Genomic DNA, 45,324 nt, shown 5'->3' with positions numbered 1-45,324 from the left:
CTCCTGGCCGCCGCCCGCCGCTACGGACTACGCGTCCCGGACGACCTCCAGATCGTCTGCTGCAGCGAATCCACCGTCTACGCCACCACCGAACCACCCATCACGACGCTCTCGCTCAAACCCCGCAGGATCGGCACGGCCGTCGTCCAGCTCCTCATCGACGCCATCGAAGGGGTGGGGGAGTACAACCCGGACTCGATCGTCATGCCGTACGAGCTGATCGTCCGCACGTCCACCCGCCGAGGTCTCGTCCTGCCGTCGATGAGACCGGCCCGGTCGATCCACATGCAGCTGCTGCGCCCCTGAGGAACCGCTGTGTTCACCCCATCCGGTGACGCTGCTTCCGCTGGCTCCCAGGTGCGCCCGCGCGCCGGCGAAAGGCAACCTGGAGGATCCACCGTCAGGAGCGGCACACGACCTCGGTCAAGCGGTCGGCCGCGTCGACGGCGGCCTTCGCGAGCCGCGCGCCGGGTTGACGGGTGAGGCGTTGGATCGGGCCCGTGACCGTGACGGCGGCCACCACACGGTGGGACGGGCCGCGGACCGGTGCCGAGACGGAGGCCATGCCGGGTTCGCGCTCACCGATCGACTGGGCCCAGCCTCGGCGCCGTACGCCGCTCAGAGCAGTGGCCGTGAAGCGGGCACCCTGCAGACCCTGGTAGAAGCGCTCGGGCTCCTCCCACGCCAGCAGGACCTGGGCGGCGGAGCCGACCTTCATGGGGAGTGTGGAGCCCACCGGAACGATGTCGCGCAGGCCGGACGTCCGCTCGGCGGCCGCGACGCAGACACGCATCTCACCCTGGCGCCGGTAGAGCTGCGCGCTCTCGCCGGTGGCGTCCCGGAGGGAGGTCAGGACCGGGCCGGCCGCGGCCAGCAGGCAGTCCTCGGCCGCGGCGGCCGAGAGTTCGGCGATCCGGGGGCCGAGGACGAACCGGCCCTGGACGTCCCTGCCGACCAGGCGGTGGCGTTCGAGTGCGGTGGCGAGTCGGTGGACCGTGGGCCGTGCCAAGCCGGTGGAGGCGACCAGCCCCGCCAAGGTGACCGGGCCCGACGCCAGCGCATCGAGGATCACCGCGGCCTTGTCGAGGACGCCAACACCACTAGAAATATCCGAAATGTCCATGAAAAGGGGTACTCCAGTCTCGGTCCGCGAGCCATGACTCGCGGCGACCTCACCCGACTCGCGGCGACCTCATCCGAGGAGGGCAGGGGAAGGCAGGTGAGGGCGGGGGATGGTCAGCGGGAAAGGGCCGAAGCGGTCGGCCGATATGCCGCGACGATCACGAGACGGGTACGCGGAGAGCCCGGGACGGACAGAGCCGGGGCGAAAGGCAGCACAGAGAGCACCGTGTCTCCTCATCTTTTCCCACGCCACGTTGGCGCAGGCCGGAGTTGGCACTGATCCCGTCGGCGCGGCGCGAACATTGAGCGCCGAGTCGATCGGGGAGTTGCCGGGGCTTCGTAGGGCCGGTCCCTCCACCCCTCTGGATGATTCGCGGAGAACCATACAAGACTCCCTGGGCTACCTGCCAACGGCCCCCTGGTGGCGCAGTCGGCTCGAAGTGGTCCCACCGCAGGATGATCTCCAGCCGTCGCGAGACAGATCGCGATAGATTGCGGGCGACACGAGAAAAGAGCTCGCATGGACTCCCGCATCCCGCGGCTGCGACGCAAGCTGGCACGCATTCCCTACACGCCCGGCCGAAGCCACTCCTTCGGCGAGGAACTGCACGAATTCCGTCTCGGCCCCCGCCTGCCCGAAGCTCAGGCAGACGCCTTCGAAGCCGAGCATGACGTGGAACTCCCACCGCCCTACCGAGATTTCCTCACGCACCTGGGCGGCAGCGGTGCGTCCCCGTACTACGGGCTGATCCCGCTGGAACGCTGCACGCTCTTCACGATGAATCGCGCAGCTGCCGACACGCGGACGAGAGGATTCCGCCGGGCCTACCGCCCCACACGCGAGGGTCACCTCTTCCTGCACGTCATCGAACGCGGCTGCAGCGATCTCGTACTCCTGGGCGTGACCGGGCCTCTCACCGGTCGCATCCTCATCGGCAACGCCGACGGCTTCTGGGGCCCGAACGTCTCCTCAGCCCCGGATTTCCTTGCCTGGTACGAGCGGTGGCTCGACCACATGGCCGCCGGACAGGACAACCGAGCCTTGCTGCTCACCTCGCCGCGGCTGCATGTTCACCCACATCAGTACCGTCTCTCGCCGAAGATCTGACCTTGGGGGCGACGGGGACGACGGGGGACAACGGGGCGACGGGACGACGGGGACGACGGGACGACGGGGACGACGGGACGACGGGACGACGGGGGCGACGGTGACGACAGGGCGTCGGAGTTACGGCTTGCGTTCGGCTGCCGTGAGGCCGCGCAGTGTCCACAGCCCGTATGCGGCAAGCAACGGCTTGAACAGCGTCCACTCCCCGAGGCGACAGTCATCGGCGCGCACCAGTCTGTCGGCGAGATCAGGCCGCTGGCGGCGCAGGTAGGCACGTGCCTTGAGCGCGTGTGCGGGCTGGGACACGATCGCGATGCGTTCCGCATCCTCGATCAGCGGGACCACCTGGGTGATGTTCTCCCAGGTGGTCCTGCTCTGGTCCTCGACGAGAACGCGGCCCTCGAAGCGCAGAACGGACTGCGCGTAGTCGGCCATCAGCTGTGCCTCGGCGGTGTCACCGCCCACTGCTCCTCCGCTGAAGACGACCACGCTGTCGCGGCCGGCATCTGCGTCGACGGAGCGGATCCCGGCCCGGACCCGCCAGCGGTTGATGAGATTGATCGACTCGGAGGGGTTGCGGTAGCCGAGCACGACGACAGCCTGGGAACCGCGCCGGTCGGCCTTGACCAGGCTCCGAGACCAACGCCGGTTCAACCACTCGCCCCAGGCCAGAAGAGCGACTCCAGCGGCCGGCCATGTCCACGCTCGCATGACGAAGGATCCTACGGTGCGCCCGGTTCCGTCGGGGGCGCCTCGGGGCGGTCCGGCCGGCGTTCGGCGCGGTCCTCCATGCGATCCTCCGTGCATGAACGAATTCGGCGACGCGCGCGTGCGTCATGCGACGCTGCTGTGGATGTCCCTTCTGGCAGCCGACACCCAGGAGCAACTGTCCTGGGTGGGGGAGCGGGAGCAGGAGCTGGAGACGGAGCCGGTCGTCGAAGAGGTGGAGCTCTTCTGCCGCCTCTCCGAAGGATTCGCCGAGCGCGGAGTCCTCGAACCCGAGCAGCTGCACGCGCTTCAGGACGTCGGCCGGCGACTCGGCGAAATCGACGCCGCGTGCCGCGCCGGCCGCTGGGCCGACGCCCTCGCCACGGATCCTGCGTGGGACGACATCCGTCTTCTCGCCCGTCGGTTCCTCGTCGGCACGCTGGGGGACTGGCGCCAGCCACTGCCAGGCAGCCCCGCCCGCCAGCCCAGGGACGTCCACTGAGCGCGCGAAAGCCGGGCTCCGGCCCGCCGGGCTCCGGCCCGCCGGGCTTCGACACGTCGGGCTTCGACACGTCGGGCTTCGGTACGTGGGACTCCGGCACGTCGGACTCCGGCCGAGGCGCTGCTGACGGCTCACCGGGCGGCGGCTGCCGGGCCCGCCGAGGCCGAGGACCCGCCTGATCCCGCTCCGGCGAAGTGGGCCGTCGCCAGGACCGTGCCGTCCGCGGCCACCAGGCGGGCGCCGCTCACGGTGCCGGGATCCACGGGGGCAGGGGCGCCCCAGTAGCCGTACCCGGCCCTGACGGGGAACGAGCCGAGCGATACGGCGGAGCCGTCGGCCCGCACCAGGAGGCATCGCACCGGGCCGTCGGCCGCCCGTCCCTCACCGAGGTCGACCGACATGTACACCCAGCCGTTCCCGCCCGCGGCGTCCGCCGGGTGCGCATAGATCCGGCCCACCTCCCGGCCGCTCCCGGCCCCGTCCGAGGAGACCAGCGCGGCCTCCAGGACGTGCGGCGCCGGAGCCGCCACCTGCGGCGCGCCCTTCACCACCGTGCCGACCGCCCAGCCGCCGAACCCGAACGCCAGGGCCGCGGCCACGCCCGCCACCGCGACCCGGACACGGTGGCCCCGAATCCGCCAGCGGGCCGCCACCGAAGGGGGCGCGGGCGTGGGTCCGGCGGCCGGAGCCGGAGCCGGAGCTGGAGCAGGAGCCGGAGCCGGCGTACAGGCGGGGGCCATCGCCCGTACCACCCGACTCTCGAAACCCACCGGCGGTTCCGCCCCCGGCAGCAGCCCGAGCAGCCCGTCCCCGACCACCGTCAGCCGCTCCACGTACGCCCGGCAATCCGGACAGAGGTCCAGATGCGCCACCGCCTCGGCCCGCTCGCGCGCGGGAAGGATCCCCAGCGCGAGCTCGGCACCCATCTCGCGCAGCCGCTCGCAGTCCATGCCGCTCACAGCGTCTCCTCCCTCTCCAGGAGCGCCCGCACCTTGATCGTCCCCGTCCGGATCCTGGTCTTCGCCGTGCCCAGCGGTATGCCCTCGAAGGCGGCGACCTCCCGTGCCGTCATCCCGTAGATCCCGGCCATCACCAGCGCCCGCGCCTGCTCCCGGGGCAGCGCCGCCACCGCCCGCCGGACCCGCTCAGCCGCGTCGTCGGCCAGCGCGCGCCGTTCCGGAGTCTCCGACACGATCCCCACCAGGGCCTCCAGGTCCTCCGGGGCCACGGGGGTCGCGCGCCGAGCCCGTACGGCGTCGATCGCCAGGTTGTGTGCGATGGCGGTCAGCCAGGTCCGTACGGATCCACGCCTGCCGTCGTACACCTGGGCGTGCCGCCACGCCCGCTCGAAGGTCTGCTGGGCCACATCCTCCGCGAGCCGCGGATCGCCGACGACGGCGACGGCCACCCCGTAGACCGAGCGCTGGAAACGGCGCACGAACGCCACCGCGATCTCCGGATCGCCCGTGGCGAGACCGGAGAGCAGTGCCTCGTCGGGAACCCGCTCCAGCGGAAGGCCCATGCGTCCCACACTCGTGGATACGTCCGAAGTGCCCGAAGGGATGGTCCGAGCTCATTGTCCGCCCGGACTGCAATCCCGGCGCGGTCGAGTGTCGTACCCCCTGTGGGGACCGAACCGGAGAACCGATCCGGGGCGGAAGCCGCGGAGAGATCTGCGGAGGGAATCGCGGAGAGATCCGCGGGACCGATCCGAAGAGCCGATCCGCAGAGCTGATCCCCAGAGCTGATCCGAAGGGCCGATGCGGAGGACGGAACGATGACGAAACCGAAACCACGTACGCGCGTGCTGCTCGGCCTGTCGGCCGCCGCGCTGGCCGGCGTTCTCGCTGCCTGCGGAGGCGGCGACGGCGGCGGTTCGAGCAGCGGTACGACCACACCGCCCCCTGCTCAGAAGAGCACGGCACCCGGGGGCGCGACCCAGGTGAAGGCGGATCTGGCCGACTTCAAGATCAAGCTGTCCCAGCAGACGTTCACACCCGGTACGTACGCCTTCGTCGTGACGAACACCGGGCATCACGACCACGCCCTGGAGGTCGAGGGGCCGAGCGGCGAGAACCGCTCCGACACCATCAGCCCGGGGGAGTCCACCACCCTCACGGTGACGTTGAAGGACGGAACGTACGAGATCTACTGCCCGGTCGACGGACACAAGGACCTGGGCATGAAGACCGAGATCACGGTGGCCGGGGCCACCGTCAACAAGCCGGACACCACCCCGACCACACCGGCTACTCCGAACAGTCCCGGCAATGGTTACTGACCGAACCCGCAGAGCCGCCGTGCTCGTGATGCGGCTGACCGCAGCGGCCCTGACGGCGACGATGGGCGCCATCCACCTCTCCCTGTGGGCTGACGGCTACCGCGACCTGGCCACCATCGGCGGGCTGTTCCTGCTGAACGGCGTCCTGGGCTGCCTCCTCGCCGTGGCCCTGCTCGTCACCCCGTACCGCTGGCTCGGACCGGTGGCCGCCGCCACGGCGCTGTTCACTGCGGGCACGCTCGGTGCGCTCTTCCTGAGCCTCACGACGGGACTGTTCGGCTTCCAGGAATCGGCGGACGCGGACCTCGTCCGCCCCACCGTCGCGGTCGAGACGGCGGGTGCCCTGGTTCTGACCACCCTGGCGGTGTCCGCACTCAGCCACCGCCACCGCGACCACCGCCATGGTGAGGGAGAGCGGCCTGCACCAGCCCCGACTCGTAGGAGCTGATCACCAGTTGCGCCCGATCGCGCGCCCGCAGCCTGCTCGTCGGACCGTGGTCGTACGGACCCGCCTGGGGTACGAGCGATGTCGGTGTCTTGGCCGGCATGCACGGAAGAGGCTGCGCTGTACGGTGGCGCGATGACCGAATCCTGGCCGACGGGTGCCCCCGGCGTGCTGCGGCTGCCCTCCGGGCGCCTGGTACGCGGTCGTGCCCTGCGGCGGCCCTTGCCCGAGGGCCCCGCCCCCACCTTCGCCGTCTACCTGCTCGGCGGCCGCCCGCCCGAGACCCCGTGGTCGTCCGCCTGGCTCCGCTGGCCCGACTTCCGGCTGCCGACCGACCGAGCCGAGGCGCGCACGGTTCTCGTCGAGGCCTGGGAACGGGCGGCCGACGAGCGGGTCGAGCTCGCCTGCGGAGGCGGGCGGGGTCGTACGGGCACTGCCCTAGCCTGCCTCGCCGTCCTCGATGGCGTCCCGCCCGCCGAAGCCGTGGCCTACGTGCGCCGCCACTACGACCGGCACGCCGTCGAGACGCCCTGGCAGCGCCGGTACGTGCGCGCTTTCACCCCCGACTGAACGGCCTGATGGAGCGGCCCGATCCCCTGTGCGCTCGCCCCCCCGCGTCACGAACCCTCCCCAAGGGCTGCGGAGGTGTGAATCACCGTGTCCAAGGTGCGCCGGTCGGCGGTGAGTCGGACGCCGTTCTCATGGATGTACCGCTGCTCCTGGTGCGGACTTCGAAGCCGTGCCAGATGTCGGCGACGCGATGGCGACGCGATGGCGGCGCGGGCAGGAGACGTGGGCGAGGGCGGTCGAGATCTGCCGCGTCCTCAGGCCCGCGTCGGGGAGGTTGCCACCGCTGCGCAGCGAGTAGGTCCGGGAGGGGCGACCTGTCCGGCGTCGTTGCCCTTTCCGACCGAGCGCAACGCACGCCGGAGACAAGCGGGCCCCCGATCGCTGCTCCGGCGGAAAGCCAGCAGGTCAGGGGCGTCAGGCGCATGCCGGATGACTTGTTCGGCGTGTCGCGTCGGCCCGACGGCCCTCGCGTAGAGCGGAGGACATGGAGCCGCGACCGGGCGTCCCAAGGTGTCCGACTCTGTCCCGGACATCAGCATCCGTTGTGAAGGGGGAGTTCCTGGAACAGGCTTTCGTGCGTCGCGGGGCACCCTCGTGACGCACGTTCTCCGCTACCGAAAGGACTCCCGCCTTGTCCCGGTTATCCCGAGCGGCGAAGTCATCCGCTGTACTGGCCTCCGCCGGACTGCTGGCCCTCGCAGCCGGCGGCTCCGCGTACGCCGTCGGTGTCGATGCCTCCGCGCGCGACGCCAGGTTCACCGGCTCCTACTACGTGGGCAGCACGGGCGTGAAGATCAACGGAAGCCTGACGGACCTCGGCAGCTATTCCGGATCCTCCGTCGTCTACCTCAAGATCAACACGACCGAGGGGTCGACCAACTCGCCGGCCGTCGAGGCGCCGAACGGCACGAAGAAGTGGATCCCGGGCACGCTCACGTATCCCTTCCCGGGGACCTTCCTGTCCGGCTCCATCACCGCCTGCTCCTGGGCCGGCTCATGGTCCTGCGGGACGCCCATCGCGATCTACAGGTGAGGTGAAGGAACAGCGGGCCCCGGCTGGGGCCCGCTGTTCCTGGCCCAGAACGCATACGTATGTCCGCACCGGGCGACGGGACTCCCTGTCCCGGACCCGGTTGCGTGGGGGAGCGGCTGGCATCGCGAGGAGCTCCTCCACGGACGCCGATTCCTTAGGTCCATGCGGCCTTGCTGGGTCGTTGATGCCTTCGGTGAGCGTCGAGAAGCGCTTCGCAGCGAGCAGGCCGTGCAGGGAGCTGGGCCGAAGGTTGCCGGGTACAGGAAATGTGCGCGGCTCGACGAACGTGAATGCTCTTGTCGTTCAGCGTGCGGCGGGGGAAGGAAGAGGCGCGGACGATGCTGTTCTCGGTTCCGGATCAAGCGTGGTGGTGGATCTCGGCTGCGGCGACCGCGGCGGCTGCGATCACGTTCGGGGTGCTGGCGCCTGAGCCCGACGAGGTGCCAGAAGCGGTCCGAGCCGCAGTCGAGCAAAACAGAAAGGTCGGCAAGTGGGGTGCCTACATGGGGATCCCCGCCCTCTACGCCATGGCCGGCCTGGCAGCGCTGATCCGGCCGGAACCGGCGCCACTCATCCTGTTCCTGTACAGCGTTGTGGTCGGATCCATGCCGATTGCCCTGCTCCCGATCCGGCGTCGGATGCATCGGCACTACTTCGCCCAGCTGCAGACCCCCGGGACCAAAATCACCCTGGACCGCCTCTCGGCCACCTGGCTCTACAGCGTCCTTGGCGTGGTAATCGTGGCATCGACCGCGCTGGTGATGGCGGCCACGTATGAGCCCAGGGGTCTTTGAACCAGCGCCCTGCCTGGTGAGTCGTCGGTAGTTGATGAGGCTGGCGGCGAAGGCGGGGAAGTGTTTCGGCTTGCCTTCGCGGCATCGGTGGAGCCGGCGGCAGGCGGCGAGCCAGGACATGGCCCGGTCAGCAGCCCTCTGTGAGAGCCCGCATGCTCACCGAGTCGATGGCGAAACGCGACCAGTCCAGACCTCCCTGGGCCTCGCGTTCGTCCAGGATGACCCGATGGAGGCGGGCCCAGACCACCCCCTTGCTCCAGGGTCGAAACCCCGGTAGCCCGTCGGCCAGGCCGGCACGAACAGGGGGCTTGGGAACCCAGAGTCATGGGTGGCAACGTTCGCTTGTCATAGCTAAGTTGACTGCCCGGGGAGTCCAATACCGCCCACGGATCGGATAGAGCGGCTGATCGTGACGGACGTCGGTGCGGGGCCGTGAGGTCCGCGTGGCGTTCCCCCAGATACATTCAGCATGGCGGACCCATGTGCGAGGCGGGAAACTGGTCGGGGCAGTGGGGTCGGCCGAGGCAAGGAGGGGACCGTGTCCCAGGAGGAACGTGACGCCAGGCTGGGCCTGACGGGCTTGACCGGCGCCGAGAGGGAAGCCCGGATACGCCTGCTGCGGGAGCGGCTTGAAGCGGAGGCCGCGGCGGCGAGGGCCGCTCTCGAGGCGGAGCGAAACCGCAAGGCCAACCGGAGGACCTAACGGCCGATGCCGCGCTGAACGACAACGCAGCACGGAGGCCGGGATCGTGGGAATGGTCGTGCACGACGTTCAACAAGACGCGTTGTAAAGCATGTTGCAGAAGGCTACTACCGCACGAACCCCACGATGCGGCAGCTCGCGCCGCCGTTCGGTTGTCCACCGGCGACCGTCTGCCCGGTCATCCAACGGCTTATGCCGCTGCTCCAAGCCGGTGGTCGCGGCGGCACGGCCGCCGGTGCCCGGCAACACCGCGGACGCAAGGGCCCGGCGGGACTCCGGTCTGGCCCAGCACTTCGAAGGCGTGACCACGCCGGCCGACGGCGCCTACGTCAGCACCGGCCGTGTCGTCCCTCACCGCAAACGCCCCGGACGGGCCCTGCTGCCGGGCAAGGAGGACAACAACGCCGAACACCGACGGCCAGGCGAAGGTCCGCTCGATCACCCAGCGGGTCTTGCCCAGGCCCGAACCGTGGGCGACGCCTCAACGGGCGATGAGAGGCTTGATCCCACGCTTCCACAACAGGCGGCGGTACGTGTCGAAGTCGTAGTCCCGGTCGGCGAACAGCCTGCGTGGCCGTGTGCGCGGGCGTCCGCGCAAGCCCCGAATCGGTGGGATCGCATACAGGAGCGGCACGAGCTGGGTGACATCGTGGCGGTGGCCGCCGGTCAACGTGACGGCGAGCGGAGTGCCGTGCCGGTCGACGATCAGCTGGTGCTTGCTGCCCGGCCGGCCCCGGTCGACCGGTGAAGGTCCAGTGTGAGCCCCCCTTTGAGCGCCCAGACGTGAGAGCCGTCGATCGCCGAGTCGTCCCTCTCCAGGAGACCCGCCGCTCGCAGCTCGGCGAGAAGGACCTCGTGCAAGCGGGGCCAGACGCCAGCCTCAGTCCAGTCCCGGAGCCGACGCCAGGCGGTCACTCCTGAACAGCCAACCACCTGGATGGGCACATCGCGCCAGGCCACGCCTTTGCGCAGCAAGTACACGATGCCGGCCAGTGCGACGCGGTCCGATGCCGGAAGTCGTCCGGGTGGCGATGGCGCCGGGCAGCCCGAGTAGGGAGAAGCGCAGCTGCACGCTCCCAGGGATCGTCGGAAACAAGGTCGGCAGACTCGTTGGAGAGTCTGCCCGACGCGATGTCAGGCATTGGCAGAGATGCCGGTGTCGATGCGACCGCGGCAGCGGACCGTCAGGTTCAGCGCCAGCCACCGTGGCGAGGCTCCAGGTGCTCGCCGAACGGTGGGTCGAACGCCTGCCCGTCGTCGTCGGTCACGATGTAGTCCGGTTCGGTCTTCGAGGCGGCTGCGTGCAACCGGATGACGAGGTCAGCGGCCGGCGTGATCCGCAGTGACAGGGCTGCGGCCACCTGGGCAGCTTCGTTGTCGATGCCCGGGTTGTACTTGGCACGGGACCGTTCAAGGTGTTGAGCGGAGATCTGCATGACCTCCAGATCGCCACCGCCCGAGAATGTGAGGCAGTCCCGCCACTCCAGCCCGATGATGATCTCCAGCGCGTCCGCGAGGTCATCGGCGAGCAGCCCACCTTCCCCTTCGGAACTCGCGAACACCACTGGCCGACGACCGTTCTGCTCAGCGCACAGGAAGTACGCCCCACCGGCGGATTCCCCGGCGATCACCTCCAGTGGCGCACCCGAGGCAGGCCTGAAGCCCTCGCCATAGTGCTTCCGGTGGATGTCGAAGCCGAACGATGACCGCAGCAGCAGATCGATCTCCGGGCTGGTCTGGATCAGGTCAAGCAGATGATCACTTGAGGTCATGGCACGGACGATAAGCGCCTACCACTGAGGTGTCAGCGCTTGGGCGAACAGCGCGCCCGTGTTCGACCGCGCCGCGACCCCGCGGATGGCGCACCACATCCACTACGGGGCAGGCCACGCCTGCCTCGAGCCATCACAAGTCATTCTGAAACCACCAGTTAGTCGCCGGTCGTGCCGTCGAGCATCTCGCGCAGGATGTCCAGGTGTCCGTTGTGGCGGGCCGTCTCCTCCGTGAGGTGGAGGAGGATCCAGCGCAGGTCGACGTGGACGCCGTTGCGGACGGGGCGCTGGGCCTGTTTGTCCAGGTCGTTCCCGGCGACCAGTTCGCGGTAGTGGGCGCTCTGTTCGGCGTATTCGTCGAGCAACTGCGTGAGCGGGAAGTCCACGGCGATACGCATCTCGCGGTCGGGGTCCTCCTCGGTCCAGGGGCCCCGGTCTTCCTCGCCGAGGAAGACCACTTGGAACCAGTAGTACTCGACCCAGCGGAGGTGGTTGATCACTCCGCTCATGGTCATCAGTGGTGAGCTCGGCAGGAGCGCCTTGCGTGCGTTGTCCGCGGAGACGCCATCGCACTTGGCGCGGGCGGTGTCACGGGCGTAGTCGAGAAACGTGGTGAGCTGGGTGCGCTCGTCCCACGCGGGCGGCGTGTCGTCGATTCTGGTCATCGTGCGAAGCGTCCCTGATCACCGCGACCGATGTCGAGGTATTTATCGACGGATCCAACCTGCTCCACCCAGTTCCTTTGTCCGGCCGGGTCGCTAGAGGGATTCAGCGCGGGGGACTGCCGTGCGTGGTCCGCCGGACAGGCCCTAGCAGTTCGGATGGGAGGATCTTGCCGACAGTTCTGCGCGAGGAGACAAAGTGGACGAGCGCTCGAACCATGACCACTCCGGCTGGGAAGAGGTCGTGCTCGCGGCTCGCGAGCGTGCTCGCACTCGGCAGGACTTCATGGTCGAGCGCTTCGGGCTGTCGGGTGATGTGCAGTACCACTGGTCGATGGACGATGCGCAGATCACGTGGTCGCGCAAGGGGAAGGTGTTTCTTACCGGCCGGCTCACCATGATCGGCAGCGTCAGCCTCGCCCAGCAGTCCTGGCTGTGGTCCTGGGCGAACGAGTCACTGCCGCACACAATCCTGGGCGACATCGAGCAGGTCCGGCAGTTCGGCGAGGAGAACGACTACCCCGTCCTGCCGTGGCCGGGCTTCACCTACCACCCCGAACTCGTCGCTGAGGCACGAATGGTCGCGGCATCAGTGCTCGACGCCGACGGGCTGTGGGTGGACTCCACAGACGAACTGCAGCTCCACTTCCTGGTCCACGATCTGGTACCCGCTGAACAACCGTGACGGGCACCCAGGCGCCCGGGCTGCCAGTGCCGGCCGCCGCACCGTCGTCGTCGATGGTGGCGGCCTTGTACCGGTCGTCCAGGGCTTTGATCTGCGGGGTCCAGAGCTGGACGATGTGTTCGTCCAGCAGGAGCCACGCCTCGTGAAGCCAGTTTCGGCAGTAGAGGTCGTTGGTGTACTCGTAGATGTCGTCGCCGTAGCCGCGCTCGATGGCGCTCACCAGGGCAGCCCATGCATTCACCGTTTCAGCGACCGTGAACGCCGTACGCCAGCCGCGCCGGTGCAACAGCTCTCCTGCCTCGGTTTCAGTAGCCACGGGCGTGAGGCTCTCATGCCGAATCCGTCGGGGCGAATGAGATGTGTGCCGCCAGAGGCCGGCGTGCCCGCAGCGTGCCCGCAGCGTGATCAGGATGGGGTGATCACGTCAGCCACAGAGAGATCACCCCATCGCGACCAGCGGTTCCTGGGCAGCTCTTGGACCGCCCGTAGGGTGCGGTCATGGAAGAAGTCCCCTGGTTCGAGTACGACGAAGACGACCTGAACGTCACGCAGCGCTTGTTCGTGGATGTCCTCGCCGAACGTGCGAGCTCTTGGCTGGTCGACCCGCTCGACACAGTCGTGGTACCTCCGGCCAGCGCTTCCCACCGCGAGTTGATCGTCTGGCTGGACATCGTCGATCCGCAACGTAACAGCGGGATCCTGACGGTGGGCGCCCACTTCAATGGATCTGAGATCCACGCAGACAAGCTCCACAACCAGCACTTCTCGCTGCCCGATGACGCGACTGAGTTCAGCTTCACAGCTGCCGGAAACCCGACAGGGCTGGCAGAACAGACGGCTGCTTGGTTTGAGGGGATCCTGACGCGTCCCCTGGTCCGCTGCGAATGGCAGCACGGGGGAAGAACGTACGCGGTTCGCTACGAGTTCGCCGATACCGGCCGCGGTCTCACTGAGGGCTTCGAAGAGGCACTCGCACCCCGCCGGCTTCGGACGCGATTCGCCGCAGAAGGCATTGTTCGAGGCCGGGGACGGATCAACCGCGCCGACCTGGGAGAACCAGACCTGACTACGCGGATCCGGGGTGGCCGCCCCGATCAGTAGTTACACCTGCAAGATCCGCCTCGCCGGGGAGGGTGAAAGCCGCCCGCTCGGATTTGTCATCACGCCCGGCCAGTGGGGGCGCGCCGAAGATGATTGCCGTGCTGGAAGAGAGCAGCGTGCCCCGGCAGGCCGGTGGACGACCACGCACCCGGCCCGACCATGTCGGGGGAGACAAGGCGTACTCGTCACGCCGCAACCGGCGTCACCTGCGCAGGCGTCAGATCAAGCACACGATCCCCGAGCCGAGGAACCAGAGGGCCAACCGCCAGCGCCGGGGCAGCCAAGGCGGCCGGCCCACCGGGTTCGGCAAGACGGTCCGCCGCCGTCGCAACGAACGGAGTCAACTCGACCACCTGATGCTCTGTCAGGCCGATCGACGCAGGCTCCTCTACCTCTCTCCTGGGCGTGCTCGAAGCGGCAGTGCGGCCTGACCTGATCCCAGTGCCTCCGCTGGTGCTCAACCAGCTTCGCTAGAGCCGCGGTTGGCCGCCGGTCACCGAGGTGGCGGGGGTAGCACGGCGAGTCGTACCCCGTGCCGCGTGCGCAGTCGGTGGATTTCCCACCAGGCGAGCAGGGTGGCCGTCGCGGCCCCGTTCAGGGGCAGCGCGGACGGCACGTCCGGCCATTCCGTCACCGGGAAGAGGAGGTCTTGTACGGCCATCTCCCAGACGTATCCGACGGTGATGAGGGCCGGCAGCGCGGGGTGGATCTCCATCGTGCGGAACATGTATCGGTGCACAGCCGGAATCGCGTGGGCCATGAAGCCGAGCAGCCGGGCGGTCGCGTAGATCGCGAGCACCAGTACGGCGATGAACAGCGTCGTGCCCACCGCCTGGGGTATCCCGTCCACCTGGATGCCGCCGAACAGGCTGACGGCCAGCCCGAGCCAGAGGGCGGCCACCACCAGCAGGTGTCCGAAGAACGCGGTGAACGCGGTGAGCGGACCCCACAGACGGGAAAGGAGCTCACCACCGATCTGGCGGCGGACGACGATGAGATAGACCGTCACGACGACGAGCGCCGACACCGCCAGGGCCGCGGGGGCCAGGAGAACACGCAGTCCGGCATCCGCCGCCCACGCCGATACGAGCACCTGGCCATGGAACACCAGCGGGACCTTGATCACCGCCATGATCGCCAGACCCACCCAGAAACGCAGAGCCGGCAGCAGCGTGCCCATAGCAGGAAGCACGGTCTCCGGCAGCGGCGCCATCCACCGGTGGGCCAGGGCCCCGTCCTTGTCCAGCCCTCGCAGCCTGCTGCCCCGCTCGTCACCCGTGAGTTCGGCCATGGGGTGGATCGTGGCATCCGAAACCGCCCGGACGACACCGCTCCGCAGCACCGCTCGGCAGGACGGCGCTATCGCACCCGGGGGCACCCCATGCGTCACCCCGGCCGAGCCGCCTCACCCCGGTGCTCGACCAGACTGCACAGGAAGGTGTGAACAGCCGCGGCGAACCCCTCAGGGTCGGTCTCGTGGACGGCGTGGCCGGTGGGGAGTTCGACCAGCTGCGTGGCCGGGCGCTCGGCGGCCATCTCCTGGGCGTGATCGGCGTGGAGGATACGGCTGAGGCTGCCGCGGACCAGCAAGGCCGGACAGCTGCTGCCAAGCCATTCCTGCCAGTGGCTGCCGTTCAGAGCGCGTTGGGAGGCCACTATGTCCTCCGGGCGGAAGGCGAGTCCCCAACCGTCCCCGTACTCGCGGATCGCGTCCGACAGGTAGGCGGCCGATCCCCCCAGCGCCTCAAGAAGCGCGGACCGCGTGGATGTGCGGTGTGGCCATGCGAGGCAGAACGACAAGTCGCCTTTCACATCCGCGCCGATGTCCTCGATGACCAGGGCGCGTACGAGTCGGGGATGGCGGGCGGCGAGCTGGTAGGCGTTGACGCCGCCCAAGGAATGGCCGAGGACGACTGCAGGACCGAGGTCAAGGTGGTGCAGTACTGCTGCCGCATCCGCGACGTACCCGGCGCGAGAGAAGTCCGGCGGCTGGTCGGAGTACCCGTGGCCACGCTGGTCGAGGGCTATGACTCGCCAGTCCGGTGCCAGCTGCCGGGCCAACCGCGCGAACGTCCGCGCCTCGCCGAAATGCCCGTGCAGGGCGAGGACGACGGGGCCGGAACCGCCGAAATCGAGGTAGGACAGGCGTCGTCCCGAGATCGACAGGGCAGCTCGTGCAGGTTCGGACGGGATGGTCGCTGACACGGACACCACCGTGTCATGACCGAACCTCAACCTGCATCCGTCTCATCCGTCTCATCCGACGCATCCCACTACCCTTCGCCCGGCCGTGGTGGCGTCGGGGCAGGACTCATCCCATCGCACTGCGTGCGTTTGACATCCCCTGACGGCCAGCAAAGAGTGCCTTTCAGGCAATCTGAGACATATAGACAGGAGTCAGGAATGCGTTTGTTCACCGACCGTGGGCGTCTGGGCGTCATCGTGCCCGCGCTGGCCGCCGCGTTCGCCGTGCCTTTGGCGTCCGCGACCCCCGCCGCGGCATGCTCGTCCACCGGCACCGTCAGCCGCTCCGGTGGGACCGTCACGTTCGAGCCGGTGTCGGGCGCGGCCAACCAGGTCACCTTCTACGTCGCGACGGCCCCCCTCCTACGGGTGTCCGACCCGGGAGGAATCACCGCGGGCCCCGGCTGCACCCAGACCAGCCCGCGCACCGCGACCTGCGGAACGATCGACGGGATCGCCGACATCCACGCCGACGGCGGCGACGGGGACGATCGACTCGCGGCCGGGGCGGATCTCAACATCCCCGTCGACTTCAACGGAGGCCCCGGCCGGGACGTTCTCGTCGGGGGCACCGCCGACGACCACCTGCAGGACCCCGACGGCTGGCCCACCCGTCCCGACCGGGCCACCTTCCGTGGTCTTGCCGGCAACGACGTCATCGTCAGTCGCAACGGCGGCTATGACCGCGTGGAGTGCGAGGGCGGCATCAACGACACCGTCACGGCGGACCTGGTGGCCCTGGACCAGGTCACGAACACCTGCGAGACGATCAACCGCGGTTGACGCCCGCGGTACGCGCCGAACGCACTGCAATTCAGTCGAACGCAGTGCCATTCATATGAGGGTGCGGAGCGGACCCCGAGCCGCGGCCGGCCACCGGCCGCCGTGTGCCGGGTCCGTCACCTCCGATACCGCTGCGCCACTGCCGCGAAGGCCACCTTGGGTTCCCATTCCATGTCGGGGTACGTCTGTCCCCGGCGCCCTTCCAGGAGTTTGACGATGCCCAGGCCGGCCCGGTCCAAGTCGTCGCGGGGGTCGCCGTCCGGACGGTGCGGGTAGCCGGGCAAGGCGAACAGGAACACGAACGCGCTGTCCACGCCCTCGGTGTCGAAGATCTCCAGCAGCTCACTCAGGTACGCGGCCTGGCCGGCCTCGTCACGCTCGTACGAGCCGTTCAGCCGCACAGGGGCCTTGGTCTCCGGGTCGTACTCGACCACCTCCAGCACCCGGCCGCCGCGGTCTCCCGCGCCACGGTAGGCCGCCGTGCCGAACCCGGTGATGGCGAGCGGCTTCGGCCCCCGTGCCAGGCTGTGCACCGCTTCCCGGAACCGGTCGGCGACCTCGGCGGAGCGGATCAACTCGAACGTCACGAAGTCGAAGGGTGTCCAGTCGACCTGCTCGAACTGGATGGAAGCGTAAGTGAGTTGGCCCTGGAAGGATTCACGGACCGCGGCCGCGGCATCGCGCAGGAACGCGTTGATGCGCACGCCGAGCTCGCGCATCGCGTCGGCCCGCCGCTCGGGTCGGCTCATCAGCTGCTCGACGCGCTCCTCGGGGCTCTCTCCGGGCAGGAACCCGCGGTTCATCACGCTCAGCTCGACCCCTGCCACGAACACGACGGTGGCCCCCTGCTGCCGGAGCCGCTCCGCCCGTTCGGCGCAGTCGCGGAACAGCGTGAGGATCTGTGCCGGGTCCAGCTCCAGCGGATACGGCGAGAACCAGACCTCCAGGCCGAGCTCGGCGGCGGTACCGGCTGCCAGCTCCAGCCGGTCCGGGTCGCCTCCGATGATCTGGACCGCGTTGCAGTGCAGGTCGTCGCGAATGATGGCGAGCTCGCGCCGGACCACCGCGGGGTCGAGCTGCTCGCGGGACGTCCGGCCGTCGACCACGAATCCGGTGTCGTAGGTCATTCCTCTTGCTCGCATGGTGATGCCCTCTCCGTCGGCGTCGGTTGGGGGCGAGACTGACAGGGAAAGTGCGTGCGCGCAAGATTGCGTTCACGCAAGATTGCGCGCGCGCACCTCTGTGTGGAACGCTGACACCGTGACGACACCACCACCCGGGCTGCGGGAGCGGAAGAAGCAGGCCACGCGCGAGGCGCTGCGCGAGGCGGCCCTGCGTCTGGCCGTGGAGCGCGGACCGGACCAGGTGCGGGTCGAGGACATCGCGGAGGCGGCCGGGGTCTCACCGCGTACCTACAACAACTACTTCGCCAGCCGCGAGCAGGCGATCGTCTCCGCCGTCACCGGGGACCGGGAGACCCGGATCGCGGCGGCGGTCACGGCCGGGCCCGCATGCGTGCGCCTTGCCGACGCCATCACCGAAGCGGTGGTGGAGCAGTACACGAACACCGGTGAGCGCGAACAGCAGGCGCTGTTGCTGATCACCACCCGGCCCGCGCTGCGCGACGCGTTCCTCGACGCCACCGCCGGCATCGAGCCACCCCTCACGGCGGCGATCGCCGAACGTCTGGGCGACGCCGGAGTGCACACGGCCCGCGTACTGGCGGCCGCCGTGGCCGCGGCGGTACGCATCGCGCTGGAAAGCTGGCTCCAGCCGGCCGGAAACGGAGCGGTCGCCGGGAGTTCCGCCGCGGGAGGCCTTGTCGTGCCCACCGGCTCACTGCCCGACCAACTCCGCGCGACGCTGTCCCCGCTCGCACCCGCCTTCGACGCCGCCGAGCGACGCGCCCAGCCGTGACGTCGACCCGACCGGGTCGCGCACGGCGAGGCGACTCGTACTCGCTGCGCGCACTCCCCGCGCGTACTCCCTGCGTGGCGGTGATCGCGCTACCCTCCCCGCGACGTCGATCCGCCCGATCCAATCGATGAAGCGTCCCGCCACTCACTCCAGAGCGGCAGGGACGGCCGAGCAGTCAGGCCCAGCCGAGCAGTTGAGTCAAGGCCGAGCAGCCGGCTCAGAAAGGCTCGAAGCTCGGATTCACGGGACCGATCTCGCCGCGCTCTGCCAGCTCTCTCAGATCCTCCGGCTCAAGGAACTCCAAGGCGTCCGGGTCGATCCCGTGATACGGGTCGACGTCACGCAGACGCTCTGCGAAGGAGATGACGAAGTCGGTGAACGGCCCATCGAAGACCTCTGGTTCGGCCCCGTTGATGTTGGTGACCACCTTCCAGAGATCCGGCTCCGGGGCGCACGGCCAGAAGAAGTGCTCGTCGCCGAAGTGGTCGTATCCCCAGGAGATCAGGCCGCCGGGGGAGGGATGGAAGCGGTACGGATACTCGTCCGAGTCCCGTCGCCACGACTGGCCGAACGTCTCGTGGATCCTCCGCATCCTCGTCAACAGCGGACTGGAACCTCGCGGGTGGAAGACGACCAGCTCGCCGCAGATGACGCCCGTGCCGAAGGTGTCCAGGAAAGCCTTGAAATCGCTGGGCAGCGCCGAGCCGACGTAGGCCTCGACCTCAGCCCAATCCTCCGGATCCGGCTCACGAGCCGGGGGCCGGCCGAACAGCTCTACAAGATCATCCAATCCCGCTCCCGCCATGCTCCCCCACCTCGCTTGATCGTTCCTCGCCGACGGCAAACCCATTCTCGGCGGACGTGGTTCCCGAACCAAGAGGCGGTGGGCTCGGCACGGTGACCGACGGTCATCGGCAGATGCGAAGGAGGCTTCGCCGACTGGTCGTCCCCGCGAGGAGTGGCCGCCGGTACGGCAGTGCCTCGCCCCCGGTGATGTGGCTGTCGGAGGCGAGGCGTCCGTAGGCCAGGCGGCCTCTGTTCAAGGCCACGGACCAAGGCGTTCGGCGTTCGGTCCCGTCAGAGTGCGGAGACCCAGTACCGGTCGAAGGTGAACCGGCCGTTGCCGCCGGCGCCGTCGCGGATGCCGGTGGTCTCCCGGGCCAGGGTGTACCAGGAGTCCACGAAGTCGGCGTCGTCGGTCCAGAAGGAGGACGGGATCGCGTCGACGACCGGGTCGACCAGCGGGATGTACGCGCCGAGGTCGGTGATGGTCAGCAGCGCGGTGGCGATGGCCTTGGCCAGAGCCGAGTAGTTGGTGTCGCCGTCGTCCTCCATCATCACGACGTCGGCCAGGTTGTACTTGTACTGCGACCAGTTCACCAGGATCTGGTTCGGGTAGTACGTGGTCCCCGCGTCGTTCAGGTACGGGTGGGTCACGGTGTCGACGCGGACCTTGCCGTCCTGTCCGAAGCCGCTGACGATGCTGAAGATCTCGGCATCGCCCTTGATCCACGTCTCCTTGTCGTCGTTGAGACGCACCGAGGTGATCCGGGAGGTCCAGTAGCCGGTGTCCGCGGTCGCCGCCGGAGCGGCGGCGGTGGCGACGCCGGCGGCGGCGAGCTCACGCTCCAGGACCTTCATACCGGCCTCGACCGCCTTCTCCCCGTCGATGCCGATGACATACACCGGAACGCCGGGGGTCTTGGACGCGTCCAGGGTGTGCGCCCGGCCGTTCGTGTCGTACGCGGTGACGGCGGCGGCCTCGTCGTCGGACGGGGCGACGGCGACCAGAGGTGCGCGGCGGGAGTCCGCGGCCCCGGTCAGGGTCACGGTGAGCAGCCCGCCCGTGTCGGCGGCCAGCCCCTTGAGCGCGAGCAGCGAGCGGTCCGCGGCGGCGACGTCTGCGGCGAGCGATACCCCTGCCCTCGTACGGGACGCGTCGGCCAGGCTCTTCAGCCCGGTCTCCTTCCCGCCCGCGACGGCACGGTCGACCTGGGCCCGCCAGGCGGAGTCGGCGAGCGAACGGGCCAGTGAACGGGCGGCCGCGTCCTCGGCGGCGGTCACCCGCGACACCTTCGCGGCGCCGTCCCCGGACGGCGTTGCCGCGGCGGGGCCTTGGGCACTGGTGACCACGATGCCGGCGAGGGCGAGGCCGCACAGGGCCGTGCGGAGCTGCTTTCTGACGGACAAGACATCCTCCAGCGGAAGTCGGACCACGCCCCGGGGTGCCGGGGCATGCCGGAGACACCGGCCGCGGGTGTACGGCCGGCGCGGTGGTGCCGGGGTGGATCGCGACCATGATGGGGCATGACCTGTCTACGCGTATAGACCACCCTAATCGCCGTACAGCGAACGGGTATTGGCCGAGCCTCCGTCGCCCGGGGAGGAGGAGAACTCCAAGGGGGGGCCTTGTCGCGTCCTGCGGCGAGCGGGTGGGCCTGGCTGTCGCGCCTGGATCAGTCGCCGGTGGAGCCCCAGAAGCACAGCTCTGCCGGGTGGCCCTCGGTGCCGTACACGATCGTGCAGCAGCCGGAGCCGCGATCGAACGGCGGGAACCATCCGTCCCCGGCCCGCTTCAGGGACCGCTCGACAAGCTCCCGCCCGGGCCGCGCCGTCCCGAAGAGCTCGACGACTTCCGCCGCTTCGACCACCCTCACCTCGCCGGGCTCCTCCAGGTCCTCCTCACACCGGACCACGCGCTCGACGTCCAGCACCGAATGCGCCGGCTCCTCCTCCAACCACCCGCTCGCCATCAGCGCGGCCAGCGTCTCGATGCCGGCTTCCCGGTAGTACCCAACATCTTGGGCGAACACCGTCTCGCGGAGATCGTCCAGCGCGTCCTGCTCGCTGTGCCGGAAGGGCGTGAAGTACGACCATCTGCTTGCTCCCATGTCTGCGAACCCTACTGATGGCTCCGGACAGAAGCCCTTGGTCACGTCATCGCAGTGCGACAACCCGGACGGCCCCGGCTGCCCGGGAGCCAGTCACCGCGGAACCCGGTTGCCGAGCGCGGCGCAGTCATCCGCGCGGTCACGGCTACCTGTTGTCGGTCGGGTGGAGCAGCGCCTCGTAGATCTCACGTACGCGGTCTCGGCTGATGCCCTCGCACTGTTCGACGGCGAGGGGATGGTCGGTGGGCTCCCTCTCGACGTACGGCCGCTCGCCGACCGGCCGGGTGTGGACGTGGGCCTTGAGGTTGAGGGTCGTGGGCGCGTACACCCGCAGATCGGTGGTGAGCCAGCCGAAGTACGGCTTCTCGGCCTCGCGTCCGGGCGTGTCCCAGAGATCCGCGGAGCGGGAGAAGCTCTCGCGGCCGAGCGACACCCAGACACCCCGGGAGAACACGCCGTCGCTGCCGAACTGGATTCGGTGTTCATCGGGGCGGACTCCCATGCGGACACGATCCATGGCGCTTTCATCACCGATCGGGACGGCCACGTCGCCGACGCCGGGTTCCCGACCGCGGCGGCCGGATTCGCCGCGGCAATCGCGTTCCTGAACGCCCACGGCGCCGTGACCGCCGTCGACGTCGAGGAGACCTCCTCCTACGGCCCAGGGTTCAACCATGCCGCCCGCCGCACGGGGCCTGCGCGCCGCGTTCGGCGTCGGCCCCGACACCGCGGCCGGCTCCTGATGACTGCCGTAGGCAACCCCGACCGACTGCGCACGGAGGCATCCTTCACGTCCCTCTGCGACGTCGCATCCGTCCCCGCATCCCACGGCAGGATCAGCCGCCACCAACTCTCCTGCGGCGGCGACCGCGGAGCGGGCTCCGCCCTCCACCGCATGGCCCTCGTCCGGATGTCCAGCGACGCCCGCACCCGCGACTATGTCGCGCGCCCTCGGCCCTGAGACGTGACGTCGTGGATGATGAGGCGATGTTCGTCCGCACGGAGAGCCTGCCGCAGACTCCACAGCAGCACACGACAGTTCGCGTTCACACCCCCATCGGGTCCGCCGTGGTGCTCTGGCGCGGAGATCCACGGGAAGCCGATGGTCGGCACCTCATCGAATGGAGCGTCGATGAGGACATTCACTGGGGGCAGAACACCCAGCCGGCCGCTGCCGCCGCGCCAGAAATCCGGCAGGAGGGTGACCGGGTGATCATGAGTGGCCGCCTCCACCTGACCGGTGACGACACCGCCTACCTCCAGATGGGCCACTGGCTCGTGCTGCTCGATCTGGCATCCCCCATCCACAGCGGCCTGGATGATTCCTGGGTGCAGATGAGTGTCGGATCAGAGAGCGTCGCCATGTACCCCTACCTAATCTGACACGGCAGGCCTCAGATCCTCGGCACCCCTTGCGCGCCAAGAGGAACATCAACACCTGCACTGGGAGCGCATGGACGGGCTCCAGGAGGAAGAGGCGGCCGAGAGGCCCAGCTGCTGGCCTGGGCTTCGGCAGCCGTCGTCAGTCCGGGGTGCCTGCTTCGTCAGCAGCGGACAGCCTCACCCGATGATGCTGAAGGTCGACCTCGGCGATCTTCACCGTGATCAACTCGCCTTCGTCGACGAGTTGGGCTGGGGTCTCAATCGGCTCGTCGGTCAGTTCCGAGACGTGAAGAAACCCCTCGACATCCGGAGCAAGCCGCACGAACACCCCAAAGGGAACGATCTTGGTGATCGGACCCGTGGCGATTCGGCCGGCCTGGTCCGCGAAGCGGATGAGTGGGTCTTCCCGCCGCGCCTTCAGCGAAACGGTGACTTGTCCGGAGCGTGTCTCGGCGATGATCACTTCCGCAGTGATCCGCTGGCCCTCTTTGACCGCTTCGGACGGGTGGTCGATGCGGGTCCACGTCAGGTCCGGCACTCGAATGAAGCCGGTGCACAGGCCGTCCGGCTCGCCATCGACGTGGACGAAGACTCCGAAGTTGTGAACCGCGGAGACCGTTCCAGTGACGACCCGGCCTGGTTCCATGGCGAGGAGAAAGGACCGCAGGGCCGGAATCTCGCATGCTCGGGCGGAGAAAAGAGGGTGACCTCCGCGCCCACGCCCGATCTCTTCGGCGTCGATCTCCTGACCGATCTGAAAGAGCTCGGATGGATCCTCGACCCGACGCATCGACGCCTCATGCCTGGGAATCCGCCCGATCTCGGCCCCCTCCCCGGCAGCATCCATGAGCTGGACAAGGACATCTGCACCGTCGAACCCAATGACTCTCACGGTCCTCACGGGTCCGGGACGGAGCTGGTTGATCAACGATTCCAAACGAGGGTCACGGGCTGAATCCGGCACGAAGGGAAGCCTAGTCGCTGGAATCCGTGGTGGTTGTTACCCAGCGAGTGCGGCAGAGTTCAGCGAGCCTTCGGCACCGCTCGATGCTCAAGAGAGGCGTGCGCAGGCGTCACTGGGGCACCTCGCCGCCCCGTCCGGCTGCGATCACACCGCGCGTGGGAATGCGACGAGCAGCGCGAGCAGGACGAGGAGTCCGCTGGCCCACAGCGGTCCCAAGTCCCCGACCGGAGTGCTGAGGGTGGCCGCGGCGACATGGGGGCCGACCGCGGCCCCCACGTTCAGCGCGGCGGTCGCGTAGGAGCCGGCCATCGTGGGGGCTTCTGCCGCCTCGTAGAGGACCCGCGTGATCAGCGTGCTTCCCAGGGCGAAGGACAGCGCGCCCTGGACGAACACGAGGGCGAGCAGGGCGACCGGCCTGTCAGCAATCACGGCCGGCGCCGGCCAGCCGATCAGCAGCAGCGCCTGGTGATCCCGATGACCGCGCCCGGAAGCCGGTCGGACAGCCGGCCGGCGACGGTGACCCCGGCGAAGGAACCGGTGCCGAAGAGCACCAGGGCTACCGAGATCCACAGCTCACCCAGCCCGGCGGTGTCGGTCACGACGGGGGCGAGGAAGGTGAAGCCGGCGAAGGTCGCCGCGTTCACCGTGGCACCGAGCAGCATGACCAGGAGCAACCGCGGCCTTGTGAGCTGTGCGAGTTCCGATCGCAAGGCCGGGGCGTCAGCGGCCCGCGACCACCCGGGAAACAACCAGCGCCGGAAAGCTCGAGGTGGCAGCGCCCACGATGTGGGCTGCCAAGAACACGAGGACGAACCCCAGGAGGCTGGAGCGCCCTGGCCAGTTGCGGGCGAGTCCGGCCATGAGCGGGGCACCGACGATCATTCCGATCGCCGGACCCCGTGCCGGGGCGGCTTACCGACCACGGCTCCGGCCCGTACGTCACCTGCCTTCCGCCGAACCAGCAGTGGCAGGTCCAGTCCGGGATCACCGTCACCGGCGTGAGGATCGAGCCCCAATCCACCTGCCCCACCGGCCCCTGACCTGACGTGCCCCGAAATGAACTGCACTGAACTGGCCGACCTGGTCTGACCCGCCTTGGTCTGGCCGTTCAACGACTCGTGAGGACCCTCCACCATGCGATCCGTCCACCGCATCTCCACCGTCGTCTCCGTCGCCGGCGCGGCCTTTCTGCTCGCCATGCCCGGCAACGCCTTCGCCGTCACCAAGATGACGCAGAGCTCCGCCGCCTCCGCGCTGCGCAGCGTGGGCATCACCTGGAGCTCCAGCGGCGGTTGCACCGACCGCAACAACAGCACCTCCACCTCGTTCGAGCAGATCAACGCGGCCACCGTCACGGGCCTGAAGACCCTGCGTACCGCCAGCGATTGCGCCATCGACGTCACCGGCGGAACCGAGACCGGCCACGCGAGCGGCACTTACAGCCACTGGAACGGCTACAAGGCCGACATAGCCCACAACACCTGCAACGACGCGTACATCAAGAACAGCTTCACCCGTATCTCCAACCGCAGCGACGGCGCCACCCGCTGGCGTTCCTCGGCCGGCAACGTCTACGCCAACGAGGGCAGCCACTGGGACATCACCTACTGCGGCGGCTCCAGCGCCTGCACCAGCGCCGCCAGCAGCTGATCCGCCACCGGCGAGGAGGGGCCGGGTGACAAGACTCGCCTCGCCCCTCCCTCGAATCCACCGAAGGACACCGATGCCAGCTCCCAAGAACGGCATGCGCACCCTCGGCGTCATCACGGCCGGCCTCGCCATCACGCTGACTGTCGGCGCAGGCCCCGCGTCCGCCACCACCCAGTACGTCCAGGGAACCGTCACCCGCCAGTACACCTACGCCATCAACCCGCACACGGTCACCGTGGCGGGCAGCGACATCTACCTCCAGGTCACCCGATCGCCCGGTGGCATGAAGGCGTTCTGGTACAAGTGCGGCGACCGCACCGTCCGGGGCCAGGCGGTCGACGTGGGTGACGGCGTCCGCCGCAGGCTCGGCACCGACTTCAAGGCCGGCGCCCGCGTCTGCCTGGCCTACGTGGGCGACATCAGCGCGCCCGACGTCTCCATCCCGTGGAGCGGCAAGCTCAGCCTGGACGTCTTCTCCTGACACCCGCCGGCCGGCGACGACCCGTCCCGGGGCTCGCTGGGGGAGAACCCCCCGATGCCACAGGATCACCCGCCACGCCGAACGCACCCACCACCACGCCCCGAGCGACCGGAGCCCCGACATGTCTCCTACGCAATCCCGCCCCCTGCGCCTGCTGCTCAGCGCCCTTCTCAGCCTCGCCGCCGTCTGCGGCATCACGGCAGCCGCAGGGACTCCCGCCGCGGCCGCGGACTTCAGCTGCTCCAACGGATGACAGGCGACCACCTGGCAGAACGCCGCCGGAGGCAGGTACCTCAATGCCGCCAAGGCCGGCGGCAAGGGCGCATGGATCATCGCCTACGAGAACGACGGTGTGGTCCAGAAGAACGAGCAGTGGTGCCTCCAGTCCGCTGTGGAAGGCGGCTGGTACTTCCACCCGAGGTACAACAACGCACTCTGCATGGACGTCCCGGGTGCCAACTACAGCAAGGGCACCGGCCTGATCCTGTGGGACTGCAACGGGCGCAAGAACCAGCGGTTCGGCGTCCTGAACTACGGTGCCGGCGGGCCCGCCAACCGCCTGATCTGCCCCGTCGCCACGAGCAGCCTCTGCGTGACGCTCAACCCGAACAACGCCGGCTCGCAGGTGGTGCTGCAGTCGCCTGCGTACGAGAACGATCCCATCTGGTTCTGATCCACCAGCCCACAGTCCCGCGACGCGGCGGCGAAACCGCACGGCCGCCGCGTCCTGCCCGGAGGAACCATGATCAAGGGCAAGACGAAGCTGACCGCCCTCCCCCTCCTCGCAGTGACCGCAGCGACGCTCATGCTCGGCGGCCCGGTGGTCACGCCGGCCTTCGCCGGCAACAGCTACAACGGTGCCACCTACATCAACGGCAGCGGCTCGCCCTTCAACGACTGAGACGACGAGGGCGTCCTGTCGACCACGCAGAACAGCCGCTCCAACGCGACCTGCCTGTGGCAGAAGATCCTCTGGGCCAACGGCGAGCTCGCCTGGAACGACATCGACGGTGTCTACGGCCAGAAGACCGTCGACGCCACCCAGCGTCTGCAAAGGGAGCTCGGAGTCGGCGTCGACGGTGCCGTCGGCAAGGAGACCTTCAAGGCGGCCGGCCACTCGGTGAACCTCGGAATCTACGCCAACGAGAACGCCACCAACGCGGACGCCTACATCGGCGCGACCGGCGACTTCAGAATCTGGCGTGACTCCGACGGGCACTACACCTTCTACGACAAGACCGGCGTCAAGCGCAGCGCAGGCTACAACTGCCTCACCTGCGCCTGACGTTCACCGCCTGACTAGCTGAGGCCGCCCGGAGAACCTGACGCACGGGGCCCGTCCTGGCGGGCGTCACGTCCTGCGGGCCTCACGCCCTGGTAGTCCTCACGTCCTGGCGCTCGCCGCGTCGATGACCTCGTCCAGGACGTCACGGGAGCGGACGAGGTCGAGGATCAAGCGGTCGATACGCTCGCGCTCGACGACCAGTTCCTCGACCAGCTCACCGGTGGTCAGCTCGGTCGGGCCGCCGTCCGCGTCCCGCATGCACGGGAGCAGCAGCGCGATCTTCTTGCTGCCCAGGCCCGCCGCGTACAGGGCCTGGATGCGGATGACACGGTCGACCGCCCAGTCCCCGTAGGCGCGGTGGCCACCGGGGGTGCGCTCGGACTGCAGCAGGCCCTGCTGCTCGTAGTAGCGCAGGGAGCGCTCGCTCACCCCGGAGCGCCGTGACAGCTCGCCGATCCGCATCGTCCGCTCCACTCCGCTTCCCACGTTCCACTTGAATCTGACATCAGTGTCAAGTTCTACGGTACCGGCATGACGAACAACGCAGGCGGATCCCGCCTCTTCGAAGCCACCAACCTCGGCCCCCTCTCCCTCCCCAACCGGCTGGTCATGGCCCCGCTGACCCGTAACCGCGCCGGCGCCGACGGAGTGCCGACTTCGCTCATGGCCACGTACTACGCGCAGCGCGCCTCCGCCGGCCTGATCATCGCCGAGGCCACCACGCCGAGCGCCGTCGGCCAGACCTACGCCAACATCCCCGCGCTGCACACCTCCGCCCATGTGGCGGGATGGCGCGAGGTCACCGACGCCGTACGGGACGCCGGCGGGCGGATGTTCGTGCAGATCCAGCACGGCGGGCGGGTCGGCCACCCCGACACCAGCGGTCACGTACCCGTCGCGCCCTCGCCGGTGGCGCTGCCCGAGGAGATCCACACCACCGGCGGACGTCGGCCCGCCGTAGTTCCCCGCGAGCTGACCGTCGACGAGATCGGCTCGACCGTGGCCGACTTCGCGGACGCCGCACGACGGGCCGTGGAAGCGGGCTTCGAGGGGGTCGAGGTGCACGCCGCCAACGGCTACCTGATCCACCAGTTCCTCGCGAAGAACACCAACCAGCGCACCGACGCGTACGGCGGTTCGGTCGCGCACCGGATCCGGTTCGCGGTCGAGGTGGTCCAGGCCGTCGCGGACGCGATCGGCCCCGAGCGGGTCGGGGTGCGTATCTCCCCGGGAGTCGGGGTCAACGGCGTCGAGGAGGGTGACACCGACAGCATCTATCCCGCTCTCGTCGCCGCTCTGGCCGAAAAGGGTCTCGCCTACCTGCATGTGGTGTTCGCCGACCCGGACCAGCCGCTGTTCCAGGAGATCCGCAGGGCCTGGCCGGGCACGCTGATCGCCAACCCCGTCCTCGGGTGGGGAGGACCGCTGCCCGCCGACGGCGGCCGCGGCGCCGGCGAGCGGCTGCTCGCCGCCGGTGCCGACCTGATCTCCCTGGGCCGCGGCTTCCTGGCCAACCCGGACCTGGTCGAACGCCTGCGCGTCGGGGCGCCGCTCAACGCCGTACGGGACCAGTACCTGATGTACACGGGTGGGGAGACGGGCTACACCGACTACCCGACGCTGAAGGAGCCTGCGCTTGCGGCTTCCTGAAGACCTGTCGGACGCGCGCGGGAACTCCGGAGCTACGGGAGCCCAGCCCACGTCCCGTACGTGTCGAGGATGGCGTACCGGCGGAGACGCCCTGGACCGAGCGCGATGCGGAAGAGCGCTGGGGGGACACCCTCGCTCGCTGGCTCGCGGCCATCAACTCCGTAGATGTGAGGCCCCGTTGAGGTCGAGGATCGTGCCGGAGGACCATTCGGCAGCGGGGGAGGCGAGCCAGAGTACTGCCGCCGCGATCTCCTCGGCCGTGCCCACCCGGCCGAACGGGCTCTGCTCCCGGATCGACTCACCCTCGGGCCCCTCCAAGCGCGGCGCGACGCGCTCGGTTGCGAAGAAGCCGGGGGCGACCGAGGCGACGGCGATCCCGTAAGGGGCGAGCGAGACCGCGAGGGACTGACCCAGCGCGTGCACGGCGGCCTTCGTCGCCCCGTACGCCGGATGGTCGGGCTCACCGCGGAAGGCGCCCCGAGAGCCGATGTTCACGATCCGGCCTCCCGCTCCCTGCTCGATCATGAGCCGGGCGGCGAGATGGCTCAGGTTCGCCGTGGCGAGCAGATTCACCGCGACGTGCTGCTGCCAGACGGTCACCCACTCCTCGTACGGAGTCTCCGCAAGGGGGTGGCGGATGTTCACCGCCGCGTTGTTCACGAGGGCGTCGATCCCGCCGAGTGCTTCCGCCGCCTTGTCCACGACGGAAGCCGCCCCGGACGGGTCCGCAAGGTCGCCGCCGACCAGCACATGCCCCGTGCCGGCAAGGGACTCCAACGTCACACGTGCCTCCTCGGCGCGTGACCCGAAGTGGACGGCCACCTGGTCGCCGTTGGCCGCGAACGCCTGGGCCACCGCGCGCCCGAGGCCACGCGACGCGCCAGTGACGAGGACGCGCCTGCCGGATGGAGGCAGATTCATGGGGATTCCTTTCGAACGGCAACGAACGGAGAGACCGTAACGCCAGTGCCGCGCCACAGGGCACACCGTCGAACGCGAGGGTCGGCGACGCGGACCGATCCGCACCGAACCCATCCGCACCGAACCAATCCGATCCGGTCCGGAGTGGCCGAGGATTGTTTGGGAATCGTCAGAGTTCAGCGACGAGATGGAACGTGAAATGCGCCATCGATTAGCGCGAAAGTGAAATGCCGGATTCTCCGCGTTAGCCTCGATCTTTCATGACGGTCCGTCGGTTCTTCCGGCGGGCCGTTTCGGTTTTCGGGTCTGACCGTGGGCAGGCTGGTGGCCCGGCTGCCGCGTCGGGTGGGCGCCGGGTTCCACGGCTCCGGTGGTGTGGTGCTACTCGCAGAGGCGGGAAGGTGCTGGTCAGCCGGGGTTCGGAAGGGTTGCGAGCCGTGCCAGCGCGTCGGTGATCACGTCGGTCCAGGGCCAGTGGCGGGCCAGGCGGAGGAGGCGGCGCCGACCAGTGGTGACGAGCTGGCCGGCGGTGGAGAACAGCCGCAGCCGCAGGCGTTTGGGTTCCCAGCGCCGGGCGGGGCCGATCAGGGTGAGCATCGGCATCCAGGCGAGCAGGTCCAGGGCGATCTGGTGATCTCCAGCCAGAGCTGGTTCTGCGCGGTGGTGTGGAGGGGGAGGTTACGCAGGCCGGTGGCCCGCGCGGCCCGGATGCGGTCCTCGGCGCCCTCGCGCGCTGGCGGTGCCGCAGTTCGAGCCCGGCGATCGAGGTGTTCTTGGTGTTGGTGGTGAAGCAGGTCAGGCGCATGCCGTCGGCGTCGGGGATGCTCAACTGGGCGCCGGGGTGGGGCCGTTCCTTGCGGACGATAAGCCGCATTCCCTTCGGCCAGCCGGCAAGGACGTCACCGGCGAGTTCGGCGACCCACGCGCCGTCACGGATCTCGCCTCCGGGTTCGAGGGCCGCCGTCCACGCGGTGGCCGGGACTTTGAGTACGGCTTGGTGGAGGTCGGCGGTGATGGTCATGCCGACCGAGTACGACAGCCACCGCCCGCGCTGGGTGAGCCAGGTGACGAAGGCGTGGGTGCCACCGCCGGAGGCGGTACGGATCAGTGTCCGGCGTCCGCGCCGGTAGGTCTTGGGAAGCTGAGTCAGGGCGAGCTGGGCGGCGGTGATGTGGTCGGCCGCGGTGTTGGATCCTGCGTTCCCGGGCCGCAGCAGGCCCGCGACCGGCTCGCCGGACCCGCTGCGGCCGTGGTCGACGAAGCCCATGAGCGGGTGGTGTCCGTAAGTCTTCTTCCAGGTCGCGGCGGCGTCCTGCCTGTCGGAGTGCGCGATCACCAGGACGCCGTCCAGATCCACGATCACCTGCCCACCGGCATCGGGTGCCGCGTCACCGGCCAGCTTCCATGCCCGTTCACGCGCTTCGGCCCGCGCGGTTCGGATCCTCGCAAGCGTCTTTGGGCAGGCTGTGGCGAGGGCGTCGATGAGCCGGGAGACGGTCGGATCGGAGGCCACCGGCCCGAACACGGCCGGCTCGGCCCGCAGCATCGCCGCATCGGCCAGGCAGTCCCTACCCAGCGCCACCGCGAGTGCCACGTCCAGCAAAATCTGACCCGGATCGTGCACTGCTCTCGGCTTGCGTCAGGGCGCGAGGGCCTCCGATATCGCCGCGTCCAGACCGGTCTTGCGGACCGTCTCCACCAGCAGCACAGCCCCGGCCTGGGTGACCACCGAGGCCGACGTCCCCGACGCGGACAGGCGGGTACACCCGATACTCTTCTTCACCTGAGAAGTGCCTCTGGCGATGGCAGGAACAAGGACCTCGACAATCCTCATTCTTGCTGGTCAGAGGCACTTTTCGCTGTTCTGATCACCTGTCGGACAGACCGCTTCATGAAGCCCGAGGCTAAGGCGGTCAGCTGGTCGAACGGCCCGAGGCCGTTGCTGCCTGACCGAGCCCAACTGATCCAGATACCTTCACTGCTCTCACTGGCGGCGACTGCCCTCGACGGGACTCACGCCGGATCCGGCAGGTCCATCAGCCCGAGCTTGGCCGGATCGACCACGGCCGTGATGTCGGTGATCCGGCCGTCGACGACGGTGAACGCGAGGACCGAGAGCGGGGAGCCGTCCTCGCGCCAGGAAATGACTCCGGGGCGCCCGTTGACGAACGCCGCTCGCCCTAGTGGGGCTGCGCTGGCAGCCAGCTGCGCGCCGGCGGCAACCTTGGTGGCGCCGAGCGTGACGACCACGCCGGCGGGGGTGTCGACGGTCAGACTCACCTCGGGGTCGAGCACCCTCAGCAACTCCTCGAAGTCGCCGTCGCGGGCCGCCGCCAGGAAGGCCTGGACAACCTCTCGCCGCCCCCGTTCGACATGTGTCGGCCGCTCGGCCGCCTGCACCTTCCTGCGGGCGCGGCTGGCGAGCATCTTTGCGGCGTCGGTGGACTTGCCGAGGATCTTGCCGATCTCGTCGAACGGCACCGCGAACAGGTCGTGCAGCACGAACGCCAGCCGTTCGTTCGGCCGGAGCGATTCGAGGACGACGAAGAGCGCGAGACCGACCGAGTCGGCGAGCAGCACACCCTCCTCCGGAGCAGGACCGTCGTCGAGCGTCACCACGAGATCGGGCAGACAGTCCTCGTAGGACGCCTCGGGACGGGCCTGGCGCGATCGCAGGACGTCGAGACTGATCCGGCCGACCACCGTGGTCAGCCAGCCGACGAGGTTTTGGATGGCCGCCGTGTCCTGGCGGGAGAGCCGCAGCCATGCCTCCTGGACCACGTCCTCGGCGTCGGCGTGTGATCCGAGCATGCGGTAGGCGACCGCGCGCAGACGGTCGCGCTGGGATTCGAACGCCTCGACTATCGAGGCCGTGGGGCTGGTGTCGGACATGTTGTTACCTTCCTCGGATCCGCTCCGTCATGGGTGATGACGGGCCCGGAAGGGCGCAGGTAACCGATGGATGAAGGAGCAGGACCATGGACGCAAGACTGAAGGGTGCGGGGAGCCCCAAGCTGTTCGCGGGGATCGCTCAGCGACGCAGCTGAACAAGGTGATTCACGCGGGGCGTCGACAAGCGCCTGCTGTCGTTGGTCCACCTGCGCACCAGCCAGATCAACGGCTGCAGCCCCTGCGTCTTCGCCTCGATCGCACCGGCGAAGAAGGCCAGTGAGACCCGGCGAGCGGTTGCACAACGTCGTCGCGAGGCGCGAAACGCGCTTCTTCACGGACGAGGAGCGGGCGGCGCTCGCGCTGGCTGAGGCCGCTACCCATATCCAGGACGGTGCTCCCGGCGTGACCGACGAGATCTGGGACGCCGCCGCCGACCACTTCACCGGCGAGCAAACGGATGACGCCCCGACGCTCGACACCCATCCATAGCTTTTGACTATTCCTCATGGAAGGACAACAACACGATGCTGACCAACGTCATGTACGTGACGCTCTACGTGACCGATCAGGACCGTGCGCTGAGGTTCTACACGGAGCAGCTCGGCCTGGAGAAGCGCATCGACTTCCCCAATCCCGGCGGACGTTTCCTCACCGTGGGCGTCCCCGACAGTCCGGTCGAGCTCGTCCTGTGGGCGCACGCCGCGGCCGCGGGGCAGCCGGCCGGGGTACTGGTGGGCGCCGCGCCCGGCCCGGTCTTCCTTGAGTCGGACGACCTGCGGGAGGACTTCAAGGTGTTCCGCGACCGCGGTGTGACCTTCGACCAGCCTGAGCCGGAGGACTACGGGTTCGGCATCCGCATCGAGGCGGTGGATCCGGACGGCAACCGCATCTCGCTGCGAGAGCGCCGCCGGGCAGGCCGTGGCGATGGCTGACCGTTGGTGGCCCCGGCCGCGGCCAGACTTGAAACGATGGTTGCGATGACAATGACCGTTTACAACGCAGACCCTGACCCTGAAGAGGTGTTCCAGCATGCCGATGAAGATCGACTCGGTGATCGCACGACAGCGCGTTGACGACCTGGAGGCGGCCCTCCCCTTCTACGAGCGGCTGACGGACCAGACGGCCAGCCGCTTCGAGTTCGCCGGTGTGCAACTGGCCAGTGTCGGGCCCTTCCTGCTGTTCTGCGGTCCGGACGAGGCAGTGCAGAGGGTCGCCGGGGTGAGTGCCACTCTGGTTGTCGGAGATCTGGCCGCTGCCGTCGAGGAAGGGGTTGCAGCCGGTGCCACCGTGGTGATGCCGACGCAGCCCACCCCCAACGGTCACCGAGCGGTGCTACGACACCCGCATGGGGGCGTGTACGAATACGTCGGCCCCTGAGCCGAGAGCCTCCCGCCCGGGACGGCGCTGTCGTCGTTCCTGGGCGGGGTTGGGGCACTAAAGGGTGTTGCAGAAGGCTTCGGTTCGGGCATTTCCCCTGTATGCGTGGGGTGTTGAGGGCTGAGCCTTTGTGGGTGGAGACGTTCACCGGTCTGCGGATGCGGCAGTTCGAGCGGCTTCTGAAGGCCGTGCGGGAACGGGGTGGGAACGGGCCCGGTGGTGGCCGGCCGTGGTGCCTGCCGCTGGCCGACCGGGTCCTGCTGGTTGCCGTCTACTACCGCACCAACCTCACCATGCGGCAGCTCGCCCCGCTCTTCGGAATCTCTCCGGCCACCGTCTGCCGCGTCATCCACCGCCTGCGGCCGTTGCTGGCCCTGGAGCCCGCCCCGCGGCCGGTCGCCGACATGGACCGGCTGTGGATCGTGGACGGAACCTTGATCCCGGTCCGCGACCGCACCGTCGCAGCCTCCTCCCGCAACTACCGGTTCTCGGCGAACGTGCAGGTCATCATCGACGCCGACACCAACTGGTGATCGCTACGGCCCGCCCGGTGCCCGGAAACACCGCGGACGCGAAAGCCTGGCGGGACTCCGGCCTGGCCACCGCCTGCGAGGGCGTGACCGTGCTCGCCGACGGCGCCTACATCAACACCGGCCTCGTCGTCCCACACCGCAAACGCCCCGGACGGGCCCTCCTGCCCGGCGAGGAGCAGGACAACACCGAACACCGACGGGTCCGGGCCCGCGTCGAGCACGCCTTCGCCCGCATGAAGCACTACAAGATCCTCCGCGACTGCCGGCAGCGCGGCAACGGTCTCCATTACGCGGTCCAGGCCGTCGCCCACATGCACAACCTCGCCCTCGCCGCATGACCAGACCGGCCACGAACCCGGCCCTGACCTGCCCGGACACCACCTTCTGCAACACGCTTTAGGCCGTGTCTCTTCGATCTATGGCCGTCGTCTGTGGGGTGACCGATGAGTTTCACGGGCCGCTACGCGAGCAGCGCTGCGGCGGTGACGGTGCCGAGATAGACGTAACCGCACTTGTCATACCGGGTTGCCACGGCCCTGAACTGCTTCAACTTGTTGATCGCCCGTTCCACCGAGTTGCGTGCTCGATAGCGGGCCTTGTCGAAGCCCGCAGGCCGCCCGCCGTGTGAACCACGCTTGCGACGGGCGGCCTTGTGATCGCTCTTCTCCGGGATCACGTGCCGGATCCCGCGACGCCGCAGATACCTGCGGATCACGCGGTTACTGTACGCCTTGTCCGCCGCCACACTGTTCGGCAGCCGCCGTGGATGCCCAGGCCCCAGCCGCGGGACCCGGATCTTGTCCATGACCGGCTCGAACTGCGTGCAGTCCGCCCGCTGCCCCGGCGTAATGACCAGTGACGGCGGACGGCACTTGCCGTCGGCCGCCAGATGAACCTTGGTGGTCAGCCCGCCACGAGACCGGCCGAGAGCCTCACCCGCCGCACCGCCTCCTCCCAGAACGAGCATGGGCGCATGTGCGCGCGCACGTGAACTGATCTTTGTGCGGCCCCCTTTGAGACGGTGGGCGGTGGGGCCTTCGGCGCCCCGGCGGCGTGCTGATGAGCCCGCACCGAGGTGGAGTCGACGTTGATGTCCCAGTCGACGTCGCCCTCGGCATCGGCGACGGCCTGAACATGCTGGAGAAGCTTCCCTCAGGTGCCGTCGGCCGACCACACCAGATGCCGCTTGTGGACGGTCTGCCACGGGCCGAAACGTTCAGGCAGGCTGCGCCACTGGCAGCTGGTGGCGCGCCGGTGAATGATCCCGTTGATCACCTGCCGGTGGTCCCGCCACCGCCCACAGCGGTTGTTGCTCCTCGGCAGCAGCGGCTCCAGCACCGCCCACTCGGCGTCCGTGAGATCCCCCAGCTGAGCATGACCACCTCAACGATTCAGCTGATCGAAGAGACACGGCCTAGATCCACCTGAGCGCGGACGGCGGGTTGTCGAGCTCGACAACCTCTGCTCGATCCAGGGCTGTGCGGACTGTTCCCCGTTCGCGCGGGGATGGCCCGGTGTCAGAGTTCCATGCCGAGGCCGGCGCCGATGGAGCAGGAGCAGTACGCCCCAACCGCCGGGCAAGATTCCGTCACTCTGTGAACTGCATTGGTTACTTACGGCTAGAATCTCCGGCGTGGCCGCATTCACGCGGCGGACCGAGGCAGGGGGCTTCCATATGGCCATCATCGTTACCTTCGACTTCCCTGGCGCCGGACAGGAGCTTTACGACGCAGTCATTGAACGTGTGACCGACGGGCAGGGCTTCACACGATTCGCAGACGTATCGAATCCAGGCCTGATCTCTCACGCGGCGGGGCCGGTTGACGGCGGGTTCCGCGTGACCGAGGTCTGGGAGAGCGCGGAAGCCCTGGAAGCCCACGCGAAGACGTTCGGCCCGATCCTTGCGGACCTCGGCCATGTCGACGTGCAGCCCTTGATCATTCCGGCGTACAACGTCGTCGTCCGATAGGGCAGTTCAAGCTGCGCCTGACCTTGTCCAGAGTGCCGCGACCGCCGCTGGACGGGCTGATCGACGACCTTTACTACCTGGAGGGATGCGCCGCTGTACGCCCGGCTGACGCTGCCACCGATGCCGTGGGCGGTGCTCATTGTCGGCCGCGGGCGCCGTTTCGCATCCGCTCCGGCACCGACATCGAGACGGCCGAGTACGCCGACGGCTGCGTGGTCACCATGCCCACCCGAGCGTTGGAAGTTCGGTTACCCACTCCGGGCCCGGTCCGTCGGCGTGCACTTCAAGCCGTGGGGGCTGGTGCCGTTCCTGCCGATGCCCGCGGCCGAGCTCTGTGACCGGCTGGCGACAGTGGAGCACAGGTTTGGGGCCGGCCCGCCATTGCTGAGCTTCGAGACAGGCTGGCTACCGCGGATGGACCGCACGGGATGCTGACGCTGCTCGAGGTGGACCTGATGCGACAGCTGTGCGAGACCGCCGGCCTGGGGCTGGTCCGCCATACGAGCAGCGTCATCGCGGCGATCAGCGGGGCGGTGGCGATCGGCGACCTGAGCGTGGCAGCCGGTGTCAGCAGCACTCATCTGGCGCAGCGGTTCCAAGGAGCTCATCGGCGACACGCCGAAGCGGCTGGCCCGTACCTATCGTTTCGCTGCCGCCGTGTTTGTGATCGACCCCGCTGGACCGATCGACTGGGGCGACCTCGCGGTGGCGCAGGCTATTTCGACCAGGCCCACTTCGGCCACGAGCTCCGGGCGTTCACCGGGCTCACGCCGACCTGGTACGTCGAAGTCCGGCAGTGGTTCCTGCGCGAACATCCCGGCCACGTGCTGGACGGCTGGCCGTGGCAGGCCGATTGATTTCTTACAAGAGCGACAGCTCACGACAGGTTAATTTGGGGCACCCCAAAGCAGAGGAGGGCCCCGTGGGCAAGGTGGTCATGTACAGCTCGGTGTCGGTGGACGGCTTCGTCGCGGACGAGAACGACCAGCCCGGACCGCTTTTCGACTGGTTGTTCAGCGGTGACGTCCCGTTGGACGAGAGCGGCGAGCTGAAGGTGTCGCAGACGTCCTACGACTACATCCGGCCGTACTGGGACCAGATCGGGGCGACGGTCGTCGGCCGCCACGTTTTCGACCTGACGAACGGCTGGGACGGGAAGCCTCCGGGCGGGATCGACCACATGGTCGTCGTCACGCACCGGCCGGAGCCCGAGGGCTGGGACCCCGAGGCGCCGTTCCGCTTCGTCGACGGCGTCGAGGCAGCGATGGCCAAGGCGCAGGAGCTTGCGGGTGACCGCCTGGTCGAGGTCGCCGCCGGCGACGTCGGTGGCCAGGTGCTTGCCGCGGGTCTGGTCGACGAGGTGCGCATGGACGTCGTACCGGTGGTGTTCGGGTCCGGCAAGCCCTACTTCGGGTCGGTCCACGCGCAGCACCTGTTGGAGGATCCTGACGTGGTGATTCAGGGCAACCGGGTGCTTCACCTGCGCTATCGGGTGCGCCGTTGACCGATCTGAGCGGGTACGCGAAGAAGTCCACTTTGAACGGTGACACAAGATCGGCCCTCCGGCTGCGTTTGCGCCTCGCTGTCCCTGGTCGGGCAGCCGACGCCGATCCGTCCCGGCACCTCACCTGCGGCGAGTTCAACTCCGGATCTGTGGTTGCCGGTTGGTGAGGTTGCGGAAGCTGAGGGCGGAGCCGCGCAGGTGCGCCAGGCGGCCGTTGATCGCTTCGGCTGGACCGTTGCTGGTGCCGGGCCGGTCGAAGTAGGCCAGTACCTCAGCGGATCGCTTGCTCATGGGCGGTCGAGCTTGGCGATCTCGACCAGTGGCATGGGGACGCCGGCGCTGAGCGATCTGATCAGCTTGACCATCAGCCCGCGGCCCACGGCTGGGTCGGGGTGCCGGTAGGCGGCGATCAGCCGCTGGTAGCTACCCCAGGTGACCTCGTCCTCGACGTGCTCATCGATGGAGAACAGGGCCGTGAGCCGGGCGCCTGCTTGTCGGTGAGCAGTTCGGCACCGGTGTGCAGGGTTCGCCGGGCACGGTAGAGCGGGTCGTTCTTACGGCTGCGGCGGCCGCGGGTGGTCTGTTGAACGCGGCGGGGGATCTCCTCAGCGGCGGTGGTCTTGAAGCCCGTGAACCCGTCCATCGCGACGAGCTCCACGGCCTCGCGCCACGCCTGGGGCACTGGATAAGCCAGGCCTCGAACGCGACCTCGGAGCGGCCCGGCATCATGTCCAGCCGCCTCGTTGGACCCGCTGCACACCCGCCAGCGTCGGCACCAGCCGTCGGTGCCGTCATCGGCCTCCAGGACCCGGCACGCCAGGACCGCGCGATCGGGCTCCAGACGCTGGCCGACCACGACCATGCCGAGCTCATCCAGGCGGCAGAACGTGGTCAGGTCAGGACAGCCGAAGGTAGCGTCAGGCACGTCGAGGTCTTCCAGATAGGCGGCGTAGGAACCGCCATCTTCGGAAGACCTCGACACCTACCCCGGGACCGACGCGCCAGCCACCATCCGACCAGCGACTACACCCTGACCGCTGGCATTTGTGGCACAACCTCGGGGAAGCCGCCGAGCGGGCTGTCGCCCGCCACCGCCAGTGCCTTCGCGTCCTGGTCCCCGATCCCGAGGCGAAGGCCGAACCACCTGGGCTGCCCGAGGAGAAGGCGGACTCTCCCTGGCGGAGCGAGCGGTTCGCCAACCGCGTCCGAGCCCGACACGCCACGGTCCACGCTCTGCTGGAAGCCGGCCACAGCAGCCGCTCCATCGGGCGCCAGCTGGCCATGACCCACCGCACCGTCAAGATCCTCGCCGACGCTGCGAAGCCGGAAGACCTCTTTCGTGGCCAGTGGCAGCACAACCGGACCTCCATTCTCGACGAGTACAAGCCCTACCTGGACGAACGCTGGGACCAGGGCTGCACCAACGCCTGCAAGCTCTGGGACGAGATCGCTCCCTTGGGCTATCGCGGCAGCTACGGCCGGGTCAGCGCCTACCTGCGAGAGAAGCGCACCTCGCCACGGCCGGTCACCGCGCAACCGCCGGCACCCCTCGTGGTGACGAGATGGATCCTCAGCCGACCCGAGACGCTGACCGAGACCGAGGAACTCCGGAGTCGTCGAAGGCCACGTCAACCGGATCAAGATGCTCAAGCGGCAGATGTTCGGACGCGCTGGCTTCCAACTTCTACGCAAGCGGGTTCTGCTCGCCCCGTAGTCATGTTGTTAGTCCCTGATGCGAGGATCCGGGCGACCTTACGCAAGGGAGATCAGCATGGGTACCTGGGATACCGGTCCCTTCGACAACGACACAGCCGCGGACTTCGCCAACGCTCTCGACGACGCCGAGCCCGAGGCTCGCGAAGCCCTGATCCGAGGCGTCCTCATCCGGACGATCGACGCCACCGGCTATCTCACGGAAGCAGAAGAGGCGGTGGCCGCCGCTGCACTCATCGCAGCGCAATGCCCGGGAGGCGAACCCGTCGACATGTCTTACGGTCCGGAAACACCTATGCCCGTGTTCCCTGCCGACCTACGGGCCCTCGCCGACGAAGCCCTCGCCCGCATCGCCAGCGACGAGGACGGGCCAGCTTCAAACTGGGTCGACTCGGAGGACTGGAAACAGTGGCGGTCCATACTCACCCGCCTTCGCGCAGTGCTTGCCCCGGCCCCACCTTCCATCGCTCTCTTCGATGTCCAGCCATAACGGAGCGTCACTCCGCATGAAAGCTGTGCCAGAACCCCTGAAGCTGAACGACGTCAAGCGCCCTTCTGTAAGAGCGGCGGGCTCTTCCAAGAAGCGCGTGAGCCCGATCGGATCCGACTCGGCGCTGAAAGCGCCCGCCGCAGACTAAGGGTTGTCCCGTAAAGGATCTTCGGGTGGGTGCGGGCGTGGCTGGCGGGTGCTCGGTCCGTTTGTCTACCCGACGAGGGTGAGGTTGTGCAGGCGGGCGATGCCGCCCATCGCGTGGTGGACCCCGTCTCCCTTCAATCGGCAGTCGCTGAGGATGTTCCAGGTCTTCATCCGGGCGAAGGCGTGCTCGGCGCGGGCCAGGCCGGCAGTTCGTCCCTGTAGCCGCCGTCGGCGACCACCGTGGTGCGGCCGACGGCGGCTTTGGCGTCGGACAGTTCCCATGCCTTGCAGTCATTACGGTTGCCGGGCAAGGGCTGGCCGGCCACCACGACAAGCCGGGTGTCGGGGTCGATGACGACCTCGTGATTCGTGGAGTAGCGGAAGTTCTTCGACTGCTCGGCCACCATGTGGTCGCGCGTGGGGACCAGGGTTCCGTCCACGATGAGCACAGTGTCCTTGCGGGACCGCTTGCGCGGCCGGAGCGCGGGCAGGGGACCGAGGTGTCTGATGACGCGGTCTGCCGCGGACTTCGATGTCCCAAAGAGCGGGGCAAGCCGGCGCAGCGTCAAGTTCGTGCGCCAGTACGTCGTGATCAGCAGGACCCGATCCTCCAGCGGCAGCCCCCACGGCCGACCCCGTCGCACCTCATCGGCCTCCTCTCGGCGCAGCGCGGTCACCAGCTTGCCGAAGCAGCGTGGGCTCAGCCCGGTGAACTGGGCTATCCAGGACGGGGCCGACGCCGTGGTCACTCCAGTCACAGCAAGATCATGGCGCCACGCCGGGCCCCGTTCCACTACCCGGTCGCAGGCCGCCTGGTCGCGGTCTCACCCGCGTCTGCACCATGGTTATGGCACCGCTTGGCGGCGTACGACTGAACGTAGTCAACCAGGTACGAGTGAATTACCCGGGCTTGAGTACCTGTCGCGGGGCAGTGCCGGGACGGCTGCAGGGCCGGGTGGGAGGGGTGACGGCCGAGTGGGGAGTTGACCCTGACACGGTGTGAGGGGGTTGACTGCTCGCACCTGCCCGGCGATTCGTCGGCGGAGAAACCACCTTTGACTCTACGAAGGGTTCCCTGTGCTCGGCTACGTCGGCTCCGGTCCTTACTGCTACACGAACTCGCTGGCCATGATGTTGGGTGGGGCGTCGCCCTCAACCGCAGTCATCGAGACGCTGACTGGTTCACCGTTCGGCGCACAGCTCATCGCTGGTTCCCTGCCGTTGTTCGATCCCTTCGGCTGGCACCCCGAGGCCGGCCTCGACGCCGCAATCGCGATGTTGGGCTGGAGCTGTGAGCGCAGCGACGGCGGGACGTCGGCCGAGGCGTTTGAACGGTTGCGGACCGCCTGCTCGCGGGGGCCGGTCCTGGTGGGGCCGGTGGACATGGGCCTGCTGCTGTACCAGCCCGGCACGCCGAACGCCGACGGCGGTGACCACTACGTCGTGGTGCTCTCTGCCGACCGGGACAGCGTCGAACTCCACGACCCTCACGGCCACCCGTACGCGACGCTGCCCACGCAGGCCTTCCTCTCTGCCTGGGAGGCGAAAGCGATCAGCTACATCGACGCCCCGTTCGTGCTGCGGACCGGCTTCGTGCGCGATCGTCGGGTCACTCCTGCCGACGCGCTGAGGCAGTCGCTGCCGGGAGCCGAGCGGTGGCTGGCCGGCCGTGACGACCTGCCCATGCCGCCCGGCTCACTGGGTGGAGCCGCCGCCGTCGAGACGCTCGCCGACATCGTCGCCCAAGGCACACCCCCCGGTATCCGCACGTTGCTCACCGCGTTCGGCGTCCGCGTGGGAGCACGCCGTCTCAACGACGCGGCGACGTGCCTGGAAGAGCTGGGACTGTCGCACGCGGCCTCCATCGCACAGCGCCAGGCCCGGATCCTGGGCAGTCTCCAGTACCCAATGGTGCACGGCGACGACCAGACCGCCGCGGCGCAGCTTCGCCAGCTCGCCCCCACCTATGAGGAGCTGCGTTCGGCACTGGCCAGCGCCTTCTGATCGAGAGAGGAGCCTGGCCATTCGTCCAGGGACCTCATCTGTCCCCGCCCCCATAGGCCGCCGGCTGCGTCCGAGCTGAGCACGTCTATCTGTACTTGGTTGAGCACCTCAACAAGTACGTCGACACCGCCACACCGGCACGAGATTCTGATGAGGAGCAGGGTGTGGGAAGTCTGTTGAGGAGCGTCTCCGGGGTCCGGTGGGGAGGACTGCGCGATGCGACGGGGGTTGGGGCCAGCGGCATTCCTCCTCTTCTGTCCCGGATCGCCTAGGGGGATGAGGACACGGCCCGCATCGCCATCGATGACCTGGGCGACGCCATCTGTGCGCTGGGGTTCGTCGTCGGCGAGGCGACAGCTCCCGCGGTCCCGTTCCTTCTCGAACTGGCCGGGTCCCCGCAGGTGGCCTGCCAGGCCGAGTTGTTGGACCTGCTGGGAAGTATCTACCGGACCGACCAGTGGCACTCCGCTGCTGCGTCGACCCAGGATCGCAAGCAGGACACGACCTGCCAGCAGCAAACCGGCTGGGAGGCGGCTGCAAGGGCAGCCGTGTATGCAGGCCGGTCAGTCATCGAGGGTGTCGCCTCCTCCGTGCGGCCGGAGGAGGCGATGCCTGCTCGGAAGTTGCTGCAGGTGATGGACGACACCCCACCGCTCCCGGAGCTATGAGCGGTCAAGGCGGGACAGCCCTTGGCCACGGACCACTTCGTCCAGCTGCTTCTGGTCGAGACGGCCGAGGGAGTCGCGAAAGGAGTCGGTAAGGAGTCGGTATGGGACAGGGTGATTTTGTCGGGTCATATGAGAGCCACTGCTTCGGTGTGAACGGGAGCCGGGTGTAGGCCGTTCGTGGCGGTGGTGTACTCGCCCGGGGCGGTTGTTCTTCGGTGAGTTCGGGAGCCACTTCGGCGGGATTGGGAGCCACTAATCGGGTGACCGGGCGGGTCTGGGCGGAGTGTCCGAAAAGACCGGGTCCGTGTCATCGATAACGTGTGGTCGCGGGCCCGGGTTGCCTCCCTGACAAGTCGTGGCCAGGGTCCGCCCCACGCGAAGCGAGAGCACTGCGCCAGCATGTCGTGATCGAGCCCGTTGGGCTCCTCGGAGTGGCTGATGAGGCTCCATGAATTTCCTCACTGGCTGCTTGGAGGTTCCTCAGACCTGCTCGCCGTGATTCCCCACCTACAGCAAGTTGCGGACCAGTGCCGCTCGGGCGGGACCAGCTGCTGCTGTGTCGCGGAGGCTGTGTCAGTGCCTCCTGCGATCCTTCTTCGATGATCAACGAGTACGAGAAGCTGCTGGCGGGACTGGACGATGTGGACTGGGCCGGCCTGTCCCACGCCTACGAGTCGGCGCATGACGTTCCAGGGCATATACGCACCCTGTGCGGGAGCGACGACGAGGCACGCAAGCAGGCGTTTAGCAGCCTGTTCAGCAGCATTTTTCATCAGGGCAGCCGCTATTCGGCCTCTCCGTTCGCCGTGCCGTTCCTCGCGAGGATCGCCGTCGCGGGGCCCGCGGCCGCCCGTGAGGACACGATGCTGCTGCTCACCCGCCTGGCCGTGGACTGGCACGACGAGTACGACGTGACCACTGGCATCAACGTGGCCGGATGGCGTGCGGCCGCAGCGGAGTGCGGGCCGGCAGAGCTTCTGCCGTGGTACGAGGAGCAGCTGGCCGCCGCGACGGATGCCGACAAGCGCGCACAGCTGCAGGAAATACGGGACTGGGTGGCCGCCGGCAACTCGCCCGACTCCCGGTGGTCGGCACTCCAGTCATACGACGCCGTCCTGGCCGAACTCCCCGGCCTTCTCGTCCTACTCGACGACGATGACGCACGGCTGCGGACCCGGATCGCCTACCTCCTGGCCTGGTTCCCCGAATTCTCCACCACCTCCCTGCCCCGCCTCCTCGCCCTTGCCGCAGAAGATAAGGACCCGGTCACCGCAGCCACCGCACTGCTCGCCGCCGGCCTCGTCGGACCTTCCTCCACGACCGAGGACATCACCCCGTACCTGGATGCCACAGATCCGCTGATGCGGTGGGCCGCAGCCACCGCCCTCATCCGTCTCGCCGGCCTCGACGGAACCCCTGTCGGCCCCAGCCTGCTCAGCCGGACTGTCACGGAACTCACCGCAGCTGCCCGAAGCCCGTTCGATCGCGTAACCGACTACTGCGAGGGCGACCTTCACGGCCACATCGAGCGCACCCTGCACGCCCTGCCGCCCGGCTCGGACCCGGCCGCCGTGCGCGAGGCGCTCGACGCGTGCCTGCCCCGCATCGTCTGGGACTACTACGGGTCCCGCACCCGCAGGGCGATCCAGGAGCTCTTCCCCGCTCCGCAGCCGCACCCCGCACCCCGCTACGCCGACCTGACAGCAGCGCAGCAGCAGCTGCTGGGCGATCTCGCCGGCCACCGGCACGCCTGGCTCATCCGCTCGTCCGCCGACCGGCTGCGGGACCTCGGCCTTCCACACACGCAGGAAGCCCTGCAGTCCTTCGTCAGAGCGCACCGCATCGACTGAAGCACTGCAGCACCACGCCGCGAGCGAAGGAGCGCGCTCCGGAACGTGGGTACGCGCGGATGAGTGGCGTACCCGGCCGCCCCACGTCTTCAGCACCGCTGTAGCGTTGTCCGCAAACGATCAGGGGGATTCGGTGACGAGGTCCTTGCACTTCAGCTGGGAACTGAGCGGCTCCGGTTGGGCTACGTGCAGGATCTGGGACGGCTCGACGAAGCACCGGGACAGCGTCAGCTACTGCACAAACGCGCTCGCCGACTTGTTGAAGGGCGTGACGGGCCTCTACGGCCCCCATGGCATCCAGCGGTTCTCGTTCGACCTCGAACCGGTAGAGGCACGGTGGATTCTTCGTCGCCGAAACAGCGACGTGCACATCACGATCCGTCGCTTCCCGGACATGTCGACGAGCTTCGACGCACCGGACGGGAAGGGCACCCTCGTGTGGACGTCCACACGCCCTCGTACCTCCCTGGCACATGCGGTCCTGATGGCTGCCGAGAAGGTGCGGCGAACCCACGGCGAGGA

47 protein-coding genes, 13 pseudogenes and 1 riboswitch (1 of these 61 cut by a window edge) are annotated in these 45,324 nt (G+C 68.6%); of the genes and pseudogenes, 35 read left to right on the top strand and 25 right to left on the bottom strand.

Features of this window, described 5'->3' with window-relative positions; translation table 11 throughout:
- The coding region (locus AC07AW_RS40030) for a substrate-binding domain-containing protein (RefSeq protein WP_478820384.1) at window positions 1-306 on the top strand (306 nt) is incomplete at its 5' end.
- Between the two features lie 94 nt (window positions 307-400).
- Here the strand turns inward: AC07AW_RS40030 and AC07AW_RS40025 are convergent.
- Window positions 401-1,123: an IclR family transcriptional regulator gene (locus tag AC07AW_RS40025; RefSeq protein ID WP_478820383.1), complete on the bottom strand. Its 723-nt coding sequence runs from the start codon at window positions 1,121-1,123 to the stop codon at window positions 401-403.
- Window positions 1,124-1,353: 230 nt separating this feature from the next.
- Window positions 1,354-1,495, bottom strand: a riboswitch (SAM riboswitch).
- Between the two features lie 147 nt (window positions 1,496-1,642).
- Between AC07AW_RS40025 and AC07AW_RS40020 the strand changes: the two genes are divergently transcribed.
- Window positions 1,643-2,230, top strand: coding sequence for an SMI1/KNR4 family protein (locus tag AC07AW_RS40020; RefSeq protein WP_478820382.1), 588 nt, complete (start codon window positions 1,643-1,645; stop codon window positions 2,228-2,230).
- Window positions 2,231-2,350: 120 nt separating this feature from the next.
- Here the strand turns inward: AC07AW_RS40020 and AC07AW_RS40015 are convergent, their stop codons facing one another.
- On the bottom strand, window positions 2,351-2,941 hold the full coding sequence (locus tag AC07AW_RS40015) for a YdcF family protein (RefSeq protein ID WP_478820381.1): 591 nt from the start codon (window positions 2,939-2,941) through the stop codon (window positions 2,351-2,353).
- A 94-nt stretch (window positions 2,942-3,035) separates the two neighbouring features.
- Here AC07AW_RS40015 and AC07AW_RS40010 point away from each other — a divergent pair, with 94 nt between their 5' ends.
- Entirely contained in the window at window positions 3,036-3,440 is a 405-nt protein-coding gene (locus AC07AW_RS40010) for a hypothetical protein (RefSeq protein ID WP_478820380.1), read from the top strand.
- Between the two features lie 131 nt (window positions 3,441-3,571).
- Here AC07AW_RS40010 and AC07AW_RS40005 read toward each other — a convergent pair whose 3' ends face one another.
- Window positions 3,572-4,390 carry a zf-HC2 domain-containing protein gene (locus AC07AW_RS40005; RefSeq protein WP_478820388.1) on the bottom strand — a complete coding sequence of 273 codons (819 nt, stop codon included), beginning with the start codon at window positions 4,388-4,390 and terminating at the stop codon, window positions 3,572-3,574.
- A gap of 5 nt (window positions 4,391-4,395) precedes the next feature.
- Complete coding sequence (locus tag AC07AW_RS40000; RefSeq protein ID WP_478820379.1) at window positions 4,396-4,962, bottom strand: RNA polymerase sigma factor; 567 nt, start codon at window positions 4,960-4,962, stop codon at window positions 4,396-4,398.
- A gap of 255 nt (window positions 4,963-5,217) precedes the next feature.
- Here AC07AW_RS40000 and AC07AW_RS39995 point away from each other — a divergent pair, with 255 nt between their 5' ends.
- From AC07AW_RS39995 to AC07AW_RS39975, 5 genes are all read left to right on the top strand, one after another.
- Window positions 5,218-5,721 carry a plastocyanin/azurin family copper-binding protein gene (locus AC07AW_RS39995; protein WP_478820378.1) on the top strand — a complete coding sequence of 168 codons (504 nt, stop codon included), beginning with the start codon at window positions 5,218-5,220 and terminating at the stop codon, window positions 5,719-5,721.
- A complete protein-coding gene (locus AC07AW_RS39990) occupies window positions 5,711-6,169 on the top strand; it encodes a hypothetical protein (RefSeq protein WP_478820377.1) in 459 nt (152 codons plus the stop codon). Before AC07AW_RS39995 ends, AC07AW_RS39990 begins: the two co-directional genes overlap by 11 nt.
- Window positions 6,170-6,301: 132 nt before the next feature.
- Window positions 6,302-6,736, top strand: coding sequence for a protein-tyrosine phosphatase family protein (locus AC07AW_RS39985; RefSeq protein ID WP_478820376.1), 435 nt, complete (start codon window positions 6,302-6,304; stop codon window positions 6,734-6,736).
- Window positions 6,737-7,367: 631 nt separating this feature from the next.
- Window positions 7,368-7,769, top strand: coding sequence for a hypothetical protein (locus AC07AW_RS39980; RefSeq protein WP_478820375.1), 402 nt, complete (start codon window positions 7,368-7,370; stop codon window positions 7,767-7,769).
- 296 nt (window positions 7,770-8,065) lie between these two features.
- Window positions 8,066-8,563 carry a hypothetical protein gene (locus tag AC07AW_RS39975; protein WP_478820374.1) on the top strand — a complete coding sequence of 166 codons (498 nt, stop codon included), beginning with the start codon at window positions 8,066-8,068 and terminating at the stop codon, window positions 8,561-8,563.
- An 89-nt stretch (window positions 8,564-8,652) separates the two neighbouring features.
- Here the strand turns inward: AC07AW_RS39975 and AC07AW_RS39970 are convergent.
- Window positions 8,653-8,831 (bottom strand): annotated as a pseudogene (locus tag AC07AW_RS39970) (IS5/IS1182 family transposase); the annotation flags it as partial.
- 540 nt (window positions 8,832-9,371) lie between these two features.
- Here AC07AW_RS39970 and AC07AW_RS39965 point away from each other — a divergent pair.
- Window positions 9,372-9,684, top strand: a pseudogene (locus AC07AW_RS39965) (helix-turn-helix domain-containing protein); the annotation flags it as partial.
- Here AC07AW_RS39965 and AC07AW_RS39960 read toward each other — a convergent pair.
- The 3 genes and pseudogenes from AC07AW_RS39960 to AC07AW_RS39950 all read right to left on the bottom strand — a co-directional run.
- A pseudogene (locus AC07AW_RS39960) lies at window positions 9,673-10,408 on the bottom strand (IS5 family transposase); the annotation flags it as partial. The pseudogenes AC07AW_RS39965 and AC07AW_RS39960 sit on opposite strands and share 12 nt — an antisense overlap.
- 48 nt (window positions 10,409-10,456) lie before the next feature.
- Window positions 10,457-11,038, bottom strand: a complete 582-nt coding sequence (locus tag AC07AW_RS39955) for a hypothetical protein (protein WP_478820373.1) — start codon at window positions 11,036-11,038, stop codon at window positions 10,457-10,459.
- 158 nt (window positions 11,039-11,196) lie between these two features.
- Complete coding sequence (locus AC07AW_RS39950; protein ID WP_478820372.1) at window positions 11,197-11,703, bottom strand: DinB family protein; 507 nt, start codon at window positions 11,701-11,703, stop codon at window positions 11,197-11,199.
- A 196-nt stretch (window positions 11,704-11,899) separates the two neighbouring features.
- Here AC07AW_RS39950 and AC07AW_RS39945 point away from each other — a divergent pair, with 196 nt between their 5' ends.
- From AC07AW_RS39945 to AC07AW_RS39935, 3 genes and pseudogenes are all read left to right on the top strand, one after another.
- Entirely contained in the window at window positions 11,900-12,385 is a 486-nt protein-coding gene (locus AC07AW_RS39945) for a DUF6882 domain-containing protein (protein ID WP_478820371.1), read from the top strand.
- A 498-nt stretch (window positions 12,386-12,883) separates the two neighbouring features.
- Window positions 12,884-13,486: a hypothetical protein gene (locus tag AC07AW_RS39940; protein ID WP_478820370.1), complete on the top strand. Its 603-nt coding sequence runs from the start codon at window positions 12,884-12,886 to the stop codon at window positions 13,484-13,486.
- A pseudogene (locus AC07AW_RS39935) lies at window positions 13,464-13,821 on the top strand (transposase); the annotation flags it as partial. The gene AC07AW_RS39940 and the pseudogene AC07AW_RS39935, both read left to right, overlap by 23 nt.
- Before the next feature lie 158 nt (window positions 13,822-13,979).
- Here AC07AW_RS39935 and AC07AW_RS39930 read toward each other — a convergent pair.
- Window positions 13,980-14,777 (bottom strand): hypothetical protein, encoded by a 798-nt coding sequence (locus AC07AW_RS39930; protein ID WP_478820369.1) that lies wholly within the window; start codon window positions 14,775-14,777, stop codon window positions 13,980-13,982.
- A 95-nt stretch (window positions 14,778-14,872) separates the two neighbouring features.
- A complete protein-coding gene (locus tag AC07AW_RS39925) occupies window positions 14,873-15,691 on the bottom strand; it encodes an alpha/beta fold hydrolase (protein ID WP_478820368.1) in 819 nt (272 codons plus the stop codon).
- Window positions 15,692-15,889: 198 nt separating this feature from the next.
- Here AC07AW_RS39925 and AC07AW_RS39920 point away from each other — a divergent pair, with 198 nt between their 5' ends.
- Window positions 15,890-16,513 (top strand): hypothetical protein, encoded by a 624-nt coding sequence (locus AC07AW_RS39920; RefSeq protein WP_478820367.1) that lies wholly within the window; start codon window positions 15,890-15,892, stop codon window positions 16,511-16,513.
- Window positions 16,514-16,629: 116 nt separating this feature from the next.
- Here the strand turns inward: AC07AW_RS39920 and AC07AW_RS39915 are convergent, their stop codons facing one another.
- The gene (locus AC07AW_RS39915) at window positions 16,630-17,640 is read right to left on the bottom strand and encodes a hypothetical protein (protein ID WP_478820387.1); all 1,011 of its coding nucleotides are present in this window, start codon (window positions 17,638-17,640) and stop codon (window positions 16,630-16,632) included.
- A 133-nt stretch (window positions 17,641-17,773) separates the two neighbouring features.
- On the opposite strand from AC07AW_RS39915, the gene AC07AW_RS39910 reads away from it, so the two are divergent.
- Window positions 17,774-18,430, top strand: a complete 657-nt coding sequence (locus tag AC07AW_RS39910; RefSeq protein ID WP_478820366.1) for a TetR/AcrR family transcriptional regulator — start codon at window positions 17,774-17,776, stop codon at window positions 18,428-18,430.
- Between the two features lie 217 nt (window positions 18,431-18,647).
- Here the strand turns inward: AC07AW_RS39910 and AC07AW_RS39905 are convergent, their stop codons facing one another.
- The 4 genes from AC07AW_RS39905 to AC07AW_RS39890 all read right to left on the bottom strand — a co-directional run bounded on the left by AC07AW_RS39905 (window position 18,648) and on the right by AC07AW_RS39890 (window position 21,823).
- Window positions 18,648-19,220: a hypothetical protein gene (locus tag AC07AW_RS39905; protein ID WP_478820365.1), complete on the bottom strand. Its 573-nt coding sequence runs from the start codon at window positions 19,218-19,220 to the stop codon at window positions 18,648-18,650.
- A gap of 287 nt (window positions 19,221-19,507) precedes the next feature.
- Entirely contained in the window at window positions 19,508-20,620 is a 1,113-nt protein-coding gene (locus tag AC07AW_RS39900; protein ID WP_478820364.1) for a DUF3103 family protein, read from the bottom strand.
- Window positions 20,621-20,886: 266 nt separating this feature from the next.
- Window positions 20,887-21,321 (bottom strand): hypothetical protein, encoded by a 435-nt coding sequence (locus tag AC07AW_RS39895; RefSeq protein ID WP_478820363.1) that lies wholly within the window; start codon window positions 21,319-21,321, stop codon window positions 20,887-20,889.
- A 145-nt stretch (window positions 21,322-21,466) separates the two neighbouring features.
- Window positions 21,467-21,823 (bottom strand): DUF2199 domain-containing protein, encoded by a 357-nt coding sequence (locus AC07AW_RS39890; protein WP_478820362.1) that lies wholly within the window; start codon window positions 21,821-21,823, stop codon window positions 21,467-21,469.
- A 240-nt stretch (window positions 21,824-22,063) separates the two neighbouring features.
- On the opposite strand from AC07AW_RS39890, the gene AC07AW_RS39885 reads away from it, so the two are divergent.
- Entirely contained in the window at window positions 22,064-22,282 is a 219-nt protein-coding gene (locus tag AC07AW_RS39885) for a transposase (RefSeq protein ID WP_478820361.1), read from the top strand.
- A 26-nt stretch (window positions 22,283-22,308) separates the two neighbouring features.
- Window positions 22,309-22,704 carry a hypothetical protein gene (locus tag AC07AW_RS39880; protein WP_478820360.1) on the top strand — a complete coding sequence of 132 codons (396 nt, stop codon included), beginning with the start codon at window positions 22,309-22,311 and terminating at the stop codon, window positions 22,702-22,704.
- A gap of 139 nt (window positions 22,705-22,843) precedes the next feature.
- On the opposite strand, the gene AC07AW_RS39875 is transcribed toward AC07AW_RS39880, so the two are convergent.
- Entirely contained in the window at window positions 22,844-23,668 is an 825-nt protein-coding gene (locus AC07AW_RS39875) for a S1 RNA-binding domain-containing protein (protein ID WP_478820359.1), read from the bottom strand.
- A 144-nt stretch (window positions 23,669-23,812) separates the two neighbouring features.
- A pseudogene (locus AC07AW_RS39870) lies at window positions 23,813-24,559 on the bottom strand (MFS transporter); the annotation flags it as partial.
- Between the two features lie 243 nt (window positions 24,560-24,802).
- Between AC07AW_RS39870 and AC07AW_RS39865 the strand changes: the two are divergent.
- The 7 genes and pseudogenes from AC07AW_RS39865 to AC07AW_RS39835 all read left to right on the top strand — a co-directional run bounded on the left by AC07AW_RS39865 (window position 24,803) and on the right by AC07AW_RS39835 (window position 27,084).
- Window positions 24,803-25,318, top strand: a complete 516-nt coding sequence (locus AC07AW_RS39865) for a hypothetical protein (protein WP_478820358.1) — start codon at window positions 24,803-24,805, stop codon at window positions 25,316-25,318.
- A 73-nt stretch (window positions 25,319-25,391) separates the two neighbouring features.
- Window positions 25,392-25,799 carry a hypothetical protein gene (locus tag AC07AW_RS39860; RefSeq protein WP_478820357.1) on the top strand — a complete coding sequence of 136 codons (408 nt, stop codon included), beginning with the start codon at window positions 25,392-25,394 and terminating at the stop codon, window positions 25,797-25,799.
- Between the two features lie 121 nt (window positions 25,800-25,920).
- Window positions 25,921-26,052: a hypothetical protein gene (locus AC07AW_RS39855; protein ID WP_478820356.1), complete on the top strand. Its 132-nt coding sequence runs from the start codon at window positions 25,921-25,923 to the stop codon at window positions 26,050-26,052.
- A 27-nt stretch (window positions 26,053-26,079) separates the two neighbouring features.
- Window positions 26,080-26,472 (top strand): annotated as a pseudogene (locus tag AC07AW_RS39850) (RICIN domain-containing protein); the annotation flags it as partial.
- Between the two features lie 69 nt (window positions 26,473-26,541).
- The gene (locus AC07AW_RS39845) at window positions 26,542-26,700 is read left to right on the top strand and encodes a hypothetical protein (RefSeq protein ID WP_478820355.1); all 159 of its coding nucleotides are present in this window, start codon (window positions 26,542-26,544) and stop codon (window positions 26,698-26,700) included.
- A gap of 15 nt (window positions 26,701-26,715) precedes the next feature.
- Window positions 26,716-26,895: pseudogene (locus AC07AW_RS39840) on the top strand (peptidoglycan-binding domain-containing protein); the annotation flags it as partial.
- 24 nt (window positions 26,896-26,919) lie between these two features.
- On the top strand, window positions 26,920-27,084 hold the full coding sequence (locus tag AC07AW_RS39835) for a hypothetical protein (protein WP_478820354.1): 165 nt from the start codon (window positions 26,920-26,922) through the stop codon (window positions 27,082-27,084).
- Between the two features lie 99 nt (window positions 27,085-27,183).
- On the opposite strand, the gene AC07AW_RS39830 is transcribed toward AC07AW_RS39835, so the two are convergent.
- Complete coding sequence (locus AC07AW_RS39830) at window positions 27,184-27,546, bottom strand: MerR family transcriptional regulator (RefSeq protein ID WP_478820386.1); 363 nt, start codon at window positions 27,544-27,546, stop codon at window positions 27,184-27,186.
- Between the two features lie 69 nt (window positions 27,547-27,615).
- Between AC07AW_RS39830 and AC07AW_RS39825 the strand changes: the two genes are divergently transcribed.
- The gene (locus AC07AW_RS39825) at window positions 27,616-28,734 is read left to right on the top strand and encodes an alkene reductase (RefSeq protein WP_478820353.1); all 1,119 of its coding nucleotides are present in this window, start codon (window positions 27,616-27,618) and stop codon (window positions 28,732-28,734) included.
- A gap of 153 nt (window positions 28,735-28,887) precedes the next feature.
- On the opposite strand, the gene AC07AW_RS39820 is transcribed toward AC07AW_RS39825, so the two are convergent.
- The 3 genes and pseudogenes from AC07AW_RS39820 to AC07AW_RS39810 all read right to left on the bottom strand — a co-directional run bounded on the left by AC07AW_RS39820 (window position 28,888) and on the right by AC07AW_RS39810 (window position 32,547).
- On the bottom strand, window positions 28,888-29,655 hold the full coding sequence (locus AC07AW_RS39820) for an SDR family NAD(P)-dependent oxidoreductase (protein ID WP_478820352.1): 768 nt from the start codon (window positions 29,653-29,655) through the stop codon (window positions 28,888-28,890).
- A 408-nt stretch (window positions 29,656-30,063) separates the two neighbouring features.
- Window positions 30,064-31,421 (bottom strand): annotated as a pseudogene (locus AC07AW_RS39815) (IS1380 family transposase).
- Between the two features lie 247 nt (window positions 31,422-31,668).
- Entirely contained in the window at window positions 31,669-32,547 is an 879-nt protein-coding gene (locus AC07AW_RS39810) for a sigma-70 family RNA polymerase sigma factor (protein WP_478820351.1), read from the bottom strand.
- 173 nt (window positions 32,548-32,720) lie between these two features.
- Between AC07AW_RS39810 and AC07AW_RS39805 the strand changes: the two are divergent.
- From AC07AW_RS39805 to AC07AW_RS39790, 4 genes and pseudogenes are all read left to right on the top strand, one after another.
- Window positions 32,721-33,000, top strand: a pseudogene (locus AC07AW_RS39805) (carboxymuconolactone decarboxylase family protein); the annotation flags it as partial.
- Window positions 33,001-33,071: 71 nt separating this feature from the next.
- Window positions 33,072-33,479, top strand: a complete 408-nt coding sequence (locus tag AC07AW_RS39800) for a VOC family protein (protein WP_478820350.1) — start codon at window positions 33,072-33,074, stop codon at window positions 33,477-33,479.
- 97 nt (window positions 33,480-33,576) lie between these two features.
- Entirely contained in the window at window positions 33,577-33,924 is a 348-nt protein-coding gene (locus AC07AW_RS39795; protein ID WP_478820349.1) for a VOC family protein, read from the top strand.
- 101 nt (window positions 33,925-34,025) lie between these two features.
- A pseudogene (locus AC07AW_RS39790) lies at window positions 34,026-34,795 on the top strand (transposase family protein).
- Between the two features lie 122 nt (window positions 34,796-34,917).
- Here the strand turns inward: AC07AW_RS39790 and AC07AW_RS39785 are convergent.
- Window positions 34,918-35,825, bottom strand: a pseudogene (locus AC07AW_RS39785) (IS5 family transposase).
- Between the two features lie 265 nt (window positions 35,826-36,090).
- Between AC07AW_RS39785 and AC07AW_RS39780 the strand changes: the two are divergent.
- From AC07AW_RS39780 to AC07AW_RS39770, 3 genes are all read left to right on the top strand, one after another.
- Window positions 36,091-36,426, top strand: a complete 336-nt coding sequence (locus AC07AW_RS39780) for a hypothetical protein (protein WP_478820348.1) — start codon at window positions 36,091-36,093, stop codon at window positions 36,424-36,426.
- A gap of 428 nt (window positions 36,427-36,854) precedes the next feature.
- Window positions 36,855-37,283, top strand: coding sequence for a hypothetical protein (locus AC07AW_RS39775; RefSeq protein WP_478820347.1), 429 nt, complete (start codon window positions 36,855-36,857; stop codon window positions 37,281-37,283).
- Window positions 37,284-37,348: 65 nt separating this feature from the next.
- The gene (locus tag AC07AW_RS39770; RefSeq protein WP_478820346.1) at window positions 37,349-37,930 is read left to right on the top strand and encodes a dihydrofolate reductase family protein; all 582 of its coding nucleotides are present in this window, start codon (window positions 37,349-37,351) and stop codon (window positions 37,928-37,930) included.
- 135 nt (window positions 37,931-38,065) lie between these two features.
- On the opposite strand, the pseudogene AC07AW_RS39765 reads toward AC07AW_RS39770, so the two are convergent.
- Together AC07AW_RS39765 and AC07AW_RS39760 are read right to left on the bottom strand one after the other, a co-directional pair.
- Window positions 38,066-38,680: pseudogene (locus AC07AW_RS39765) on the bottom strand (transposase); the annotation flags it as partial.
- 273 nt (window positions 38,681-38,953) lie between these two features.
- Window positions 38,954-39,580 (bottom strand): hypothetical protein, encoded by a 627-nt coding sequence (locus AC07AW_RS39760; protein WP_478820345.1) that lies wholly within the window; start codon window positions 39,578-39,580, stop codon window positions 38,954-38,956.
- Window positions 39,581-39,701: 121 nt separating this feature from the next.
- Here AC07AW_RS39760 and AC07AW_RS39755 point away from each other — a divergent pair, with 121 nt between their 5' ends.
- Complete coding sequence (locus AC07AW_RS39755; RefSeq protein ID WP_478820344.1) at window positions 39,702-40,133, top strand: DUF4259 domain-containing protein; 432 nt, start codon at window positions 39,702-39,704, stop codon at window positions 40,131-40,133.
- Between the two features lie 213 nt (window positions 40,134-40,346).
- On the opposite strand, the pseudogene AC07AW_RS39750 reads toward AC07AW_RS39755, so the two are convergent.
- Window positions 40,347-41,038: pseudogene (locus AC07AW_RS39750) on the bottom strand (transposase).
- Between the two features lie 319 nt (window positions 41,039-41,357).
- On the opposite strand from AC07AW_RS39750, the gene AC07AW_RS39745 reads away from it, so the two are divergent.
- The 3 genes from AC07AW_RS39745 to AC07AW_RS39735 form a co-directional block, all read left to right on the top strand.
- Window positions 41,358-42,284 carry a hypothetical protein gene (locus tag AC07AW_RS39745; protein WP_478820343.1) on the top strand — a complete coding sequence of 309 codons (927 nt, stop codon included), beginning with the start codon at window positions 41,358-41,360 and terminating at the stop codon, window positions 42,282-42,284.
- A gap of 1,267 nt (window positions 42,285-43,551) precedes the next feature.
- Complete coding sequence (locus AC07AW_RS39740) at window positions 43,552-44,802, top strand: HEAT repeat domain-containing protein (RefSeq protein ID WP_478820342.1); 1,251 nt, start codon at window positions 43,552-43,554, stop codon at window positions 44,800-44,802.
- A gap of 145 nt (window positions 44,803-44,947) precedes the next feature.
- Window positions 44,948-45,324: the 5' portion of a hypothetical protein gene (locus AC07AW_RS39735; RefSeq protein ID WP_285494151.1), read on the top strand. The gene runs 103 nt beyond the window's last position; 377 of the gene's 480 nt are visible here — the first part of the coding sequence; its start codon is at window positions 44,948-44,950; the stop codon falls past the right edge of the window.

The sequence above is a fragment of the Streptomyces sp. NPDC044003 genome, assembly GCF_056435185.1.
Note: the sequence above shows the minus strand (reverse complement) of the source record. Positions and strands in the feature narration are given on the sequence as shown.

What these genes read in the sequence shown, in the direction of transcription:
- AC07AW_RS40025 (WP_478820383.1), bottom strand. Translation starts at nt 1,123, where the DNA reads ATGGACATTTCGGATATTTCTAGTGGTGTTGGCGTCCTCGACAAGGCC.
- AC07AW_RS40020 (WP_478820382.1), top strand. Translation starts at nt 1,643, where the DNA reads ATGGACTCCCGCATCCCGCGGCTGCGACGCAAGCTGGCACGCATTCCC.
- AC07AW_RS40015 (WP_478820381.1), bottom strand. Translation starts at nt 2,941, where the DNA reads ATGCGAGCGTGGACATGGCCGGCCGCTGGAGTCGCTCTTCTGGCCTGG.
- AC07AW_RS40010 (WP_478820380.1), top strand. Translation starts at nt 3,036, where the DNA reads ATGAACGAATTCGGCGACGCGCGCGTGCGTCATGCGACGCTGCTGTGG.
- AC07AW_RS40005 (WP_478820388.1), bottom strand. Translation starts at nt 4,390, where the DNA reads ATGGACTGCGAGCGGCTGCGCGAGATGGGTGCCGAGCTCGCGCTGGGG.
- AC07AW_RS40000 (WP_478820379.1), bottom strand. Translation starts at nt 4,962, where the DNA reads ATGGGCCTTCCGCTGGAGCGGGTTCCCGACGAGGCACTGCTCTCCGGT.
- AC07AW_RS39995 (WP_478820378.1), top strand. Translation starts at nt 5,218, where the DNA reads ATGACGAAACCGAAACCACGTACGCGCGTGCTGCTCGGCCTGTCGGCC.
- AC07AW_RS39990 (WP_478820377.1), top strand. Translation starts at nt 5,711, where the DNA reads ATGGTTACTGACCGAACCCGCAGAGCCGCCGTGCTCGTGATGCGGCTG.
- AC07AW_RS39985 (WP_478820376.1), top strand. Translation starts at nt 6,302, where the DNA reads ATGACCGAATCCTGGCCGACGGGTGCCCCCGGCGTGCTGCGGCTGCCC.
- AC07AW_RS39955 (WP_478820373.1), bottom strand. Translation starts at nt 11,038, where the DNA reads ATGACCTCAAGTGATCATCTGCTTGACCTGATCCAGACCAGCCCGGAG.
- AC07AW_RS39950 (WP_478820372.1), bottom strand. Translation starts at nt 11,703, where the DNA reads ATGACCAGAATCGACGACACGCCGCCCGCGTGGGACGAGCGCACCCAG.
- AC07AW_RS39940 (WP_478820370.1), top strand. Translation starts at nt 12,884, where the DNA reads ATGGAAGAAGTCCCCTGGTTCGAGTACGACGAAGACGACCTGAACGTC.
- AC07AW_RS39930 (WP_478820369.1), bottom strand. Translation starts at nt 14,777, where the DNA reads ATGGCCGAACTCACGGGTGACGAGCGGGGCAGCAGGCTGCGAGGGCTG.
- AC07AW_RS39920 (WP_478820367.1), top strand. Translation starts at nt 15,890, where the DNA reads ATGCGTTTGTTCACCGACCGTGGGCGTCTGGGCGTCATCGTGCCCGCG.
- AC07AW_RS39915 (WP_478820387.1), bottom strand. Translation starts at nt 17,640, where the DNA reads ATGACCTACGACACCGGATTCGTGGTCGACGGCCGGACGTCCCGCGAG.
- AC07AW_RS39895 (WP_478820363.1), bottom strand. Translation starts at nt 21,321, where the DNA reads ATGGGAGCAAGCAGATGGTCGTACTTCACGCCCTTCCGGCACAGCGAG.
- AC07AW_RS39890 (WP_478820362.1), bottom strand. Translation starts at nt 21,823, where the DNA reads ATGGGAGTCCGCCCCGATGAACACCGAATCCAGTTCGGCAGCGACGGC.
- AC07AW_RS39885 (WP_478820361.1), top strand. Translation starts at nt 22,064, where the DNA reads ATGACTGCCGTAGGCAACCCCGACCGACTGCGCACGGAGGCATCCTTC.
- AC07AW_RS39880 (WP_478820360.1), top strand. Translation starts at nt 22,309, where the DNA reads ATGTTCGTCCGCACGGAGAGCCTGCCGCAGACTCCACAGCAGCACACG.
- AC07AW_RS39865 (WP_478820358.1), top strand. Translation starts at nt 24,803, where the DNA reads ATGCGATCCGTCCACCGCATCTCCACCGTCGTCTCCGTCGCCGGCGCG.
- AC07AW_RS39860 (WP_478820357.1), top strand. Translation starts at nt 25,392, where the DNA reads ATGCCAGCTCCCAAGAACGGCATGCGCACCCTCGGCGTCATCACGGCC.
- AC07AW_RS39855 (WP_478820356.1), top strand. Translation starts at nt 25,921, where the DNA reads ATGTCTCCTACGCAATCCCGCCCCCTGCGCCTGCTGCTCAGCGCCCTT.
- AC07AW_RS39845 (WP_478820355.1), top strand. Translation starts at nt 26,542, where the DNA reads ATGATCAAGGGCAAGACGAAGCTGACCGCCCTCCCCCTCCTCGCAGTG.
- AC07AW_RS39830 (WP_478820386.1), bottom strand. Translation starts at nt 27,546, where the DNA reads ATGCGGATCGGCGAGCTGTCACGGCGCTCCGGGGTGAGCGAGCGCTCC.
- AC07AW_RS39825 (WP_478820353.1), top strand. Translation starts at nt 27,616, where the DNA reads ATGACGAACAACGCAGGCGGATCCCGCCTCTTCGAAGCCACCAACCTC.
- AC07AW_RS39820 (WP_478820352.1), bottom strand. Translation starts at nt 29,655, where the DNA reads ATGAATCTGCCTCCATCCGGCAGGCGCGTCCTCGTCACTGGCGCGTCG.
- AC07AW_RS39810 (WP_478820351.1), bottom strand. Translation starts at nt 32,547, where the DNA reads ATGTCCGACACCAGCCCCACGGCCTCGATAGTCGAGGCGTTCGAATCC.
- AC07AW_RS39800 (WP_478820350.1), top strand. Translation starts at nt 33,072, where the DNA reads ATGCTGACCAACGTCATGTACGTGACGCTCTACGTGACCGATCAGGAC.
- AC07AW_RS39795 (WP_478820349.1), top strand. Translation starts at nt 33,577, where the DNA reads ATGCCGATGAAGATCGACTCGGTGATCGCACGACAGCGCGTTGACGAC.
- AC07AW_RS39775 (WP_478820347.1), top strand. Translation starts at nt 36,855, where the DNA reads ATGCTGACGCTGCTCGAGGTGGACCTGATGCGACAGCTGTGCGAGACC.
- AC07AW_RS39755 (WP_478820344.1), top strand. Translation starts at nt 39,702, where the DNA reads ATGGGTACCTGGGATACCGGTCCCTTCGACAACGACACAGCCGCGGAC.
- AC07AW_RS39740 (WP_478820342.1), top strand. Translation starts at nt 43,552, where the DNA reads ATGATCAACGAGTACGAGAAGCTGCTGGCGGGACTGGACGATGTGGAC.